The following is a 57,671-nucleotide window of genomic DNA, read 5'->3' on the forward strand; positions in this document are numbered from 1 at the left end:
CGACGGTTTCTTCTGCCGCGCCTAAGGCTGCGCAGCCTGCCGTGAAAAAATAAGCCGGATTCTGCCTATATGCCGCCCTGCGGCCGAACCGTTTGCCGGTTGGGCCCCGGGGCGGCTTTGTTTGGGGGCGAGAATGAGAGCTTGAGATCTTTGCATAATTTCCAAAAATCTCCTAAATCCCACAAAAATATTTAAAAGACTTTTTGGGTATTTTGCAAAGATCACAAATGAAAAACCATCAAAATCATGAACCCACTCAACTACATCGGCAAACCGGGCGCAAACCTGCCGCCAAACTGCAAAACAACGGCAAAACCGTCGACTGCGCCCTGCCTTGGGATATCGGCCACGGCGGCGATCATGACTTGGACGAACTGTTTGCCTGGATGAAACAAGTCAGCAGCTCTGCAAAATAAGCGTTCACAATATAGATTGGGATGAGATTTGGTATCCCCCGTTTTGATTGGGGAAATGGCGTGTTTTACACTATTGAAGCACCTGTTTGTGCCAGAAAAAGGGCACTGATACCTAATTATTGGGCATCTGGGATGCCTGAGGAGAATAAAAAGGAGATTTAAAGCTAAAACAGCCGAAACTCTATGTTTGAGTTTCAGCCATCGTGAAATAGTAAAGAAAACTATTTTAAAAATGTCTAAGGCCGTCTGAAATCTAACTTAAGGTTTCAGACGACCTATTCTTGTAAAGACAATGTTTCTAGATACACATCGGCCAACAAGAGCGACATCCTGTTAATACTATTGCTATAGCACTATATAATAAGCCAAACTTAAATATATTTTTTCTACGATATTTATGGTTCATTTTTGTCTCTTTCTTAAGCTTTAAAGCTAATAAATTTGGTAAGTTTCTATTCATTAAAAATCTAATTAAATCCGTTTTTTCAATGTCGGCAATATTGCATCCCAAGCCGTTAAAGCCTCCTTTTCACTTAATGGGGAACCGGCAGAATTGTTATCACTGGTACCGAAAGTCATCTTAAATCTCACACTGCCATCATCTTTTTCCCAAATAAATAGATATCGTTTCCCCTGCCACTTAACAAGTTTCTCACTGCCGGCCATGCCATTGATGTTCCGGCTTCCCTGGCGAATCGTGCTATATTTTGCCCATGACATAAGTCTGCCCATAACACTATTTTTCTTAACAAGATCTCGCTTCAATAAAGGTTTGTCATCTTTCTCCAAAGATCCACCTGTCGTTAGCTCGGCATAAACGTCTTTATAGTCTTTGATTTTGATGCCCGCACTGCCAAAAAACGGCTCAGTTCCCTTATCGACAATAAATCCCTCTGTTAAACAGATACCCTGTTGCTGCGGAATTTCACTTTCATTACGATCTCTCAATTTATCGAAAAAATCATTTCGTATATGCCTAATAGCTTCGTCAACTTTACTTTTTTCCAGCTGTTTAAGGTTTGGTGGCTCTTTACCATTGACAGGCATAATGCGTACAAAAGCCCTAATGGAATAGGCATCGTTCTTACCTAGCTTGAAATAGAAATCGACATAATAGATCATCCCTTTTAGATGCTTTGACACCGAGTGTTCCCAAGAACCCGGAGCCTGTGTCACCATAGCTATCGCTTTATTAGGAATAACTGTACGGTTTTCTATAAAACTATCACTTCCATTATATCCTTTTTCTTTAACCTCTAATGCGGATTCTACTTCTAGATTCCAATAATCTGGTCGCACTCTTATCTGCCAACCATTGTATTTAAGCCAACCAGTTCCACTTATACGGTTAGATGGTAAGTTAATTTGGTAACGCCCACTACAAAATGGCTGCGCCGTCCAATATGCATTATCGGCAGCAAATGGCTTATCTACTGCCTGGACGGTAGAAAGTGTGGCAGAGAGAAACAGTGTAGAGATTAATGGAATACGGTGGAACATAAATTTTCTTTGACAGATAAACTGACCGACAATTAAATTATGACAATGAATTTAATATAGTATCTGTGATAATGCCAATGGTAAAGGGATAAGGATTAACGGAAAAAAGCCTGTCTGAAAGGTTGAATTTTGCAAAGGTCTCAGTCTGTTGACGACATTTGATGCATAAAAATGCGCCATAAAATTTTTAATTGACTAAAATCTTCCTATATTATCGCAAGGTCTTGGGCCGTCTGAAAGATGCTGAAATCAGCTTTCAGACGGCCTTGTTGTAAGATGGGTTTTGATATTGGCGTACTTTTTTAAATACGGATAAAATCCCTGCTAATTATTTATAACAATATTTTTAGGATACACAGTGCTTGCTTTAGATTATTGTTGTCAAAAGGCTGCGGAAAGCCATTCCAGTTTTTTATCCGGTTTTCGTTTTTTATCAGTAGAAAAACGAAATGCGATCACTGTTTTATACGCTTTTTGTCGTGAACTGGATGATGTAGTCGATGGCTGTACCGATCCGAATGTAGCTCAGATTACCTTGAATTGGTGGCGCAGTGATTTGGAGAAAGTGTTTAATAATGAGATGCCTGAGCATCCCGTTCATCAGGCTTTAAAGGATATTCGGGCAAGTTTTGATTTGCCGAAGAATGAGTTTGAAGCTTTGATTGATGGCATGCAGATGGATTTGGAGCAGGCTCGTTATGGTAGTTTTGATGAATTAAAGCTGTATTGCCACCGTGTTGCCGGAGTTGTGGGGCGTCTTATTGCACGGATTTTAGGTTTTTCCAATCCCCAAACTTTGGAATATGCGGAAAAAATGGGCTTGGCTTTGCAGTTGACGAACATTATTCGTGATGTGGGCGAAGATGCGCGGCAGGGCAGAATTTATCTGCCGATAGAGGAAATGCAGAAATTTGATGTGCCTGCCAACGTCATCATGCAGTGTAAACCGACAGACAATTTTGCGAAATTAATGCAGTTTCAAGTGGATAGGGCGCGTGAAACTTATCGTGAGGCTATGTTGCTTTTGCCGGCTGCGGATAAGAAATCGCAAAAAGTCGGCCTGATTATGGCGGCCATTTATTATGCGTTGTTAAATGAAATCGACCGTGATGGTGCGCAAAATGTGTTGACTTACAAAATTGCGATTCCTTCTCCCCGTAAAAAACGTATTGCTTTGAAAACTTGGCTGTTTGGATTTAAACCATGAATATTCGGCGTCCAAAAATTGCTGTGATTGGTGCCGGTTGGGCAGGTTTGTCTGCGGCGGTTTCTCTGATTCATCGAGCTGATATTGCTTTGTTTGAAACCGGGAGGCGAGCGGGCGGTAGAGCGCGTACCTTAGCCGGGAAAGATGATGGATTCAGCTTTTTGGATAATGGGCAGCATATCTTGTTGGGCGCGTATCATGGTGTCCAAACTTTGATGCGACATATTGGCGTTCAACCTGAATCAGCCTTTTTACGCCAGCCTTTGCAATGGTACATCCATGAGGGATTGCAGTTTCAGACGGCCTCTCTGCCTGCACCGTGGCATTTGCTTGTCGGTATCCTGCGTGCAAAAAATCTTTCCTTTTCATTGAGAATCAAATTGCTGTCGGATATGTCGGCATTGCAACGTTGGGCAGGCCATCATAAAACCGATTTGACGGTTGCAAAGTGGTTGAGAACACGAAATGTTCCGCGCAGCCTGCTTGGCCAATTTTGGCAACCTTTGGTTTGGGGTGCTTTAAATACGCCGTTAGAACAGGCATCGTTGCGCATTTTATGCAATGTATTGAATGATGGAGTGTGGTCTGAAAAGGCGAACAGCGATTATCTTTTGCCTAAGCAGGATTTAGGGCGGATCGTAGCCGAACCAGCTTTGGATTTCCTGCACAAGCATGGTGCAAAAATACATCTTGAAACCCGTATTACACATTTAAACCATCATATCGATGGCCGAATTGAAATCAATGGCGAAGTATTTGATGCGGTGATTTTAGCCGTTGCGTCATATCATGTTGACGCGCTTTTGCCTGAAGATACGCCTGACTATATTCAGACGGTCTATCAATCGTTGCATTACCATGCGATTACTACGGTTTATTTGCGTTATGCCCAAGCAGTCAAGCTGCCTGCGCCTTTAACCGGGTTTGCCGATGGTACGGCGCAGTGGGTGCTGCATCGGGGAGCGTTGGGTTTGCCGGATAATGAAGTCGCGGTCGTCATCAGCGTTTCCGATTACACCGAGGCTTGGAAGGACAAAGATTTAGCCGAGAAAATTCATGCGGACATTAAGCGGGTTTGTTCGGATTTGGATAAACCCGAAGCCGTACGCATTATTACGGAAAAACGCGCGACTACGGCGGCAACGGTTGATTTTGTACAGCCTGATTTCTCATGGCTGCACCATCACCGTATTTATCCGGCTGGCGATTATCTTCATCCGCGTTATCCGGCAACCTTGGAAGCGGCGGTTCAGTCAGGTTTTGCCGCGGCTGAAAAGCTTATGCTGGATTTGAGGGTTGAATAAACTGAGGCCGTCTGAATGTTCAGACGGCCTTTTTGACTTTACAAAACTTACCAAGCCGATAAAATATCTAAAACCATAAAGTTCAAGGAAAAGTCATGACGACATTAGCGGACAAAACCATTTTGGTTACCGGCGCATCCCAAGGTTTGGGCGAGCAGGTTGCCAAAGCCTATGCGGCGGCCGGAGCGACTGTTATTTTGGTGGCGCGTCATCAAAAGCGTTTGGAAAAAGTATATGATGCTATTGTGGCTGCGGGCAGCCCAGAACCGTTTGCCATCTGCTTTGATTTGATGAGTGCGGAGGAGAAAGAGTTTAAGCAATTCGCAGAAACCATTGATGAAGCTACCGGCGGAAAATTGGATGGCGTGGTGCATTGCGCCAGCTATTTCTATGCTTTGTCGCCGTTGGATTTCCAAACCGTATCGGAATGGGTCAACCAATACCGTATCAATACCGTTGCGCCTATGGGCCTGACCCGTGCGCTGTTCCCATTGTTGAAGCAATCGGAAGACGCTTCTGTGATTTTTGTCGGCGAAAGCCACGGAGAAAAACCGCAAGCCTATTGGGGCGGTTTCGGAGCTTCTAAAGCCGCGCTTAATTATTTGTGTAAAGTGGCTGCGGACGAGTGGGAACGTTTTGACAACCTGCGTGCCAATGTTTTGGTGCCGGGTGCCATCAATTCGCCGCAACGTATCAAATCCCATCCGGGCGAATCGAAAAGCGAACGTAAAAACTACGAAGATGTCCTGCCGCAATTTATTTGGTGGGCAAGCCGAGAGAGCAGGGGGCGGACAGGAGAAATCGTCTATCTGTAAATCTACCTGCTCAGAGTGGTTTGAAAACATGAGGCCGTCTGAAATCTGTATTTTCAGACGGCCTTTAACTTATTCAGTTTTATATCTAATAATATGAAAGTTTGATGTTTGACGTGTTAATAGGCACTCATCAGGCTGGCACAAAATTAGATATAGTAATCTAGGTTATAGTTATATTGGATAAATATGACGGAATTTGACTTTATCAGACAATATTTGCAGCGACAAAAATCGGAAGGTTTGATTTTGGGCATAGGCGACGATGCCGCTATTATTCGCCCAAGTAACGGATTTGATTTATGTTTTAGCGCTGATATGTTGGTTAAGGGCAGACATTTTTTTGAAGATGTTTCGCCTGAAGATTTGGCATGGAAAATGCTTGCAGTAAATTTATCCGATATGGCCGCTATGGGTGCCAAGCCGCGGTGGGTGTTGCTCAGTGCTGCGCTGCCTGAATTGAATCAAGACTGGCTCAAACGTTTTTGCGATAGCTTTTTTGCTTTGGCCGCGCGTTTTGATACGGTGTTGATTGGTGGCGATACCACCAAAGGCGATTTGGTCTTTAATGTAACGATAGTGGGCGAAGTGCCGACAGGGCGTGCCCTGCGGCGTGATGCGGCCGAAGTCGGCGACGATATTTGGGTATCGGGCCGCTTGGGTTTGGCTGCCGCTGCTTTGAACCAACATCTGGGGCATTATCAATTGCCGTCTGAAATCATGGCGGTTTGCGATGATAAATTGCTCCGTCCGGAGCCGCGCGTTTCATTGGGGCTGGCATTGCTGCCGTTTGCCCATGCTGTGCAAGATGTTTCAGACGGCCTGGCTCAAGATGTGGGGCATATTTTAAAAGCCTCTGCTGTCGGGGCGGAAATCTTTGCCGATTGTGTGCCGTCGTTGCCTGAATTGAAAAACGTTTTGTCGCGCAAGCAATGGTTGTCGGCAGTATTGGCCGGCGGCGATGATTACGAACTGATTTTTACTGCTGCTCCAGAAGACAGGGAACGTGTTTGTCAGGCGGCGGAACAAAGTGGCGTACCGGTCGCCCGAATTGGTAAAATGACTGACTCAGGCCGTCTGAATATTTTAGATGTCGAAGGCGGCGTATTGGAACTGACTTCTTTAGGATTTGATCATTTTGGCTGAACGTAAACCTACTTTTTCTTGGCTGTTGCACAAACCATTGTGTTTTTTAGGATTTGGTTTCGGCAGTGGCTTATCGCCGGTTGCGCCGGGTACGGCAGGGACGCTTGCCGCGTTACCTCTGGCTTTTGTATTGTGCCTGTTGGGCATAGACGGCTGGATATTGCTTTTATTGTGTATCGCCTTGTTTTTCTGGGGTATCCGCATTTGCGGTTATACCGAGAGGGAGCTGGGCATTCAGGATTACGGCGGTATCGTTTGGGATGAAATTGTCGCGATGCTGCTGGTGCTGTCGCTGATTCCGTTTAAATGGAGCTGGTGGCTGGCGGCTTTTGTTATTTTCCGCTTGTTTGATGCGTTGAAACCCTGGCCGATCAAATGGTTTGACCGGCGGATTCATGGAGGTTTGGGTATTATGCTTGATGATTTGATTGCGGCTGTGATGACTTTATTGGTCTTGGGGCTGTTTCATTGGATTGCGTGATGTGTTTTAAGTGTTTCGACCCTTTGCAAAAATAGGGCGGACACGCCGGAATTATCCGGTTTTAAATAAAATAAATATACGGGTGAACAATTATGAACGAAATCGAGATTAACGTGGAGCCGCGTTATATGGCCGGCCAAAGCGACGTCTACCGCGACCGCTACGCCTTCAATTATCTGATTACCATCTGCAACCGCAGCGATGAAATCATTACTTTGCGTCAGCGTTTTTGGGAAATCACCGACGGACACGGTGAAACAGAGCAAGTTGGCCATGTCGGCCTGATTGAAGAGCAGCCTGTTTTGTACCCGGGCGAAGCCTATGAGTACAACAGCGGCTCGCAAATCAGCACGCCTTGGGGCAGCATCGAAGGCGCGTATGAGTTTGAAGACAGTATCGGCAAACGTTTCGTTATCGGGGTGCCGAAGCTTGAATTCAAAGCAGGCTTTACGTTGCAATAGGCCGTCTGAAAAATGAAAAACCGGAACATGCGAAATGTTCCGGTTTTGTTTTTTCAGACGGCCTTATCAGTCTTTGCAAGGCTGTACCAATACCCACGGCGCTACAACGACCGCCCACATTTCCTGCTTATCCGCTAGAAAAGTACGCGCCATATCATCGCTGACGGCACCGAATTTGCCTTGTTCCATCCATTGTTTCAATGGCGCGGCTTCATCTTCGGCAACATGGCGGGCGACGGCAATCAAATCCAAATCGGGCGCAACATAGACGGCGGCACCGCGTGCGAAGTGGGGTTGCAGCTCTTCCCATGAAATGCGGGCGGTTTCGGTATTGAGTTTTTCGTTTAAGAGTGGAATAGACATAGGACAATCATCAAATAAAAAATGGATTGTAACCGATATTCGGCCTTTTGCCCGATGCCGTCTGAAAACGAAAGAAATTTACAGGGTTAACGTTATACAGTATCATTTTAATGTTTTAATTTTCTTTCAGACGGCCTGTTGTCCGTATTCGGATAAGGGCGGTTTTAGGCTTATGAATTCTGTATTGTTGACCGGATTGCTGCAAAGGCTGCTGATTGCGCTTGCCGCATTGGCGGCGTTGTGGGCTGTGTATTTTTGGGCGGTGTCGCCATGAGTATCGTGGTGGAAAATCTGACGGTCAGCTATCAGCGCAGGCCGGTGGTGCACCATGTCGATATGGTGTTTGAAGATGGCAAGATGTGGACGATTTTCGGGCCGAACGGCGCGGGCAAATCGACTTTGCTCAAAGCCATCATGGGTTTGCAGAAGACGGATACGGGCAGCGTGCGCTATGAAAATATGGCGCGCAAGGATATTGCCTATTTGCCGCAGCAGTCGGATATTGACCGCAGCCAGCCGATGACGGTGTTTGAACTGGCGGCGATGGGGCTGTGGTATGAAATCGGCTTTTTCGGACGCGTAAACGCGGCGCAGAAAAAGCGCGTGATGGCGGCTTTGGAACGCGTGGAAATGCAGGATTTTGCCACGCGCCAAATCGCGCACTTGTCCAATGGCCAATTCCAACGCGTATTGTTTGCGCGGATGCTGGTGCAGGATGCCAAATTTTTGCTGCTGGACGAACCGTTTAACGCAGTGGATGCGCGGACGACTTATGCGCTGTTGGAAGTTTTGCGCCAGTGCCATCAGGACGGTCAGGCAGTGATTGCTGTGTTGCATGATTACGAGCAGGTGAGGGCATATTTTGCCAACACGCTGCTTTTGGCGCGTGAAAAAGTGACTGCCGGTGCGACGGAAAATGTGTTGACCGATGAATTTTTGGCACAGGCCAACCGAATGATGCAGAAGCAGGAAGCGGCCGATTGGTGCGCGGTTTAATGGACAAGGCCGTCTGAAAGTAAGTGTTTTTCAGACGGCCTCAGGCTTTCAGAGATTAATAAAAAAGCGATAAAACATGGATTTATATGATTTGGTCGTCGCACCGTTCACCGAATTTGACTTTATGCGCTATGCCCTGGCATCGATTTTCTGCCTGGCATTGAGTGCGGCGCCTGTCGGTGTGTTTTTGGTGATGCGCCGCATGAGTTTGGTGGGCGATGCCTTGAGCCATGCGGTTTTGCCCGGTGCGGCCATTGGCTATATGTTTGCCGGTTTGAGTTTGCCTGCGATGAGTGTCGGCGGTTTTGCGGCCGGTTTGCTGATGGCTTTGTTGGCAGGTTTGGTCAGCCGGTTTACTTCATTGAAAGAAGACGCGAACTTTGCCGCATTTTATTTGAGCAGCCTCGCCATCGGCGTGGTTTTGGTCAGCAAAAACGGCAGCAGCGTCGATTTGCTGCATTTGCTGTTTGGCTCGGTCTTGGCGGTGGATATTCCGGCTTTGCAGCTGATTGCCGTTTCTGCGAGTGTGACTATTTTGCTGATGGCGGTCATGTTCCGCCCGCTGGTGTTGGAAAGCATAGACCCTTTGTTCCTCAAGGCTGTCGGCGGTAAGGGCGGCTTTTGGCATGTGTTGTTTTTGGTGCTGGTCGTGATGAATCTGGTTGCCGGTTTCCAGGCATTGGGCACGCTGATGTCGGTCGGTTTGATGATGTTGCCGGCGATTACCGCCAGACTGTGGGCGAAAAGCATGGGTTGGTTGATGATTTTGTCGGTCGCATTGGCTTTGCTTTGCGGTTTGGCAGGACTGTTGTTTTCCTACCATATCGAAATCCCGTCCGGCCCGGCGATTATTTTATGCTGCGGCACGCTTTACCTGATTTCCGTCGTGTTCGGTTGGGAGGGCGGCATTTTGGCAAAATGGTTGCGCCGTAAAAAACACCGCACGGCATGATTTTTCAGACGGCCGCTTGAATAATCAGGCGGTCTGTTTTATGATGATGTTAATGTTACGTTATATCAATGGAGAGAATATGAAACATTGGAAACTCGGCATCGTTGCCGCATTATTGACCGGTGCCGCTTATGCCGCTCCGTTGCCTGTTGTGACCAGCTTCAGCATTTTGGGCGACGTGGCCAAACAGATTGGCGGTGACCGCGTGGCCGTTCAAAGCTTGGTGGGTGCCAACCAAGACAGTCATGCCTACCACATGACCAGCGGCGACATCAAAAAAATCCGCAGTGCAAAATTGGTATTGCTCAACGGCTTGGGCTTGGAAGCCGCCGATGTACAGCGCGCAGTCAAACAGAGCAAAGTGCCTTTCGCCGAAGCGACCAAAGGCATTCAGGCTTTGAAAGCAGAAGAGGGCGGTCATCATCATGACCACGATCACGAAGGCCATCATCACGATCACGGCGAATTTGACCCGCACGTTTGGACCGACCCCGTCTTGATGGGCACTTATGCGCAAAACGTTGCCAATGCGCTGATTCAAGCCGACCCTGAAGGCAAAACCTACTATCAGCAACGTTTGGGCAACTATCAAATGCAGCTGAAAAAACTGCACAGCGATGTGCAGGCTGCCTTTAATGCTGTACCTGCCGCCAAGCGTAAAGTCTTGACCGGACACGATGCGTTCTCTTACATGGGCAAACGCTACAATATTGAATTCATCGCCCCTCAAGGCGTGAGCAGCGAAGCCGAGCCGTCTGCCAAACAAGTGGCTTCCATCATCCGCCAAATCAAACGCGAGGGCATTAAAGCTGTCTTTACCGAAAACATCAAAGACACGCGCATGATTGACCGTATCGCCAAAGAAACCGGCGTCAACGTCAGCGGACGTTTGTATTCCGATGCACTGGGTGGCGCACCGGCCAACAGCTACATCGGCATGTACCGCTACAATGTCAAAGTGTTGACCGATGCCATGAAAAAATAAAACGGTTTCAAGATAAAGGCCGTCTGAAACTTGGAAACAAGGTTTCAGACGGCCTTTTATATGCTTATTTTTAAAATAAACCGTCAAATTTAAAATATAAAAATTAGTTTTGTGCTATTAAAAACTCCATTATCAAAAATTCATGCCAATTTGCTTGATAAGTACGCACCATCCGTGCGAATTGCTTATCGGCGGTCTGCCGGCCACTCACGGCTTGACTTCACCCTGTTACAATTCGGCATCTTCACGTTTCTTAATCTTACATCATGAGCAATCATTCGTCTTGGTCATCCAAAATCGGCTTTGTGCTTGCTGCGGCAGGCTCGGCCATCGGTTTGGGTGCAATTTGGAAATTCCCTTATACAGCCGGTACCAACGGCGGCGCCGTATTCTTTCTTTTGTTTTTGATTTTCACCATTTTGGTGGCTTTGCCGGTTCAACTGGCCGAGTTTTACATCGGCCGTACAGGCGGTAAAAACGCCATTGATTCCTTTAAAGTATTGCGCCCGGGTTCGCAGTGGCCGTGGGTCGGCCGCATGGGTGTGGCCGCGTGTTTTATTTTGCTGTCGTTTTACAGCGTGGTCGGCGGCTGGGTGTTGAACTACGTCGTGCACAGCTTTACCGGTGAAATTCATGCCGGTGCAGACTTTGAAGCCTTGTTCGGCAACACGATTTCTTCACCGTTTGGTTCGCTGTTTTACCAAGGCTTGTTCATGCTGATTACCATTTGGGTGGTTAAAGGCGGCATTTCAGACGGCATTGAAAAGGCAAACCGCGTGTTGATGCCGGGTTTGTTTATCCTCTTTATCGCGCTGGCCGTTCGTTCGCTGACCTTGCCCGGCGCAATGGAGGGCGTGGCATTCTTGTTGAAACCGGATTGGTCGTATTTGAAACCGGGTACGATGCTGACTGCTTTGGGTCAGGCATTTTTTGCATTGAGTATTGGCGTGTCCGCGATGATTACCTATGCCTCGTATTTGGGTAAGGATCAGGATATGTTCCGCTCCGGCCATACGATTATGTGGATGAACCTGTTTGTATCATTGCTGGCCGGTTTGGTGATTTTCCCTGCGGTATTTGCCTTCGGTTTTGAACCCGGCCAAGGCCCCGGCCTGATTTTTGTCGTGTTGCCTGCGGTTTTCATGAAAATGCCGATGGGTACTTATTTATTCGCCGTATTCATGCTGTTGGTTGTTTTTGCAACGCTGACTTCCGCATTTTCCATGCTGGAAACCGTGATTGCGGCAACCATCCGCCAAGACGAGAAAAAGCGCAGCAGCCACACTTGGATAATCGGTATTGCGATTTTCATAGTCGGTATTCCTTCGGCGCTGTCTTTCGGCGTATGGAGTGAGTTTAAAATTTTCGGCAAAACCATTTTTGACTTGTGGGATTTCATCATTTCCGCCGTCATCATGCCGATCGGTGCTTTGAGTGTTGCCGTGTTTACGTCATGGATTCAGGACAAACAGTCCGTCCTGCGCGATGCGGGCATGGGCAGTACCGTGCCGAAACAGCTGCTTTGCCTGTGGCTGGGTGCGCTTCGCTATCTTGCGCCGATTGCGATTGTTGTGGTGTTCATCAACTCTTTGGGTTTGATTTAAACCGATAGTGAGCAAACAGTCCGGCGAAGCAATGCAACTTCGGGCTGTTTGTTTAAAACATCATGAAAAATATTAAGGCCGTCTGAAAAATGTTCAGACGGCCTTTTTATAGATGCGCGATGCTGGGTTAGAACTTCGCTTGCAGTCTCAGCCATGCAGTACGGCCGGGTTCGTTCACGCGCATGGTTTGAGTACCGGCAGACGGGTCGCCGCCGCGGCTGACGAATTCAGCATAGGTTTTGTTGAACACGTTGTCCACGCCGCCTTGCAATGTGGCGTATTTGCTGAATTTCCAACCGGCGTTGAGCGAGAGTACGCCAAAGCCTGAAGATGCGCCGATGTCTTGGCCGACGATATTGCCTTGGCCTTTGCTGTAACGGTTTTGCTTGGCCACGACGCGCCACAATGCGCCTGCGCTGAATTTACCGTTGTCAAAGGCAAGGGTGTTGTTCCACTCGAGCGGCGGCGTTTGTGCCAAAGGTTTGCCGTCGGTACGGTTTTTGCCGTGGGTGTAGGCGAGGCTGGTGCCGACTTCCCAGTTAGGCGCAAATGTCCATTTGACTTCGGCTTCGCCGCCAAAGCGTGAAGCGTTGATGTTGCGCACGCTGAAATTCATGCCTTGGCGCTCCATCATGATGAAGTCTTTGATGTCGCTGCCGAATACGGATACAGACGCGTGGAGATTAGGACGTTTCCAGATTACACCTGCATCGATTTGGCGGTTTTGCTCTGCGCGGATGGCTTTATTTTCAGAGCGCAGGCGTTCCCAGTAGTCAGGTGCGCGTTCGGCAATACCGAAGCCGGCATAGTATTTCAGGCCGTTGTCCGTATTTCTTTCCCAACGCAGGAAGCCTGAGTTCAAATTGAATTTTTGATGTTTCAAAACGGGGTCGGTCACGCGCGCGGTATCGTAATGCGCTTTGACTTGGTCATGGCGCAAACCTGCTACCCAGCGTTGATTGTCGGTTTGCTGCCAAGAAGCTTCGGTGAAAATACCCCATTGTTTGAAACTTTGGTTGGGCATGTAAGGCTTGTGGCTGTAGCCGTCGCCGCCGCGCTCCATGCGTGCGACGTGGACGTCGTCCAGATAATCCAAACCGGTTTGCAGGTTGAGCTTGTCCCAGTCGAAAGTGGCTTTCAGACGGCCTGTATCGGTATTGCGTTTAGGGTTGTTGGCATTTTTAATCTGCTTGCCGGCAGGATTGTAGATGGTACGCAGGCTGTATGTGTCCATCACGTGGTCGATTTCGCTTTTACCGTAGCGCAGTTCCAACTCGCTGAACCATGGGGTAAGGTTGCGTTGGGTAAAACGGATGTTCCATGCATCACGGTCGAATTTGCTGCCGTCCATCATGCGGTCGGCGTAGGCAACCTTGGCCCTGCTGCGCTCGTATGTGCCGGCAATGGTGGTATTTTCTGTCGGGGTGATGCCCAGTTGCACCATTTGGCTATCGCGTTTGAAGTTGGAGTGAATGCGGTTGCCGTCGCCGTCTTTGTAATCGTCGGCTTCGTTATGGGAAATATTGGTACGGACGTAGCCGTATTTGCCGCCGAACTCGGCTTCCAACGAGCCGTCAAGGCGGTCGTTGCTGCCTGCTGTCAGGGTGGCGTTAATGTTGTAAGGTTTCTCAGTGAAATCAGGATCTTTACGGATAAATTGCACTGAGCCGCTGACCAAGCCCATGCCTTGGGTAACAGTTTGCGGGCCTTTGGTAACGACGACTTTATCAAATGAATTGGGGTGGATATAGGCAGTCGGCGGGTCCATGCGCATACCGCAACCGCCATAAATAAACTGGTCGTCGGCATTGACGGAGAGGCGTGAGCCACCCAAACCGCGGAATAACGGATCGCCCGAGCTGCCGCCTTTGCGGATGATGCTCATGTTGGGCACGGATTGTAAAAGGTCTGCCCCGTCTCCGGCAGGGAGGGGTTGCAAAGCAGCTTTGGGGTTGAAAGTAACGCGATTGGCTTTTTGTTGTTGTGTGCCGGTGACGGTGACAGGGGAAAGGGTAACTGTTTCTTCAGGTGTAGGGTTAGTCTCTGCCCATGCTTGGGATACGGCTAAGGCAATGGGTAAGATAAGTAATGGTGGGTATTTCATATCGTTTCTCTCTATTATTAGGAATTATGTTAACTAATACCTAAGTATTATACATAAAGTCTAGTAAAATAGAAGCAGTGGGATTTTAATCTAAATCAATATTTTCAGATTTTTAGCGTATAGGTTGTTTATTAAGATTGGTCATACCAAAATATTGATTTGAAGGCATTGGTGAGGTTAATCAATAAAAATGGATGTGTTTGAATTAAACTGCTTGCGATGGGAAGAATGGCATTTCTTGACGAAAAAATAGGGGATTGATTAGAATGGGCGGCCAATTGGTCAATCCAATTTATGGCCGTCTGAATAAAACTGTCCTTCAATCATCAGGAATACAACATGACGAAATTGGTTCGTCCGCAAAAAATCAGCGATCAGGTTTTAGCCGTTTTGGAAGAACGTATTGCGACCGGCATTTATGAAGAAGGCAGTAAATTGCCTCCCGAACGTACGCTCGCTGAAGAATTCGGCGTATCGCGGCCGTCGGTCAGGGTGGCGTTGAATATTTTAATTGCCAAGCAGGTTTTGGAAGCGCGGCAGGGCGATGGCTATTATGTTTCCGTCAAACCGCAGCAGGATTTTTTACAAAGCTGGCAGGATTTGCTCGGCAAACATACCAATTGGGAAACAGATGTATTCGATTTCAGCTGCCATGTTGAAGGCTGTATGGCGGCACTGGCCGCCGAAAGACGGACTGATGCCGATTTGAAACGCATTGACTTTTGGCGGCAGAAATTTGAAGCGGCCTGCGAAAGCGGAAATTTGGAGCATCAAGCCGAAGCAGACGTCAGCTTTCATCAAACCATTGCCGATGCCGCACACAATATCCTGTTCAGCCACCTTTCCAGCAGCCTGCTCAAAATGCTTTATCAGCAAACACGCAGCGGCATTATCTATATCCATCAAACCGAAGATCCGCGCCCGACACTGATTGCCCAGCACCGCACTATTTTTGAAGCCATTGCTCAGGCCAAACCGGCCGAGGCGGCGGAAGCGGCCAAACTGCATTTGAATTATGTCGCGCGCCGCATTTTGCAGGACAGGGAATATCAAAGCCGCAGCGAGCATGCGGATGTATTGGCACAAAATGATTTGAAACGGGTAGATTGGTAGCGTTTCAAAATAATCAGGCCGTCTGAATTTTTTCAGACGGCCTGATTTTGCAAATAAGGCCTTTTAGTGCCACAATCTTCCCCATTCTGTCTAAAAACAAAGGAAGCACCATGTACCGTCATGTCGAGTATTATCCGGGCGACCCGATTTTGAGTTTGGTTGAAACCTTCAAACGCGACGAGCGCCCTGAAAAAGTCAATTTGAGCATAGGCATTTATTTTGATGACGAAGGCAAAATGCCGGTTTTGGAATCTGTCCGCCGGGCAGAAGCAGAGCGTGCGGCCGTACCGCGCCCATCGCCTTATTTGCCGATGGAAGGTTTGGACACTTATCGAAGCGCGGTTCAGTATTTGTTGTTTGGCAAGGATAATCAGGCGCTGGCAGAAGGGCGCGTTGCAACCATACAGACTTTGGGCGGCTCGGGGGCGTTGAAAGTCGGTGCCGACTTTTTGCACCGTTGGTTCCCTGAAGCGAAAGCCTATGTCAGCGACCCGACTTGGGACAACCATAAGGGTATTTTTGAAGGCGCCGGTTTTGAAGTGGGGACGTATCCTTATTACAACCCTGAAACCGTCGGCGTAAAATTTGAAGAAATGACTGCGTTTTTCAAGACCTTGCCGGAAAACAGCGTCTTGATTTTACATCCATGCTGTCAAAACCCGACCGGCGTCGATATGTCGCAAGCGCAATGGGATGAAGTGTTGGACATCATTAAAACGCACAAGCTGATTCCGTTTATGGACATTGCCTATCAAGGTTTCGGCGAGGATTTGGACAGCGATGCATATGCGATTCGTAAAGCCGTCGAAATGGGTCTGCCTTTGTTTGTCAGCAACTCTTTCTCGAAAAACCTGTCGCTGTACGGCGAGCGCGTCGGCGGTTTGAGCGTAGTGTGTCCCAATAAGGAAGAAGCAGAGCTGGTGTTCGGACAGTTGAAATTTACCGTCCGCCGTATTTATTCCAGTCCTGCCACGCATGGCGCATACATCGCTTCTGATGTGATGAACAGCGATGATTTGCGTGCTTTGTGGGAAAACGAGGTTTATGCCATGCGCGACCGCATCCGTGCCATGCGTCAGAAACTTTATGATGTTTTGACGGCCAAAATCCCCAATCGCGATTTCAGTTATTTCATCAAACAGCGCGGCATGTTCAGCTATACAGGCCTGACCGTAGAGCAGGTACACCGCCTGCGCGACGAGTTTGCCGTTTATCTGCTGGATTCGGGCAGGATGTGTGTGGCCGGTTTGAATGCATCGAATATCGATTATGTGGCTGAGGCATTTGCCAAAGTGTTGCAATAGCCGTTTAATCTGAAATTGAATGTAGTTTTATTTGAAGTAAATCAAAAGGCCGTCTGAAAAATTTTCATCTTTCAGACGGCCTCTTTATAATTGGCGCACCCAACAGGGATCGAACCTGTGACCTCCAGCTTCGGAAACTGACACTCTTCCAACTGAGCTATGGGTGCGAAAGCCGTAAGGTTAACGCATATTGGCTTTATTGGCAAAGTTTATCTTGAAAGTGTCTGAAAGTGGTATTGGCGGTCACGCTTTTGCATGGGTGGAATATTCAAATAACTACAAAGGTTTACAAGAATCAGATGGCCTTTTTGAGGATTTTTGCGTATCTTTTTCTCAAGATGGATTGGAAAGCCTTTGCGAATTCAGTATAATCCAGCAAAATATTGTTAACTGCGTTTAACACATAAACTATAACTTACAGCACAACCTAACCTAACGGCGAGGCCTACCAAATGAAACAACTCCGCGACTCCAAAGCCCAAGGCTCTGCATTGTTTACCCTTGTGAGCGGTATCGTTATTGCCATTGCAGTCATTTACTTCCTCATCAAATTGGCGGGCAGCGGCTCGTATGCAGACGTTGCCCAATCTTCCGAAACTGCTACCCAAACCCGCATCCAGCCCGTAGGACAGCTTACCTTGGGAGACGGCATTCCGGTAGGCGAACGCAAAGGCGATCAGATTTTCAACAAAATCTGTATCCAGTGTCACGGCGCAGACAAATCCGTCCCCAACGCGCCGAAAATCGAAAACAACGGCGAATGGGCTCCCCGTATCGCCCAAGGCTTCGACACCCTTTTCCAACACGCTTTGAACGGCTTTAACGCCATGCCTGCAAAAGGCGGCGCAGCCGATTTGACCGACCAAGAACTCAAACGCGTCATCGCTTACATGGCGAACAAGAGTGGCGGTACCTTTCCTGATCCGGATGCCGCAGCTCCTGCCGATGCAGCCGCTTCCGGTGAAGCCGCTTCAGCTCCGGCGGCTGAAGGTGCAGCTCCTGCAGAAGCCCCTAAAGCAGATGCGGCCAAAGCAGATGACAAAGGTGCGGCAGCTCCGGCAGCCGGCGGCGCAGACGGCAAAAAAGTTTACGAAGCCAACTGCCAAGCATGTCACGGCGGTGCAGTTCCAGGTGTTCCTCATGTAGGTAAAAAAGAAGACTGGGCTCCTCGTATCAAACAAGGTAAAGACACCCTGCACAAACACGCACTCGAAGGCTTTAACGCAATGCCTGCCAAAGGCGGTAACGGTAGCCTGAGCGATGATGAAGTGAAAGCTGCAGTTGATTACATGGCTAATCAGTCTGGTGCTAAATTCTAAGATTTGATTTCGAATCTCGAATAGAAAGCGCATTCTGCAAAAGGATGCGCTTTTTTCGTGCAGGAAATCCGGATCTTGCTATAATACTGAAGTAGTAAATTATTCTCATGATCAAGGGTCGTCTGAAAGATTCAGACGGCCTTCGAATACAATCAAGATTCTTTTAAAGAAGTTCAACCATATTCACATACGACAAAACAATCACGGAGTTATCTCATGGCAAAAAAATATTTCGGTACTGACGGTGTGCGCGGCGAAGTCGGTCAATTCCCTATTAATCCTGATTTTGTCCTGAAATTAGGCTATGCGGCAGGCCAGGTTTTGGTGCAGCACGAAGGCGAAATCAAACCGACCGTCTTGATCGGTAAAGACACGCGTATTTCAGGCTATATGCTGGAAGCCGCGCTGATTGCCGGTTTTACCGCCGCCGGTGTCAATGTTATTCAAACCGGCCCTCTGCCGACTCCGGGCGTAGCGTATTTGACCCGTGCTTTGCGTTTGTCTGCCGGTGTGATGATTTCTGCTTCCCACAATGTTTATTCCGATAACGGCATTAAATTCTTTGCCGAAGGCGGTGTGAAGCTGAGCGATGAAATCGAGTTGGAAATCGAAGCCAAAATCGATGAGGAAATGAAAACCCAGCCGTCCAGCCGTCTTGGCCGCGCGCGCCGGATTAATGGTGCGGATGACCGCTATATCGAGTTCTGTAAATCCACTTTCCCAAGTCATTTGGACTTGCGCGGTCTGAAATTGGTGGTCGATACCGCCAATGGTGCAGGCTATGCGGTTGCGCCTAAAGTATTCCATGAATTAGGTGCGCAAGTGGTCAGTATCGGTAATGAGCCGAACGGCTACAACATCAATGAAAAATGCGGTGCGACCCATCCGAAAGCTTTGCAAGCCGCTGTATTGCAAAATGAAGCCGATTACGGCATTGCCTTGGACGGCGACGGCGACCGTTTGATGATGGTTGACCGCAATGGCAAAGTGTATGACGGCGACAGCTTGATTTATGTAATTGCCAAAGCACGCGCGCACGAAGGCGTGGAAATCGGCGGCGTGGTGGGTACGGTAATGACCAATATGGCGATGGAAGTTGCTTTGAAAGAGCAGGGTGTTGATTTCTGTCGCGCTAAAGTGGGCGACCGCTATGTGTTGGAACAGCTCCACCAACGCGGTTGGCTGATTGGCGGCGAAGCCAGCGGTCATATTTTGTGCATGGATAAACACAATACTGGCGACGGCATTATTTCTGCGCTGCAAGTTTTGGCTGCATTGCAAATCTTGAATCAAGACCTTGCCACCGTTTGCGCCGATTGGCAGCCGTATCCGCAAACCATGATTAACGTCCGCATCAAAAAAGGCCAAAACTGGCAGGATGCTTCCAAAGAGGCTTTGGCTGAAGTGGAAAAAGAACTCGAAGGCAAAGGCCGCGTGGTCTTGCGTGCATCCGGTACCGAGCCTGTCGTGCGTGTGATGGTGGAAGCCAAACAGGCGGACTGGGCGAAAAAAGGTGCAGAAAAAATTGCCGCCGCCATTCAAGGTCAAAAGTAACAGTATTTTTGATGTTGAATTGAACTAAATAAAAGGCCGTCTGTTGTTCAGACGGCCTTTGTGTTTCATTAGAAGCTTAATTGCTCAAGACATCAACGCCTTTAGGAGGCGTGAATTTGAACATACCGCTGGAAAGGTTAGGCTTGGTGTTCAAACCGCTGAAGCTGATGCTGGTTTGGTTGCCGAAGCTGTCTTTCAGCTGCATGGCGGCGAGGTTGTCGCCTTTGAAGCCGATGCGGATGTATTGGTAGCCGGCGTTGTTTTTCTTAGGCGTAGCCAAAACGTAGTCGATGCCGTTGGCAGAGCCGTCTTCTTTCAGCGTGTAGCTGCTGTCCAATGCCGTTTTATTGGAGAGGATGGCGGCAGGGCTGTCGCCGATGGTTTGGTCTTGTGAGGACTTGGTTACTTGCGCCAAATCTACGTCATAGAGCCAAATGGTTTTGCCGTCGCCGACGATGGTTTGTTTGTAGGGTTTGGTGTATTCCCATTTGAACAAACCCGGGCGCAGGATTTTGAATGTGCCGTATGTGGTTTGGGTTTTCTTTTTGCTGTGAACGGTTTGGCTGAAGTTGCCGCTGATACCGTCGGCGTCATTATTGAATTTTTTCAGGGCGTCCACTGCGCCGGCTTGTGCAAAGCCGATGGCTGAAGAAAGCAGCGCGGCAGCGGTCAGGGTGAACAGTCGGGTAGTTTTCATGTTTTGGTTCCTTGTTCGGAGAGATGGGTTCAGTATAGACGTTATGGTGTAACAGGCAAGGGGCTGAAGGGCGGGTTTAATTTGTGTAAATATGAAAAAACTAAGCAAGTACCTGAAATAATTTTATTTCTTCAGACGGCCTGTATTTGGTTTTGACGTTTTTTTAATGAAACGCATAAGGGCTTGGTGTGGTATTTAATGTCATTTTACGGAAAGCGTGAAATTATAGTCTTTCTGTTTACTTTTTAAAACGGTTATAATATTTATCTTTTGAAAACAATGGTTTTGTATGTATCTGAATCCTTATCCTTTATTGGAACAGGCTTTGCTATCGGACAATCCGGATGAAAAAGGAAAATTGACGCAGGCCTTGTTTGCGCAGTTGGGCGAGGCGGAAGGCTTGACGGCTGAAGCGTCGAAACCCGTGGATTGCCGTTTTGCCGGTCATCCGTTGCGTCCGCGTTTGGTTGCACCTTCGGAGGTTACGCCGCGCAAGATGAATACGGTCGAAGGCTATGCGGCGATGTTGCATGCGATTGCGCATATTGAATTTAACGCGATTAATCTGGCTTTGGATGCGGCGTATCGTTTCCGCAATATGCCGTTTCAGTTTGTGCGCGATTGGGTAAGGGTGGCGAAAGAAGAAGTGTTTCACTTCGGCTTGATGCGTGGCCGTCTGAACAGCTTGGGCTACGATTACGGCGATTTTGAAGCGCACGGGCATTTGTGGGACATGGCGTATAAAACCGCTTACGATCCCTTGTTGCGCATGGCTTTGGTGCCGCGGGTATTGGAAGCGCGCGGTTTGGATGTTACGCCGGGTATTCGTGCAAAAGTGGCGCAGCGTGGCGATATGGAAACCTGCGATGTGCTGGATATTATTTACCGCGACGAAGTGGGGCATGTCGCCATCGGCAATCATTGGTATCAGCATCTTTGCCGTGAGCGCGGTTTGGAACCGGTCGCCCTGTTCCGCAGCCTGATTGCGCGTTACGATATGTTTATCTTCCGCGGCTACGTCAATATCGAAGCGCGGGAACGTGCAGGATTCAGCCGTTTCGAGCTGGATATGTTGGAAGATTTTGAGAAAAGTTTGAAACAGGATAAAAAGGCCGTCTGAAACGGTAAAACCATCATGGCACATCATCACGATCATTCGCACGCACACACGCATACCGCTAATAAGCAGGTATTGCGCACTTCATTTTTTGTTATTGCCGGATTTATGCTGGTTGAGGCGGTCGGCGGCTGGCTGACCAATTCTTTGGCCCTGCTTTCCGATGCGGGGCATATGTTCAGCGATGCGTTTTCGCTGGGCATGGCATTGTGGGCATTCAAACTTGGCGAGAAACAGACCACGCTGCAAAAGACATTCGGTTATAAGCGTTTTGAAATTTTAACGGCGATGTTTAACGGATTGTCGCTGGTGTTGATTGCGGCGATGATCTTTTATGAAGCAGTCAAACGATTGTTTTATCCGCCGGAAATTTTGACGGGCGGCATGTTGGTGGTCAGTATCATCGGATTGCTGGTCAACATCGGCGTCGCCGTTTATATGTTGAAAAATAGCGATACCGAAGAAAACGTCAATATGCGCGGTGCGTATCTTCATGTAATCAGCGATTTGTTCGGCTCGATAGGGGCGATTGTCGCAGCAGTGCTGATAATGGCGTATGGCTGGCAATGGGCGGATACGGTTGCCAGCGTATTGGTGGCGGCTTTGGTAGGGCGCAGCGGCTGGACGCTGTTTAAACAGACTTTGCACATTTTGATGGAAGGCGCGCCGGAAAACATCCATACCGATGAGTTGCTCAGCGTGATCCGCAATACGGAAGGCGTAAAATCCGTTCATGACTTGCATGTTTGGACGATTACCAGCAATATCCACGTTTTATCCTGCCATATTGTCGTAGATGGCAGCATGACGGTTGCAGAGTCCGAACAGATCGCCTACCGTATCGAACATGAATTGGCTCATCACAACATCGGACATTGTACGATTCAGATTGAAAGCGAACGGCATCCGCATAAAGATGAAGTCTTGTGTTCGCAGGAAATGCATGAACACCATCACCATTAACCATATTCAGGCCGTCTGAAACTTGTTGAATTGTTCAGACGGCCTTCTAAAATCATCAAAGGAACACTTATGACCCAAGCCGTATTATTCGACCTTGACGGCACGCTTGCCGATACCGCACTTGATTTGGGTGGCGCGCTCAACACGGTATTGCGCCGACACGGTTTGCCTGAAAAAAGCATGGATGAAATCCGTCCGCAGGCCAGCCACGGTGCGAGCGGTTTGCTCAAACTCGGTGCAGGCATTACGCCCGAGCATCCGGACTATATGCAATGGCGCAAAGAGTTTTTGGACGAATACAGCCGCTGCTATGCCGATCAAACCATCTTGTTCGACGGCGTAAACGAAATGCTGGAAGCCTTAGTTCGATGCGGTATCCAATGGGGCATTATTACCAACAAGCCCATGCGCTTTACCGATGCCCTCGTGCCTAAACTCGGGTTTACCGTGCCTCCTGCCGTGATTGTCAGCGGCGATACTTGCGATGAACCCAAGCCCAGCGTGAAGCCTATGTTTTATGCATGCGAAGAGATTGGCGTTGAGGCGCAGCGATGTTTTTATGTCGGCGATGCCGAGCGCGATATGCAGGCAGGCAAAAATGCAGGCATGACGACCGTGCTTGCCGATTGGGGCTATATTTCTACCGAAGACCAAACCGAAAACTGGCTTGCCGATTTCCGTATTGCCACGCCTTTGGATTTGTTGGCAATCTTGCGTTAAAACCCTGTAATAATCCGTTTTCAGACGGCCCGAAACGGCGTAAAATCACATAAATTTGTATTTTTTCAACCGTTTTACTACTTGTAAAGAGAAAAATCATGTTCTTCAAGCATATCGAAGCAGCTCCTGCTGATCCGATTTTAGGTTTGGGCGAAGCGTTTAAAGCCGAAACCCGTCCCGAAAAAGTCAATCTCGGCATCGGCGTGTACAAAGACGCATCCGGCGCAACGCCTATTGTCAAAGCCGTCAAAGAGGCTGAAAAACGCCTGTTGGAAAGCGAGACAACTAAAAACTACCTCACCATCGACGGCGTTGCCGATTACAACGAGCAAACCCAAATCCTGTTGTTTGGCAAAGACCACGAAATCATTGCCAGCCGTCGCGCCAAAACAGCGCAAAGCCTTGGCGGTACAGGTGCATTGCGCATTGCGGCCGAATTTGTCAAACGCCAGTTGAACGCGCAAACCATCTGGATTTCCAATCCGACTTGGCCAAACCACAACGCCATCGCCAAAGCGGTCGGTATCCAAGACAAACCGTATCGTTATTATGATGCCGCCAAACACGGTTTGGATTGGGACGGCATGATTGAAGACTTGAGCCAAGCGCAAAAAGGCGACATCGTCCTGCTGCACGGCTGCTGCCACAACCCCACCGGTATCGACCCTACGCCCGAACAATGGGAAACTTTGGCTAAACTTTCTGCCGAAAAAGGCTGGTTGCCACTGTTTGACTTTGCTTACCAAGGCTTCGGTAATGGTTTGGAAGAAGATGCCTACGGCTTGCGCGTATTCTTGAAATACAATAAAGAATTGCTGATTGCCAGCTCTTATTCCAAAAACTTCGGCATGTACAACGAGCGCGTCGGCGCGTTCACTTTGGTAGCTGAAGATGAAGCAACAGCAGCCCGCGCCCACAGCCAAGTCAAAACCATCATCCGTACCTTGTATTCCAACCCGGCTTCACACGGTGCGAACACCATTGCGCTGGTGTTGAAAAATGATGATTTGAAAGCACAATGGATTGCCGAACTTGACGAAATGCGCGGCCGCATCAAAGCCATGCGTCAAAAATTTGTCGAATTGCTTAAAGCAAAAGGTGCAACCCAAGACTTTGATTTCATTATCGAACAAAACGGTATGTTCTCTTTCAGCGGCTTGACTCCTGAACAAGTTGACCGTTTGAAAAACGAGTTTGCCATTTATGCCGTCCGTTCCGGCCGCATTAATGTTGCAGGCATTACCGATGACAACATCGACTACCTGTGCGAAAGCATTGTGAAAGTCTTGTAATTGTCGAATTAAAGGCAAAGGCCGTCTGAATCATTCAGACGGCCTTTATTTTTGGTTGTCGAAGCTTATCCGGCAACTGCGTTAATTCCCCAATAAATCATGGCATAGCGCAGCAGTTTGCCTGCAATCAGAATGATGGCGCAATGCAGGGCATTGAGCCTGAGCCAGCCTGCGGCAAGGGGGAGGGCATCACCGATAATCGGTAGCCATGCGAACAATAGCGGCCAAATTCCCCAACGATTAAGCCTTTCCAACATTTTTTCAGACGGCCTTTTTTTATTTGGAAACATCCTGCCCATGTAATACGAAACCATACTGCCCAAGCCATTCGCCAATCCGGCACACAAACATGCGCCGAGGGCATGTTGCGGATATTGGTACACAAATGCGGCGTATGCCGCCTCGGATGTACCCGGAAGTAGTGTGGCAGAAGTAAAGGCAGAGGCAATCAGGCCAAGGTAAGCGTAAAGAAGGGGCATATTTTGAGTTATATCAATGAGTATTGTAAAAAAGAAATAACAGGCTTAATAAGAGGATTATGCCTTTATTTTTAATCTATTAAAATATAAATCCAATATTATTGAATTTTTTAAAATTAAACGGCTGAAAGATAATGTAGTCGGCTGTTAGAAAATAGTTTTCAAAGTGACGGATTATCAGTATGATACGGGCGGCTGTTAATGGGTGTTAAGTTCAATGAACTGATTTAAGCTCGTTTTTCCAGCAAATCTTAACAAAACGAAAGGCAAATCATGTCTGCGCATTCACAACAAAATCATACTCCTGCGCTGGTCGTCCTAACCACACTCTTTTTCATGATGGGTTTCATTACCTGCATGAACGATATTTTGATTCCGCATTTGAAAGATATTTTCGACCTGACTTATGTTCAGGCAATGCTGATTCAATTCTGTTTCTTTACCGCTTATGCGATTATGTCGATTCCGATGGGCTATTTGGTCGGCAAAATCGGCTATAAAAACGGCGTGATTAGCGGCTTCGTATTGACCGCCATCGGCTGTCTGCTCTTCTATCCTGCTGCCGGCAGTCATTCTTATGCAACTTTTTTGGGTGCATTGTTTATTTTGGCTTCAGGTGTAACACTGTTGCAAGTAGCGGGTAATCCTTATGTGACTTTGCTGTCCAAACCGGGTAAAGAATCTGCAACACTGACTTTGGTTCAGGCATTTAATTCTTTGGGTACGACCATTGCTCCGCAAATCGGCGCATTCCTGATTTTGGCTGATGCAACACAAACTGTCAGCAAAGCCGAGCAAATTTCTTCCGTTCAAATTCCGTATTTAGGGTTGGCCGGTTTGCTGATTATTTTGGCTGTTTTTGTCAAAATGATTCGTTTGCCTGATGCGCGTAAAATTGCCGAAGAAGAGAGCGAACATAACCATGATGGCAAACACAGTGTTTGGCAATACCGTCATTTGGTTTTTGGTGCGGCCGGTATTTTCTGTTATGTCGGTGCGGAAGTATCCATCGGTTCTTTATTGGTCAGCGTGTTGGGCTATCTGAAAGGTTTGGACCACGCATCTGCCGCAAAATATTTGTCGTTCTACTGGGGCGGTGCAATGGTTGGCCGTTTCTTAGGCTCTGCCATCATGGCGAAAATTGCGCCTAACCGCTATTTGGCATTTAACGCTACTGCTGCTGTTGCCTTGTTGGGCGTTGCTATGTTGGCAGGTAAAGCCAGTGCGGATATTGCGATGTGGGCATTGTTGGCCATCGGCTTTTTCAATTCCATCATGTTCCCAACCATTTTCTCTTTGGCAACCAAAGGTCTGGGCCGATTCACCAGCAGCGCTTCCGGCGTGTTGTGTACTGCGATTGTCGGCGGTGCGGTTGTGCCTGTGGTACAAGGTTGGGCAGCGGATACTTACGGCTTGATGATTTCTTTCGTTGTATCAGCGATTTGTTATGTTTATATCGTCTTCTTTGCTATAAAAGGCTACAAAGCTGACGAATAATTCATCATGATAACAGGCCGTCTGAAACCTTATGGGATTTCAGACGGCCTTTTGACTTTGTGGCATAATGATTTAAATGACAGGAGGAAAAAATGGCCAAAATCATTTTGCTGCATGGCTTGCACATGCATTCGTGGGTCATGAGGCCGCTGGCGTATTTGCTGGAACAAGAAGGTTTTGAAGTTGCGCTGTTCGATTATTGCAGTGTGTTGCACGCGATGAATCGGCATGTTGAGGACTTGGCGGGATGGATTGATGAGAACCATGCTGATGAAACGCTGCACTTTGTGGGTCACAGTTTGGGCGGCTTGGTTTTACGCAATTTTGCGGCGGCATATCCGGATAAAGTCAGCGGCCGTATCGTTACCATGGGTACGCCGCACCAAGGCAGCCGGGCTGCGCAACGCGTGCTCAATTTGGGTTTGCAAAAGCCGGTATTGGGCGGCTCTTACAAAGGGGCGTTGGACGGCAGTATGCCTGAGTTGCCTGTCGGTATTGAGCTAGGCAGTATCGCCGGTAACAAACCGTATGGTCTGGGCCGTGTTTTAGGTTTGCACGGCGAACATGATGGTACGGTCTTGGTCAGCGAAACGCATTGTCCGAATATGCGCGATCATGTCGTTTTGCCGGTCAGCCATAGCGGTATGCTGTTCAACCGCAAAACTGCCGGACAGGTGGTGGCATTTTTGCATGATGGATATTTTAAAAAGCAATAAAACACCATTTATTCTAATTAAAAAATATTTTATACTAAATAATTCGTTTATTTTAAAGAAAATGGCAAGGATTTGTGAGCGTTGTTTTCGTAAAATAATCAGCAGGCCGTCTGAAACCGGTTTTTCAGACGGCCTGTTATGCTAAAATCTGTTAAATACTTATTAAAAAGGCAAAGAACAATGTTTGCTTTCAAATCCTTACTCAATATGCCGCGTTTCGAGGCCATTGCGGTGGCCTTGGCTTTGGTGGCGGCAATGGGTTATACGATTATTTCGCTTGAATGGCTGCCGCATATGTCGATTGTGACGGCGATCGTGGTCTTGCTTTTGTACGGTTTGATGCGCGGCTTGAAATATCAAGACATGCAAAACGGTATGATAGGCGCGGTCGGGCAGGGCATGGGCGCGATTTATCTGTTTTTCTTTATCGGACTGATGGTCAGCGCGTTGATGATGAGCGGTGCGATTCCGACGCTGATGTATTACGGTTTCGGATTGATTTCACCGACTTATTTTTATTTCTCGGCGTTTGCGCTTTGCTCGGTCATCGGTATTTCCATCGGCAGTAGTTTGACGACTTGTGCAACTGTCGGCGTGGCCTTTATGGGTATGGCGGCTGCGTTTCATGCCGATATGGCGATGACGGCAGGTGCGATTGTGTCGGGTGCGTTCTTCGGCGATAAAATGTCGCCGCTTTCCGATACGACCGGTATTTCCGCTTCGATTGTCGGCATTGATTTGTTCGAGCACATCAAAAACATGATGTACACCACTGTGCCTGCGTGGTTGATCAGTGCGGCATTGATGTTGTGGCTCTTGCCCAATGTTGCCGCACATGACATGAACAGCGTCGAAGCTTTCCGCGCGCAATTGGAAGCAACCGGTTTGGTGCATGCTTACTCGCTGATTCCGTTTGCCTTACTGGTTATCCTTGCCCTGATGCGCGTCAATGCCATTGTGGCCATGTTGTTTACCGTTGTGGTGGCGCTGATTGTGACTTACTTCCACAGTACGCCTGATTTGAAACAGCTGGGCGCGTGGTTTTACAGCGGATACAAACTCGAAGGCGAAGCATTCAAAGACATTGCCCGCTTGATTTCGCGCGGCGGCTTGGAAAGCATGTTCTTTACGCAAACCATCGTGATACTCGGCATGAGCTTGGGCGGTCTGTTGTTCAGCATTGGTGTGATTCCGTCTTTGCTGGAAGCCATTCGTGCGTTCCTGACCAATGCCGGACGCGCTACTTTCAGCGTGGCCATGACATCGGTCGGCGTCAACTTCCTGATTGGCGAGCAATATTTAAGTATTCTGCTTTCCGGCGAAACCTTTAAGCCGGTTTATGACAAACTCGGCCTGCATTCGCGCAACCTTGCCCGTACGCTGGAAGATGCGGGTACGGTCATCAACCCGTTGGTTCCTTGGAGCGTCTGCGGCGTATTTATCAGCCATGCCTTGGGCGTGCCTGTTTGGGAATACCTGCCTTATGCCTTCTTCTGCTACTTGAGCTTGGCTCTGACGCTGGTGTTTGGCTGGACAGGGCTGACTTTGAGTAAAAAATAAACAGTAGGCTGTTTGATCATCAGGCCGTCTGAATGCGTTTCAGACGGCCTGCTTTGTTTGAAGCAGCCCCATCGGATATAATTGCCGCGCCATATAAAAACAATTCCAACCATGAACAAACAAATCCGCCAAGAAATTTTCGAGCGTTTCCGCGCTGCCAATCCGCATCCGACTACCGAGTTGAATTTCAGTTCGCCGTTTGAGCTGCTCATCGCTGTTTTATTGTCTGCGCAGGCGACTGATGTCGGCGTGAACAAAGCGACTGCAAAGCTCTTTCCCGTTGCCAATACGCCGCAAGCCATGTTGGATTTGGGGCTGGACGGCGTGATGGAATACACCAAAACCATAGGCCTCTACAAAACCAAGTCCAAACACATCATGCAGACTTGCCGTATTTTGCTGGAAAAATACAATGGCGAAGTGCCTGCCGACCGAGAGGCTTTGGAATCTTTGCCCGGTGTTGGCCGGAAAACTGCCAACGTGGTATTGAACACTGCATTCGGGCAACCTGTTATGGCGGTCGATACCCATATTTTCCGTGTGGCCAACCGTACTAAAATCGCGCCGGGCAAGGATGTGCGCGAAGTTGAAGACAAGTTGATGCGCTTTATTCCCAAAGAATTTTTGATGGATGCCCATCATTGGTTGATTTTGCACGGCCGCTATACATGTAAGGCTTTGAAACCGCAATGCAGCAAATGTTTGATTAATGATTTGTGCGAATATCCGGCAAAACTGTAAATAAAAACAGATAAAAAAAGGCCGTCTGAATTTCAGACGGCCTTTGATTTGGCTGTGATTAGTCGGCAACTGCCATCAGGCTGGCGTTACCGCCGGCAGCGGTAGTATTGATACTGCAAGAGATTTCTTCAAATACTTGCAGGATGTCCAGACCTTGTTCGGAAGGCAGGATGCGGATGAGCGCACCGTCGCGGCCGGCCAACTCTTGTTTGCGCTCGCTGCTCAAAGGCTCGATAGCGGCAACATGGCTGATGCCTGCGTTTTCAGGTTTGCTGTTGACTTGCAACAAACCGTCCAAATCGGCTGAGTAGGAAGCCAACGGGCTGTTAGGCTCAACAACGGTTTGGATGCCTGCGGCTGCCAGCTCGGTCAGGGCAGAGAAGGCTTGCAGCAGATTGCCGCCATGTACCCAAACGCGTTTTGGAGAACGCCAGCTCAATGAGTTGCGTTCGCCGGTCGGGCCGACCAATACGGTTTCGGCTTTGCGCAGGGTACGGACGCGGGCGTGACCCAAAGCTGCGGCTGCGGCTTTTTTCTCTTCGGCGTTAAACGGCAGTTTGTGAACCAGGGTTTCCAAACGTTTGAGCGCGTCTTCGTCTGCTTGGCCGATGCGGCTGAGGGTTGGGGCAACCCATTCAGGAGTACGTACCAGGCGTTGCAGATAGAATGAACCGCCTGCTTTTGGACCGGTACCGGACAAGCCGTGACCGCCGAAAGGTTGTACGCCGACAACGGCACCGACGATGTTGCGGTTAACGTAGATGTTACCGGCTTCGATGCGGTCGCGGATGTGGTCGACAGTGCCTTCGATACGGCTGTGTACACCGCTAGTCAGAGCATAGCCTTTGGCATTGATTTGGTCGATGAGTTGATCCAATTCGCTGGCGCGGTAGCGGACAACGTGCAGTACAGGACCGAACACTTCGCGTTGCAACTCGTTCAGGTTGTTCAATTCAAACAGGATTGGACGAACGAAGGTAGAGTTGTTGTCATTAACGTCGGCGGCAGTTTTGATTTCGTGGTAAGCCTTCGCTACGCCTTTCATTTTGTTGATGTGGGCCAACAGGTTTTGTTGGGCTTCAGCATCGATGACAGGGCCGATGTCTGTGGTCAGTTGGATCGGTTTGCCGACAACCAGCTCATCCATTGCACCTTTGATAATGTTGATCATTTTATCGGCAACATCTTCTTGAACACACAAGATACGCAGGGCGGAACAACGTTGGCCCGCGCTGTCGAAGGCAGAGTTCAATACGTCGAGGCAGACTTGTTCCGGCAGGGCGGTAGAGTCTACGATCATCGCGTTTTGACCGCCGGTTTCGGCAATCAGGACAGGGCTGTCGTCGCGTTTGGACAGGGCTTTGTTGATCAGGCGCGCTACTTCGGTAGAACCGGTGAAGATCACGCCGCCGATGCGGGCATCGTCGGTCAGGGCGGAGCCGACATCACCTGCGCCGAGTACGAGTTGCAGCGCAGAAGTCGGAATACCGGCTTGATGCATCAGGGAAACGGCGTAAGTAGCAATCAGGCTGGTTTGTTCGGCAGGTTTGGCGATAACGGTGTTACCGGCAGCCAGGGCGGAAACGACTTCGCCGGTAAAGATGGCCAATGGGAAGTTCCATGGGCTGATGGCAACGATTGCGCCGACGGCTTTGGCATCTTTAGGCAGGGTGTTTTCAGCTTCGTTGGCATAGTAGCGGCAGAAGTCAACGGCTTCGCGTACTTCGGCAACGGCGTTGTTCAGGGTTTTACCGGCTTCGCGGACGGCCAGCATCATCAATGCAGGCGTGTGTTGTTCCAACAAATCCGCAAAACGGCGCAGGCAGTCGGCGCGTTCTGAAGCAGGTTTGGCGCTCCACTCTGGCAGGGCGGCAACGGCTGCGCCAATAGCTTCTTGGGCCAATGCTGCATCGGCAAAGCTGACAGTGCCGACAACATCGTTGTGGTCTGCAGGGTTGCGGACGGGTTGCGCTTCGCCCACGTTACGCGCTTCGCCATTGACGATAGACGCGGCGTGGAAGTCTTCGGAAGAAGCTTGGTTGAGTTTTTCTTGCAGGTTTTGCAATACGTTTTCGTTGCTGAAATCGACGCCTTGGGAGTTCAGACGGCCTTTGCCATACAAATCGCGTGGCAGAGGCAAGGCCGGATGCAGGTGGATGCCTTGTTCGGCGATGGTGTCGAACGGGCTCTTAATCAGGCGGTCGATGCTGATGTTTTCGTCAACGATTTGGTTCACGAAAGAAGAGTTCGCACCGTTTTCCAACAGGCGGCGTACCAAGTAGGCAAGCAGGGTTTCGTGTGTGCCGACCGGGGCATACACGCGTACGCGGCGGCCTAAGTTTTGCGGGCCGACCACTTGGTCGTACAAGGTCTCGCCCATGCCGTGCAGACATTGGTGTTCGAAGTCCTTGCCTTTACCCATTTGGTAGATTGCGCCCAAGGTGTAGGCGTTGTGTGTGGCAAATTGTGGGAACACGGCATCTTGCGCATCCAAGAGTTTGCGTGCGCAGGCAAGGTAGGAGATGTCGGTGTGGACTTTACGGGTGTAAGTCGGGTAGCCGTCCATGCCGTCTACTTGGGCCCATTTCACTTCGCTGTCCCAGTATGCGCCTTTAACCAAACGGATCATCAGTTTTTGGTTGTTGCGGCGGGCTAGGTCGATTAAGTAGTCGATAACGAACGGGCAGCGTTTTTGGTAGGCTTGAACAACGAAACCGATACCTTTGTAGCCGGCTAAGTCAGGATCGGAAACCAAAGCTTCCATCAAGTCCAAAGATAATTCGAGACGGTTGGCTTCTTCGGCATCGATGTTGATACCGATATCGTATTTTTTACCCAAAAGGAACAATTCTTTCAGGCGCGGCAGCAGTTCGCTCATCACGCGTTCGTGTTGGGCGCGTGAGTAGCGTGGGTGGATGGCGGAAAGTTTGACGGAAATACCGTTGCCTTCGTAAACACCTTGGCCTGCGGCATCTTTACCGATGGCGTGAATGGCTTGGACGTAGTCGTTGTAGTAGCGGTTGGCATCTTCTTCGGTGTATGCGGCTTCGCCCAACATATCGAAGGAGAAGCGGTAACCCATTTTCTCGCGCTCTTTACCGTTTTGCAGCGCTTCTTCAATGGTTTGACCGGTGACGAACTGTTTGCCCAGCAGGCGCATGGCGTAGTTAACGCCTTGACGGATCAGAGGCGCGCCGCCTTTGCTGATCAGACGGCTCAATGCGGAACTCATCTGTTTGTCGTTTGTCGCGGTCAGTTTGCCGGTAATCAGCAGGCCCCATGCGGCCGCGTTAACGAAGAGGGAAGGGCTGTTGTTCAAGTGGCTTTTCCAGTTGCCTTCAGAGATTTTGTCGGCAATCAGGCGGTCACGGGTGGCATTGTCCGGAATACGCAGCAGGGCTTCGGCCAGACACATCAGTGCAACACCTTCTTCACTGGAGAGGGAAAACTCATGCATCAAGGCATCTACACCGCTGGCTTTGGTACGGCTGGCACGGACTTGGGTAACCAAACGACGGGCAAGCTCGGAAGCGGCGTTGCGCTCTTCGTCGGTCATCTGTGCACGTTGCAACATATCCTGTACGGCTTCGATTTCATCGCGGCGGTAGGCATCGGTTATCGCTTGGCGCAGAGGAGTTTGTGTTGGAAAAGCAAAGTTAAACATTATTTAAGTTCTCCAGAGGTTTTTTCATGATTTCAGACGGCCTGGATAGGATTGCTAAAACAGGTATTCTGAAGGATAGTAATATCGTAATAAATTTATGATGCGGATACAAGATGCATCCGCATAAATTGCTGTTTTTTCTGATAAGTATCAGATTATTTTGAAACAGTTTATGTCGTAAAAACGGCCTGCACGGAATCATGCAGGCCGTCTGAAAACACCTTATTTAGAGGCGCGGTATTCTGCGTCTGCTTTTTCAAAGCGTTCTTGCAATTCACGTGAAGGTTTTTTGTCGATCAGGGACACCAAAACAATCACGAGTGTGCAAATGATAAAGCCGGGGACGATTTCATAGACAGTAGCGAAACCTGTTTCTTGTGCGGCCAAAGCAGGTTTTTTGATCCATTCGGCCCAAACCACTACAGTCAGCGCACCTGCAATCATGCCGGAGAGTGCACCGTAGGCAGTAATGCGTTTCCACAGTACAGACAGGATAACAACCGGACCGAATGCGGCACCAAAACCTGCCCATGCGTAAGCCACCAAGCCCAATACTTTGCTGTTAGGGTCAGAAGCAATCAGGATGGAAATCACGGCAATCGCCAAAACCATCAGACGGCCAATCCATACCAACTCGGCTTGTTGTGCTTTTTTACGCAGGAAGCCTTTGTAGAAGTCTTCGGTAATCGCGCTGGAGCAAACCAACAATTGGCAAGACAGGGTGGACATTACGGCGGCGAGAATCGCGCTCAAGATGATACCGGCAACCCAAGGGTTGAAGAGCAGGGTAGCCAAAGCGATGAAGATACGTTCGTGGTTGCCGTTCATTTCATCAACGTGGGCAGGGTTAGCGCCGAAGTAAGCGATACCGAAATAGCCGACAGCCACGGCACCGGCCATACACAGAATCATCCAAGTCATACCGATGCGGCGTGCAGAAACCAAGGATTTAGCGCTTTCGGCAGCCATGAAGCGGGCCAAAATGTGCGGTTGGCCGAAATAGCCCAAGCCCCAAGCCGCGGTGGAGATAATGCCGATGACGGTCGTACCGGCAAACAGGCTGCCGTATTCTTTACCGGTAGAAGCGGCAACTTGTTGCATAGCGGCATTCATTTGATCTGCACCGCCCAAGCCCAAGTACACCATTACAGGGGTCAGGATCAATGCAAAAATCATCAAAGAAGCTTGCAGGGTATCGGTCCAGCTTACGGCCAAGAAACCGCCCAAGAAGGTATAGGCGATGGTTGCGCCGGCACCCAGCCACATGGCTTGAGTGTAAGACATGCCGTGGAACAGGCTTTGGAACAGGGTAGCACCGGCCACGATGCCTGAAGCACAGTAAATAGTGAAGAAGAACAAGATAATCAGTGCGGAAACCACTTTCATCAAGTGACCGCCGGCACCGAAGCGGTGGAAGAAGTAGTCAGGAAGCGTCAGTGCGTTGTTGGCGTATTCGGTATGCACGCGCAGACGGCCTGCAACCAAAAGCCAGTTGAAGTATGCGCCTACAATCAGACCAATGGCAATCCAAGCTTCATTCAAACCGCTCAGGTAAATGGCACCGGGCAAACCCATCAAAAGCCAACCTGACATATCGGAAGCACCGGCAGACATCGCGGTCACGAACGGGCCCAAGCTGCGGCCGCCGAGGATGTAGTCGTCGAAGTTGCGGGTTGAAAAATAGGCGGCAAGGCCGATCAGTAGTACGGCGACCAAATAGATCGCGAAAGTGATATACATGGGATTCATGTACTTATTCCTCATCTAACTTTTAAAACGGGTTTTGAAATTGCAAGCAATTCATACCCAAACTTTTTTCTAATAAAAATACAGCTTAAAAATCCTGTTTTTTGCGAGAGAGACAGGATAAATTATTTTCAAATACAATAAAATACGAAATCTTAATGCATTAAATTGTAAATAATTTAAACCAGCATACCGTAAAAAGTCGCTTTTGCAAAGCGAAGAACTCAGCCTTTATTCGAAATTGATGCCGCCTTTTGGCTAAGTCATTTAAAAACATAAAAATATATAAATTTTTACTGATGATGACGAAGGAAAGTGTGTGAAACTATCTTTCCTGATGTTTTTTGGGGATTGAAGAGAAAAAGTAATTAAACGACTTGGACTTTCAGACGGCCTTGTGCAGAAACCCCGTATCTGTGTCGGGCAGATACGGGGTTTTTAGAAAAAAGACTACATCAAATAGAAAAATCGTCTTTTAGTAAATGTTTGTAAGCAAAGAGATAAGAGGCTGCAACAAAGGATGATCCGCCGAGGACGTTGCCTAGGAAAACGGGAATCATGTTGTAGAAAAATTGACCCCAGCTGACGTTTGCGCCCGCCCAAATGCCGGCCGGAATGATGAACATATTGGCGACAAAGTGTTGAAAGCCGATTAACACGAAGATCATAACCGGGAACCACATGGCCAAGATTCGTCCTGAAGTATGGCGTGCGCCGAAATAAAACCAGATGCCCATACACACCATCCAGTTACATGCGATGGCGGAAACGAATGCGCGGCCGAAGTCCATATTGACTTTGGCTTCGGCAATGGCAATGGTTTTCGCTGTGGCCGGTCCTTCGGCAAGGCCGACGTAGTGGCCGAGGAAATAGGCCATGGCTACGGCGCCTGCCAGATTGCCCAAGCTGACAATCAGCCAGTTGCGCACCAGTTTGTGGGTGCTGACTCGGCCGGTCAATCTGCCCAAAGCCATAATCATCATATTTCCTGTTGCCAACTCGCCGCCGCCGATTAAGATACAAATCAGTGCGATAGGGAACACGGATGCGCCCAACAGGGCGGCCAGACCGTTCCATTCGGCAGGAATACCGCTGATGACGCGCAGGCAGGCAAGATAGCCGAAGCCGACATAACCGCCGCCTAAGAAACTCAAAATCACCAACATCTTGATGCTGAATTCAGATTTGGCGCAACTCTTGCCGATGGCGTCCTGCAAAATTTCATGAGGGAACAGGTCTCGTGTATCCATGAAGTTTCCTTAAGGTTAATATAAGAATAAAAATATCTTTCTTTATCATGCGGATGGCGAGTTTGCCTGAGAATATGGCGGACAGGAAATAACAGCTGATTGTAAGGATAGAAGCGTAGGTTATATATTGGCAGCCGATGTGTGAAAGGCCGTCTGAAAGCAATACTTTCAGACGGCCTTTAGATGGGGGGATGGGAACTACAAGCGCGTTACGCTTAAAACGCCTTTGATGTTGCCCAGACTGGCCAATACGCGTGGCAGGTCGTTGACTTGGCGGACTTCAAGGGTAAAGCGCATGCTGGCTTCCAAATCGCGTGATTGGGTTTGCACCGCGGTAACGTTGAGCTTGTGCCGCGCCAGCGCATCCGAAACGTCGCGCAACAAACCGGAGCGGTCTTGAGCGCGGATTTCAACATCGACGGCAAACACTTGTCCTTCCTGCAGGGCTGCCCAGCTTGCGTTCAACACTTTTTCCGGAGCCTGCTCGGCAAGGTGGCGGAAAGAAGGGCAGGTGCAGCGGTGGACGGAAATGCCGCGGTCGCGGGTAACAAAGCCCACAATATCGTCGGGCGGCGCGGGTTTGCAGCATTTGGCAAGCGTGGTCATCAGGCCGTCTTCGCCGTCAATCAGAATGCCGTTTTTGCCGCCTTTTTTGATTTTGGACTGTTTGACGATATTGGTCTCGTCAACCGGTACCGGAGCCGGTTCGATCAAAGCGCCGCAGGCCTTACTGATGGCGCGGTTGGAAATTTCGCCCTGACCAATGGCCGTATAGAGTTCGTCGGTTTTTTTGAAGCCGAGTTTTTCCGCCAATGCTTGCAGATTGGGTTTGGGGAAGATTTTTGACAACTGTTTGTCCAACTGGGCCCGGCCTGTTTCGCGCACGGTATCCGCATTTTGCTGGCGGATGAAGGCACGGATTTTGCTGATGGCGCGGTTGGATTTGACCCAGCCTTCGTAGAGCCAGTTGACGGAAGGATTGCCTTCTTTTGCAGTAATGATTTCAACACGTTGTCCGTTTTCCAAAGGCGTGGACAGCGGCACGATTTGTCCTTCGACTTTTGCGCCGCGGCAACGGTCGCCCACGCTGCTGTGCAGGGCATAGGCAAAGTCGATGGGGGTGGCGCCCGTAGGCAGGGAGAGGACTTTGCCGTGTGGGGTCAAAACGTAAATCGTGTCGTTGAACAGCTCGGTTTTGAAGGCGGCGGCGAGGTCTTCCTTGCCGCTTTCGGCCATGTTTTCACGCCAGTCCAAGAGTTGGCGCAACCAGGCGATTTTCTGTTCATAGGCGGAATCGCCCTTGCCGCCTTCTTTATAACGCCAGTGGGCGGCGACACCGAATTCGTTGAATTGGTGCATGTCGAAGGTGCGGATTTGAACTTCCACACCTTTGTCTTCCGGGCCGACGATAACGGTGTGCAAACTTTTGTAGCCGTTGCCTTTCGGGTTGGCGATATAGTCGTCAAACTCACCCGGAATCGGCTGCCAGAGGCTGTGGACGATACCCAGCGTGGTGTAACACTCGGGAACGGTGTCGACCAAAATCCGCACGGCGCGGATGTCGAACAGCCCGTCGAAAGTGAGCTTTTTCTTCACCATTTTTTTGTAAATGGAGTAGATGTGTTTCGGACGACCGGCGACTTCAAAATGAATATTGTATTTTTTCAGTTCCGTACGCAGGATATTGAGGAAATTCTCGATGTATTCGAGGCGCTCGGTGCGCTTTTCGTCCAAAAGCAGGGCGATTTCGCGGTATTTTTCCGGCTCTTGATGGCGGAAGCCCAAATCTTCGAGCTGCCATTTGAGTTGCCACACGCCCAAGCGGTTGGCGAGCGGGGCAAAAATGTCGAGGGTTTCTTTGGCAACGGCACGTTTTTCAGGATTGTCGGGAACGTTGCTTAAGAATTGCAGGGTGCGCGTGCGCATCGCCAGTTTGATCAGGACGACGCGGATGTCGGTAACCATCGCCAACAGCATTTTACGCATGGTTTCGGCTTGTTGGGCGCGCTCTTCCGGCGTGGCAAGGCTGTCCACGCGTGCGAATTGGGTCAGTTTTTGTACTTCGTCTACGCCTTTGACCAACTCGCAAACGGTGCTGTTGCAGCGTTCGGTAACCAATTCTTGCCAAGTGGGAACGTATTTGCCGATGTCGGACAAAATCGTAGCGGCCACGGCATCGGGCAAGAGGTCGAGTTCGCTGACGATTTGCATCGAGCCGAGAAAATGTTCCATTAAAGGCTCGCCGTAAGTCGTTAGGGCATCGGCGGGATAATGTTCTTTAGCCAGGTCAAAGGCCGTCTGAATCAGGTTTTTATCGGGATCAGGCAGCGCGGCGACATAGCCGTCGAACCATGCGAGGAGGCCTTCCAGCGTTACGCTCGATGTTTGGGGCGTTTGGCGAATAGTGGTCATGGCGTGCGTTTTTTTCTTTTTGATAAAAACGTTGCTATTGTAACAGTTTATTGCCGGCAGCCCTAGATTTGTATGCGAAGGTGGCACTATGTTTCAGGAAGCCTTGTTTCAGACGGCCTTGGGTGTTATGGTTAACCGTTTTGAAATTTTAAGGAGCATTTCGATGAAACTGTATATTTACGACCATTGCCCGTTTTGCGTTCGTGCAAGGATGATTTTCGGCTTGCGCGATGTGGCGGTGGAAGAGGTCGTCTTGGCGAACGATGACGAAGCTACGCCGATTGGCATGATTGGCTCAAAACAAGTGCCGATTTTGCAAAAAGAAGACGGTTCGTTTATGGGTGAAAGTTTGGATATTGTCCACTATATCGATCAAGGCCGTCTGAAAGAAGAGGTTCGTCCCGAGGTTCAGGCTTGGTTGGACAAAGTGGGCGAATACAATAATAAATTGGTTCAGCCGCGCATGGTTAAAATCGACCTGCCCGAGTTTGAGACCGATGAAGCGAAACAATACTATATCGACAAAAAAGAGAAAAATATCGGCAATTTCGAGACCAACCTGAACAAAACGGCGCAGTATCTGGAACGTCTGCATCAAGACTTGGCCGAACTGGAAACGCTGGTGTGCGAAGGCAAGGGTTTGGGCGGTGAAATCAGTTTGGAAGATATCCTGACTTTCCCTATTTTGCGCAACCTGACCGTTGTGCGCGGTATTCAATGGCCGCAAAAATTGATGGATTATTTGTTGGCGATGAGCGAGCGATCCGGCGTGGCTCTGTATTTTGACCGCGCGTTGTAATGAATGTTTGAAACATGAAAAAAGGCCGTCTGAACATCTTTCAGACGGCCTTTCGTTTAATAAGCAATCGTATCGGCAACCTGTGACAAACCGTTTTCCAACGATTCAAGCATGGCGGTATAGCCGTCGCCTTGTTGCGGCGTAATGGCGTGAAACGGTTTGCTGCGTCCGTCCGGCCATTGTGCATAACCGCTGATGGTGGTCTGCCCCTGATAGCTGCCTTGGAAAGCTTCGATATAGACTTTCAGGGTTTGGCTACTTTGGCTGCGTGAAGCAGGGACGAAAGTATGGCGCGGATTGAGGCGGTTGAGCTTGTTGCTGAGGTTGGCCGCCAACGCGCCATCGAGCGGTGCTGCCCAAAGGTGGTTTTTCGCCAGATTCACATGATAGGCGTCGGTTTGGTAAACGAGGCCGCCGTTGGCAAGCGGTTCGGCAAGGTTGACTTTGACCGTGATTTCGTTGCCTTGTGCAGCCGGACGGATGTACTGGCTGTCGGGCAGGACGAAATATTGTGTGCTTTGCGCGGTGCCGCAGGCGGCAAGCGTCAGGGCGGCGGCAATCGGGAAGAGGCGCATTATCGGCTTCCTTTCGGGATAGGGTCTTTGCTGCTGCTGTTGAAAATCAGCGCGTTGGGTTTTTCTTTCAAAGTATTAATCACGGGTTGAACGTCTTTTAAAGTCTTGTCCAAACTTTGCAGCGTATTTTGCACGTCGCCGTAGATAGGCGATTGAGGCGATACGCCTTGCAGGGTTTGACGCAATTCTTTCAGGGTTTGGTTCAGCTCGTTCGGAATGTTTTGCGTTTGCGGTTTACCGACCAGTTTGTCGATAGAGCTTAGGGCGGCATTGGCAGATTTGAGTGTGGACTTGAGCTCGGCAAGCGAGCCGTTCAAGCCGGCAACGGTTTTATCCAATGGCAGATTGTTGAATTTATCTAACAAATCGGCCACTTTTGCCTGCAAATCGTCCAAACCGCCGCCTTGGGTTGCGATAACGGTATCGCCGGCATAAACGGTATGCGGTCGTAGCTTGGGCGAGGCGGAAGGCTGATCGTTCAACTCAATCATTTTGCTGCCGGTCAGCAGGTTGTTGCTGGAGATGGTGGCAGTCAGGCCTTTGTTTAAGGCCGTCTGAAATTGTTGTTTCCAATGCTCTTTGCTTTGCTCGTCGGCATTGATTTCCAAACGGGAAGGCTCAATGCGGATGCGCACAGGAATCCAGCCGTTTTCAAACAAATGCAGGCTGTCGTTGCGGTCGAAATAGGGAACATCGGAAACCACGCCGACATTCAGGCCTTTGTATTCGACGGGCGAACCGGCAGTCAGGCCGCGTACGGATTGTTTGAAGAAAGCGGTGTAATACAGCGAGCGGTCGTCAGGCAGATTGGCCACTTCGCTGCGGCTGTCATAAAGCGTGAAGCTATCTTCGCTTTTGACGTTTTTACTGTTTTTGGTTTTCGGCGAATCAAACGAAATCGCGCCCGACAGCAGGGCAGGCAGAGGAGCGGAGTTGAGTTTGACGCCGCTGCCTGTGGTTTCGATATTGATGCCGTTCTCCAACCAGAAACGGCTTTCCGAATTAATCAGTTTGTCGTTGGGGCTTTGGATGAAAATGGTGTAATGCACGCTTTGGTCGGACGGGTCGAAATGCGCGCTTTCTACTTGGCCGACCATAAAGTTTTCATACAGAATCGGGCTGCTGGCATTGAGGATGCGGTCGTTTTTGCCGACCAAATTCAGGCGCAGGCCGCTTTGGCCGATGGCGGCAATTGGTGGAATGTCTTGGACGACAAACACATCTTGGGTTTCGCTGCTTTTGCCCGGTGTAAATGCGATATAGGAGCCGGAAAGCAAAGTGCCCAAGCCGGTAACGCCGCTTTGGTCGATACGCGGTTTGACCACCCAAAATTGGGTATCGCTGCGGATAAGGTCTTTGGCATCGGCGCTGAGTTGGGCGGTAACTTCCACGCCTTTTTGGTCGTCGCGCAATTTGATGCGGGTAACGTGTCCGACATCGACGTTCAACACTTTAATAATGGTGTTGTTAACTTCGATGCCTTCGGCGCTGTCCATCAACAGCGTAACGACAGGGCCGCGGTTGCGGATGTCTTTAACCAAAAGCCAGCCGCCGGCAATCAGCGCAATCAGCGGAATCAGCCACACGACAGACGTGAAGACATTGGTTTTCTTGACACGCGCCGGGGCGTGATAATTGGGTGAAGAATCGTGTTTTTTCATTGTTTTAAGGTCTGCTCAGAATCAAGGCCGTCTGAAAGCTGCTGTTGCTTGTCCCAAATCAGACGGGGATCGAAATAATAGGCCGAAAGCATGGTCAAAATAACGACCAGGCAGAAATAAACCGCCGCACCGCCCGGCACAACACGCGCCATATTGGTGTGGAACGAACTCATCAAAATAATAATCACAAAAATATCGATCATCGACCAGCGGCCGATGGATTCGGTAATCCGATACAAAACCGACATCTTGTCCGCGCTCATCACGGGTTTGAAGTATGCGGAATAAATCAAAACCGCCATCGCGATAATCTTCAACACCGGCACCATAATGCTCGCGCTGAAAATAATCACCGCAATCAACCGGTCGCCGTCGTCCCACATATAAACAATGCCGTTGAAAATCGTATTGATCTCCAAAGCCGTCGGGTTGGACGAAATCATAATCGGCAGGATGTTGGCAGGGAAATACAGGATAAACGCCGCCACTAAAAACGCCAGTGAAATGCTCAGGCTTTTCGGGCGGCGGCGGTATAAGTCCGCACCGCAAACGCCGCAAGGCTGCTCGTCTTTATCGCGGAAATACAGGCAGCGGCTGCAACAGATTTTGTCCTCAGAGGCCGTCTGAACCGCATGGCCGCCGGTTAAACGGTGAATCTTATAATAAACCCAATGCTGCGGAATCGATACCGAAGTCCGAATCAGCATGACCGACAGCGGAAACATCAGATAAAACGCCGAACCGAACTCTACCGTAGCAACGGACGAGAGCTTGATATACGCCACCAAAGTGGAAATGAAAAACACATCCACCATAATCCAATGACGCAGCCGCACCAATACACGCGTCGCAAAGCGCAGCGCAGGGTAGGCCTTTTCGCGTATCAAAGCCGTATAAACATACAGACAGAGCAGTAAAAACAGTAAAGGCGCGCCGAAAGTAAGGATAAACATCACTTCCGCCAGAAAACCATAATCCAGCGAAATTAAAAGCCGCATCATTTGTGGTAGCGACAAAATCGATGTTACGCCGAACAAATCGACGCGGATATACACCATATTGTACGCAAACGCCATCAGAATCAAGGTTGTCAGCGCATAGGCGATCGGCGCGATATACGGATTGTTTTCCACCTCCACGATTTCATGGTTGCACACCGGACAATGCGCTTCCTGCCCCTGACGTAGGCGCGGAATATCCATACGGCAGCCGCAATCCGGGCATTCCACCGTATGTGCAGGCAGCGTCGCATCAGGAAGATAAGACTTGTAGCGCCACCAGCGATGGTAGGCAGGAATCCGTTTCATGGTTCGGCAGGGGATAAAGAAGGTGCAAAGAGTGTCGCATTATAAAGGAAAACAGAAGGATAGCCCAAATTTAGGTCGATATTTGATTGAATGGCGGCTGCTTAATAAGGTTTGGGCCGTCTGAAAAGTTTGAAAAGGGTTTAGAAGATTATTGCTATGAGCCGTTAAATTTTATTAATAGGTCTTAGTTTGGTTTATTGTCATTAGTATAAAAATAATATATATTCTCATTAATTAAAAACACGATGAGCCTTGTAGATCTGTGGAAGGTACGCGGTCAACGAATCTGAAGCAGGTTAAAAATTATCTTCTTTGTTTTTAAAACGATTCTTTTCAAATTAGACGGATTTTTAACCATAAAGGCCGTCTGAAACCATCTGAAACTATTAGTCTCTTAATTCAAAGGAAACATCATGAGTGAAACACAAGAGCTGACTTTCGCCAAACGCTTAAAAGAGCAAACCACAGTTACACACGACAGCGTTGATAACTTGGTTATGTCCGTTCAGCCTTTTTCCAGCAAAGAAAACTACATCAAATTCTTGAAACTTCAATCTGTTTTCCATAAGGCCGTCGATCACATCTATAAAGATGCCGAATTGAACAAAGCCATTCCAGAGCTTGAATACATGGCGCGTTACGATGCCGTGACTCAAGACTTGAAAGACTTGGGTGAAGAGCCTTACAAATTTGACAAAGAATTGCCACACGAAACCGGTAATAAAGCCATCGGCTGGCTGTATTGCGCCGAAGGTTCTAATTTGGGTGCGGCATTCTTGTTCAAACATGCTCAAAAACTCGAATACACCGGCGAATTTGGCGCACGCCACCTGGCTCCTCATCCGAACGGCCGCGGCAAACACTGGCGCGCTTTTGTCGAGCATCTGAATGCTTTGAACTTGACTCCGGAAGCTGAAGCGGAAGCCATTCAAGGCGCGCGTGAAGCTTTTGAATTCTATAAAGTGATTCTGCGTGAAACCTTCGGTTTGCCGGAAGGTGCGGAAGCGCCTGAAGGTATGATGCCGCACAGACTCTAAAAAATAATTAAATCAAACAGACAAGGTCTCGGCGTAGATGTTTGCAGGGGCCTTTAATTACACTACAAAGTTTTGTTTGAACGGGTTGCTGTCTTATTAATCATTAATGATTATCAGAAAATTTATTATGTATTAACTGATGGATGAACAATCCATTACACCTTGAGTTGATAATATGAAACCATTACAAATGCTCCCTATTGCCGCGCTGGTCGGCAGTATTTTCGGCAATCCAGTCTTGGCAGCAGATGAAGCTGCAACCGAAACCACACCCGTTAAAGCAGAGATAAAAGAAGTCCGCGTTAAAGGTCAGCGCAATGCGCCTGCAGCCGTGGAACGTGTCAACCTTGGCCGTATCCAACAAGAAATGGTACGTGACAACAAAGACTTGGTACGTTATTCCACCGACGTTGGCTTGAGCGACAGTGGCCGCCATCAAAAAGGCTTTGCCGTACGCGGCGTGGAAGGCAACCGTGTCGGCGTCAGCATTGACGGCGTAAACCTGCCTGATTCCGAAGAAAACTCGCTGTATGCCCGTTATGGCAACTTCAACAGCTCGCGTCTGTCTATCGACCCCGAACTCGTGCGCAACATCGAAATCGTGAAGGGCGCAGACTCTTTCAATACCGGTAGCGGTGCATTGGGTGGCGGCGTGAATTACCAAACCCTGCAAGGTCATGATTTGCTGTTGCCTGAGCGTCAGTTCGGCGTGATGATGAAAAACGGTTACAGCAGCCGCAACCGCGAATGGACAAATACACTTGGTTTCGGCGTGAGCAACGACCGCGTGGATGCTGCTTTGCTGTATTCGCAACGTCGCGGTCATGAGACCGAAAGTGCGGGCGAGCGTGGCTATCCGGTAGAGGGTGCCGGTAGCGGAGCGAATATTCGTGGTTCTGCGCGCGGTATTCCTGATCCGTCCAAACATAAATACCACAGCTTCTTGGGTAAGATTGCTTATCAAATCAACGACAACCACCGTATCGGAGCATCGCTCAACGGTCAGCAGGGCCACAATTACACGACTGAAGAGTCTTATAACCTGACCGCTTCTTCTTGGCGCGAAGCCGACGATGTCAACAGACGGCGCAATGCCAACCTGTTTTACGAATGGACGCCTGATTCAAATTGGTTGTCATTGTTGAAGGCAGACATCGATTATCAGAAAACCAAAGTGGCGGCGGTTAACTACAAAGGCTCGTTCCCGATGGATTATTCCACCTGGACGCGCAACTACAACCAGAAGGATTTGGACGAAATCTACAACCGCAGCATGGATACAACCTTCAAACGCATTACGCTGCGTATGGACAGCCAGCCGTTGCAACTGGGTGGGCAACACCGCCTGTCGTTTAAAACATTTGCCAGCCAACGTGAGTTTGAAAACTTAAACCGCGACGATTACTACTTCAGCGGCCGTATTTTGCGCACGACCAGCACGATTCAGCATCCGGTGAAAACCAACAACTACGGTTTCTCGCTGTCCGACCAAATCCAATGGAACGACGTGTTCAGCAGCCGCGCAGGTATTCGTTACGACCACACCAAAATGATGCCTCAGGAATTGAACTCCGAGTGTCATGCTTGTGACAAAACACCACCTGCTGCCAACACTTATAAAGGTTGGAGCGGTTTTGTCGGTTTGGCTGCGCAACTGAGCCAGACATGGCGTTTGGGTTACGATGTAACTTCCGGCTACCGTGTCCCCAATGCGTCCGAAGTGTATTTCACCTACAACCACGGTTCGGGTAACTGGTTGCCTAATCCGAACCTGAAAGCCGAGCGCAGCATCACTCATACCCTTTCTCTGCAAGGCCGCAGCGAAAAAGGCACTCTGGATGCCAACCTGTATCAAAGCAATTACCGCAACTTCCTGTCTGAAGAGCATAAGCTGACCACCAGCGGCGATGTCGGCTGTACTCAGATGAATTACTACTATGGTATTTGCAGCGATCCTTATTCCGAAAAACTGGATTGGCAGATGCAAAACATCGACAAGGCCAGAATCCGTGGTCTTGAACTGACAGGCCGTCTGAATTTGGGTCAAGTGGTTTCTTTTGTACCTGAAGGCTGGAAATTGTTTGGTTCTGTCGGTTACGCGAAGAGCAAACTGTCAGGCAACAACAGCCTGCTGTCCACTCAGCCTCTGAAAGTGATTGCCGGTGTCGACTACGAAAGCCCGAGCGAGAAATGGGGCGTGTTCTCCCGTCTGACTTATTTGGGTGCGAAAAAAGCCAAAGATGCGCAGTACACTGTGTTTGAAAACGATGGCTGGGGTACGCCTTTGCAAGAAAAGGTAAAAGACTATCCATGGTTGAACAAATCGGCTTATGTGTTTGATATGTACGGCTTCTACAAACCAGTGAAAAACCTGACCCTGCGCGCGGGCGTGTATAATGTGTTCAACCGCAAATCCACCACTTGGGACTCCCTGCGCGGTCTGTACAGCTACAGCACCACCAACGGCGTTGACCGCGATGGCAAAGGCTTAGACCGCTACCGCGCACCCGGCCGCAACTACGCCGTATCGCTGGAATGGAAATTCTAAGCAGTTAACGGATAGCTAAAGGCCGTCTGAAAGTTTTAATGACTTTCAGACGGCCTTTTTTATTTAAAACGAAAATTTTAAACGGATAACAACGGTTGCTGCCGAACAATCGCGCGGATGATGGCGCGGTTGGGGTGTAGTGCGGTTCTCAGCCTTTGCGATAGCGGATGCGGCAAGCCGAGTATTTCGGCTGCAATGGCGGCGGCGCAGATGGGGGCTGTCGCCAGGCCGCGTGTGCCGTGTGCCGTATTGATGTAGGCATGGGGCAGGTAAGGGCAGGGAATATTGTCGAGGCGGTAGTTTTTGTCCAATGCCAGTTTGGCGTAGGCGGACTGCATGGCGGCGATGTCGCCGAGTGCGCCGACAACGGGCAAGTGGTCGAGGCTGTCGCAACGCAGGGCGGCATGGCCTTGTGTGGATTGGAGCGGTGGAGTTTGCAGGCCGTCTGAAAATAGGGATTGTGCCAATGGCGGATTAAGCTGGTGCAAGGCATCGCGGTTTTCGGCTTCTTCGTGCGGATACCAAGTTTCATCGTTGCTGTTGAGGACAAATGTCGCGCCGTAGCAGTGGCTGCCTTGCCAGCTCGGGCTGATGTAGCTTTCGCCGGAAATGGCGCAATGCAGTTTTTGTGAAAACGGGCTGGCGGATACAACGCCGGTTTGGCCGCGGATTTGGCGGAAAGGCAGGGATGAGACATTGGTGTCGGCAGCAGTCGGGCTGTGCGCACCCATACAGTAAACGATATGGCTGGCATTGAAATGCGCGTTTGGCGTGTGTGCCGTCCATTGTGCGCCGTCATGCGATACGGCGGTCAGCGGCGAGTGTTCGTGTAACTCGATCAGCGGATGGTTCAATAAGGCATGCACGACGGCGGGCGGATTCAGCCATACGCCTTGCGGCCAGTAAAGGCCGTCTGAAAATACGTCTATGCCTGCGATGGACGCAGCCTCTTCGGCAGATACGCTGCGGTAAAGGTGTTTATGCTGGTGTTGCAAACCCAAGGCCTGATTGCGTTTGCGTTCGCTGTCGTCAAAATTCAAATGCAATACGCCGTCGCCGCCCCATGCGTCGGAGTCGGGCAGCAAGTCTTCCAACAATCGGCGCGTGTAGCCGTAGCCTGTCAGCAGCAGCTCGGTTTGTTCGGTATCGTGTGGCGAGATTTTGGCGTAGAGCAAGCCTTGGCGGTTGCCGCTGCCTGCCTGCGCCGCTTTACCTGCCTCCAAAACCGTAACGCGTATGCCGTGCTCAGCCAGTTTGCGTGCGGTTGCCGCGCCGGCAATGCCTGCGCCGATAATCAGGACGTGTTCGGGCGCGGCTTGATGTTCAGGCCGTCTGAACCAAGGTTTTAGGGGAGTTGGGGTGGATTGGGGTATGGCTTCGGTTTGCCATTCGATATGATGGAAATGTTCGTATAAGCGGTCGGCGCGGTGTGGAGGAACCAGCCAGAGATGCACATCAGGCAAGAGGTTTTCTAAAACATTGACGCTGTTGAACTGAAGGCATTTCATGGCTTGAACGAGGCGGTTGTTCAGACGGCCTTCAAGCTCGGAGGGATGATTTGACAGCGGAAAATCGGGAATATGGTTTTCAGGCAGGCAGACAATCAAATAAAGCGGCGCGGTATGTTGTTCGATGGCGCGGCAAAGGGTAGCAAGGGAAGGTGTGGTGTTCCAAGCAAGGCAGGTCATGATGAAAGGCCGTCTGAAAAAAGAGGCTTTATTGTAACGCGGTTTGCGCGGATAGAATATCCGGACGGGTTTTGATAAAATCTTTCGATATTTGTTTTCCCATTGATTTTCATACAGGAATTTTATGCGCCGTCTTTTATTGTGCCTTCTCGCTTCCGGCTTACCCGTTGCCTGTTTATCCGCGCCGCCGGATAACGGCGGCCAAGCCTTTCAGCCCGAACGGTGGGCAACACCCATTAAACACGATGCCAACCTTTATCGCATCGATGACAAGCTTTACCGCAGCGAGCAGCCCGTTGCCGAAGATGGCGAAGCCATTGTCAAGCTGGGCATTCAAAGCGTGATCAACCTGCGCTTTTTCGACCGCAACGATGACGACCATTTGAAGGCGTATGGTTTGACCTTGCTAAACCGTCCGTTACTGTCATGGAGCATTAAGCCGAAAGAGATTGCGGAAATCCTATACCTGATTGAAAAACAACAGCAAAACGGCGCAGTGCTTATCCATTGTTATCACGGCGCAGACCGTACCGGTTTGATTGCCGGAATGTACCGCATCATTTATCAAGGTTGGCCGGTGGAAGAGGCAAAAGCCGAAATGCAACATGGGCCTTACGGTTATCACAGCATTTGGAAAAACATTGCCAAGCTGTTTACCGAAGAGAAAGTCAAGCAGGTTAAAACGCATTTGGAAGCCTTGCGCAAACGCGGTTGACGCCAAGATTCAAAACATAAAAAGGCCGTCTGAAAGATTTGTTTTTTCAGACGGCCTTTTTAATGGCAGACGGTCTAAATCACAAAATCCGTAGATGATAATTGAATGCTTTGATCCATATCGGCAGAAGGGGTTTTTGAAGAGCGGCCGACCGGTTTGGCCGGTACGCCGACAACGGTAATCGAAGACGGTACGTCGGCAACCACCACGCTGCCTGCGCCGATTTTGGCATTTTTGCCGATGCGGATGTTGCCCAATATCGAAGCGTTCGCACCAATCATCACGCCGTCGCCGATTTTCGGGTGGCGGTCGCCGCTTTCTTTGCCCGAGCCGCCCAGCGTTACGCCGTGGAGGATGGAAATATTGTTGCCCAAGACGGCGGTTTCGCCGGCGACAAAACCGGTGGCATGGTCGAGCATCAAACCATGACCGAAACGGGCGGCCGGGTGGATATCGACGCCGAACACTTCCGACATGCGGTTTTGCAGGAAATACGCCAGCGTTTTGCGGCCGTTTTGATAAAGCCAGTGGTTGATGCGGTGTGCCTGTACGGCGTGGAAACCTTTGAAATACAACAGCGGCAGCGAATATTCATCACAAGCCGGGTCGCGCTCGTAAATGGCTTTCAAGTCGGCCTCGACACATTTGCTGATGCGGGTGTCCGCACTTAAAGCCTGCTGATAAATTTCAAACAGCGCGCGCACGTCCATAATCGGACTGCCGAGCTTGCTGGAAAGATGGTAGGCCAATACCGAATCGAGAGACTGGTGGCGCAATACGGTTTGATGCAGGAAGCTCGCCAGCATCGGCTCGGCCGCGGCGGCCACTTCGGTTTCTTCGCGGATGGTGTGCCACAGATTAAAATCAGTTGAATTCAAATGGTCTTTTTTCATGTTTGAGGCCGTCTGAAGAATACAATCAGATGGTTATCTTACCGTTTTCCAACGTCTTTTAACAAGGCATTTGATAATCGACGTTCAAATGCTTGAAGTTTTTTCAGACGGCCTTATATATGAAACATCGAATATCAACACGCTAAAAGGATGTCAGAAATGACGGAGCATAACGAACAACATCAACACGAAGCAGAAGAAGCGGCAGCCGTAGAAACTGCCGAAACCGTTGAAACCGAACAAGCCGAACCGACTTACGAAGAACTTCAGGCGCGTGTCGCCGAGTTGGAAGGCCAGCTCAAAGACAGCGAATTGCGCGGTCTGGCAAACGAGCAAAACCTGCGCCGCCGCCATCAGCAGGAAATCGCCGACACCCATAAATTCGCCGGACAAAAATTTGCAGCAGAAATGTTGCCGGTTAAAGATTATCTCGAAATGGCGCTGCTGGACCAAAGCGGCAATTTCGATGCACTGAAAATGGGCGTGCAAATGACTTTGAACGAGCTGCAAAAAGCATTTGATGCCACACACATTAAAGAAATCAACCCGCAGCCGGGCGACAAACTCGATCCGCACCAACATCAAGCCATGCAGGCAGTCGTCAGCGAGCAAGAGCCGAATACCATCGTCAGCGTGATGAAAAAAGGCTATACATTGGCCGACCGCGTGCTGCGTCCTGCAATGGTTGTCGTGGCGAAAAAAGAAGATTGAAGGCATCGCTTGATAAAGTTTATCAAGCATAAAATCTTCAGACGGCCTTATCCGGTTTCAAAACCCGATGTTCCGCTATTGGAAAATCATTCCGATAAACCGGAATCGGAAAATGAAAACCGGGCCGTCTGAAAAAAGAATAAACGGCTTGTGGATAAATAAATCAAGCACTTGAATTTAATCTTAAAAAAAATTCAAAATAGGCCTTGAAAAAAAATGAAGCAACCTTATTTACAAGCCATCGGAACGAAATGTTCCACAGGATTATTAATTAAGAAAAGTTTATTTAGGAGCAACATAATATGGCAAAAGTAATCGGTATTGACTTAGGTACAACCAACTCTTGTTTGGCCATTTCTGAAAACGGTCAAACCAAAGTAATCGAAAACGCAGAAGGCGCACGCACCACTCCTTCCGTTATCGCTTATTTGGACGGCGGCGAAATCCTCGTCGGCGCACCTGCAAAACGCCAAGCGGTAACCAACGCTAAAAACACTATTTACGCGGCCAAACGTTTGATCGGCCACAAATTTGAAGACAAAGAAGTACAACGCGACATCGAATCCATGCCTTTTGAAATCATCAAAGCCAACAATGGCGACGCATGGGTAAAAGCACAAGGTAAAGAGCTGTCTCCTCCTCAAATTTCCGCAGAAGTTTTGCGTAAAATGAAAGAGGCTGCCGAAGCTTACTTGGGCGAAAAAGTAACCGAAGCCGTGATTACCGTTCCTGCCTACTTCAACGACAGCCAACGTCAAGCAACTAAAGACGCAGGCCGCATCGCAGGTTTGGAAGTAAAACGCATCATCAACGAACCGACCGCAGCCGCTTTGGCATTCGGTATGGACAAAGGCGACAGCAAAGACCGTAAAATCGCCGTGTATGACTTGGGTGGCGGTACTTTCGATATTTCCATCATCGAAATCGCCAACATCGACGGCGACAAACAATTCGAAGTATTGGCAACCAACGGCGACACCTTCTTGGGCGGCGAAGACTTCGACCAACGCTTGATCGACTACATCATTGACGAGTTCAAAAAAGAACAAGGCATTGATTTGAAACAAGACGTCATGGCTCTGCAACGCCTGAAAGAAGCTGCCGAGAAAGCCAAAATCGAATTGTCCAGCGGTCAGCAAACCGAAATCAACCTGCCGTACATTACTATGGACGCAACCGGTCCGAAACACTTGGCCATGAAAATTACCCGTGCCAAATTCGAAAGCCTGGTTGAAGATTTGATCCAACGTTCTATCGAGCCTTGCAAAATCGCATTGAAAGATGCCGGCTTGAGCACCAGCGACATCGACGACGTGATTTTGGTCGGCGGTCAGTCCCGTATGCCGAAAGTACAAGAAGCCGTTCGAGACTTCTTCGGCAAAGAGCCTCGCAAAGACGTGAACCCTGACGAAGCCGTTGCCGTAGGTGCAGCAATTCAAGGCGAAGTATTGAGCGGCGGCCGCAGCGACGTATTGCTGCTGGACGTAACCCCTCTGTCCTTGGGTATCGAAACCATGGGCGGCGTGATGACCAAGCTGATTCAAAAGAACACTACTATTCCGACTAAAGCGTCTCAAGTGTTCTCTACTGCCGAAGACAACCAAAGCGCGGTAACCATCCATGTGCTGCAAGGCGAACGCGAACGCGCTTCTGCCAACAAGTCTTTGGGTCAGTTCAACTTGACCGACATCGCACCTGCACCACGCGGTATGCCACAAATTGAAGTTACTTTCGACATCGACGCCAACGGTATCTTGCACGTTTCTGCCAAAGACAAAGGTACCGGCAAAGCCGCCAACATCACCATCCAAGGTTCTTCAGGTTTGAGCGAAGAAGAAATCGAACGCATGGTGAAAGATGCCGAAGCCAACGCTGAAGAAGATAAAAAACTGACTGAATTGGTCGCTTCACGCAACCAAGCCGAAGCCCTGATTCACTCCGTGAAAAAATCTTTGGCCGACTACGGCGACAAACTCGATGCTGCCGAGAAAGAAAAAATCGAAGCAGCGTTGAAAGAAGCTGAAGAAGCCGTTAAAGGCGACGACAAAGCCGCTATCGATGCTAAAGCCGAAGCTTTGGGTACTGCCAGCCAAAAACTGGGCGAAATGGTTTACGCTCAAGCGCAAGCCGAAGCACAAGCAGGCGAGGGCGCACAAGCCGAGTCTTCTGCCAAGAAAGACGACGACGTTGTAGATGCCGACTTTGAAGAAGTAAAAGACGACAAAAAATAATTGATGCCGTCTGAAAAAGCGCGAATCGAAAGGTTCGCGCTTTTTGTTGTTTGGGGAATGTGTAAAGACGCTTTGTCAAAATTGACGGTAAACTTTCAAAACCTTATTGCATCATTGTGTTGCCATACTTCTATTGCCGAATTTTGAACAGATTTCGCCGAATGCTGACAGCAGCTGACAGTCAAAGCCATTAATATTTGTCCATCGCTTGAGTGCGAATAAATGCTTATTTTTACCTCAAATCAACCTCTTGAAAGAAGATAAATATGAAAAAACTGATTCAAATGACCTCTTTGATGGTTGCCGCTGCCGGTTTGGTCTTGGCACCAGTCGCTTCTGCGCATGGCAAACACGACATGCATCCGAAACAAGAGCGTATGCACACAAAAGCCAAACCGCAAAAAATGAAAAAACCTGCACCTAAAGCCAAACACCACGCACCGAAGCCCAAACATCATCAAGAGCATCGCCATGAACCTCATTAAGATGAATCCTCAACAATAAATAAGGCCGTCTGAAACCCAAACATCAGTTTTCAGACGGCCTTCGGTTTATCTGTTAAATAGCGCTTTGCCGTTTTTCTTGTGCCAAACGGGTCGGCTCCAGCCAGGCAATGTTTCTCTCTGCCAGCGCATCGCGCCAATAATCCAGTTTGGTATCCAAATCTTTAGAGAAACTGTCTTGATTCAAAAGTTGAATGATAACGCCGCTATCCGTAGCTTCGGCCAAGCGGCTGATTTGACGCAGAATGCCGCGATCGGGAACAGTTTGCGTGCGTACGCCGATGAGAAGTTGCGCCGGAGTTTGTTTCAATTCGGCTTCCAATTGTTCCAAATCTTTTCTGCCGGCGACTACGCCTTTGTCTATCCACTCTTGCGCCAAAACGCCGGAAAACCAAAGCGGATCAGGCCATTCCGTTTCCAGTGTAACAGCCCATTTGGGCGCATTATTCAGCGTAATTTTGGATGAAACGGGAACGATGTTTTCCTGAAAATCATCGGCATCGACAATCTTCGTCTGCCATGTGCGGAGAATGTTTTGATAGTAGGGCCGATTCAGATCCAAACGTTCGCGAAGGGTTTTTAAAGTAATCTTGCAAGCCAGCCAAGCAATCAAGCGAGGCAGAATGCCATAGCAGATAATGCTGCCGATGAGTAAACCCGCCCAAGCGCGCGCATCTTCGATATGATTGTTCAGACGGCCTGCAATTACGGCCTGACTGTCGGGAACAGGAAAGCCCAAACGTTCCGGCAGCCATGACAAAGCCTCAACCGTTTTCACCAATGCCGTATTGCTTAAAAGCGTACTTTCCCAGTTGAACGTATATTGACGCACCAAAAGCAGCAGCAAAACAGAAACCAACATCCCCGACAGCGTACAAAGCCACAGACTGTGTGAGGTTGCGCCAATCAGCCAACGCGTTTGCGGTTTGCGCCATTCGCCCATATAAAGCCGCAAAATTGCCTGATTGACCGGGTCTTTACCTCGGAACCAAGTTGCCGGACTGCTGATAAAGTGCACATTTTTCAAACGCAGGAATAAAGTCGCCAGCCACACCAGCAGCATGACCGTATTCATGCCCAAAATCCCGGCCAATACCAGAAAAAAGTTCAGTCCCTGATTGTCCATCAACAGATAAGTGCTGGAAAAACCGACCGTAAACAACAACGTCGCCGCAACAATCCAAAGCCAAAACGAGCCTGTCTCCACCTGTTGCAACACATATTTCAAATGCTTGTCGCGGTCGATAATTTGAGCGCGGCGTATCAGTTTTTCCTCATTGCCGCCGTCAATATGTCGCAACGCTTCCGTCGCCTGCACAGGATCTCCCGGAAAAATATAGGCACGCTCTTCAAGGATACGGACCAACTCGACAAGTTTTTGCGATGGATTCAACATAAATGATAGGCCGTCTGAAAGATAAAATGGAAACGTCTGTTATACCCACAAATAAACCCCTTTTTTGCAAAGGTCAAAAAATTAAAAGCAGTTTTGATTTTGGGTATATAGTGGAATAGATGTAAAAAAAGCAGCCCGAAAGCTGCTTATTTTGAGTGTGGTGCGGACGGAGAGACTCGAACTCTCACACCTCGCGGCGCCAGAACCTAAATCTGGTGCGTCTACCAATTTCGCCACGTCCGCACTAATTTGAATCGTGGATTATACACAAGATTAATGGGGGCGCAAAGTCTTGTTTGCTTGAATTTGTCGGTTTATCCCTTATATAATGACTTATTCCGGCCGTCTGAAAGCAGGGTTTGTTTTCAGACGGCCTCAACTTTCCATTTGGTGAGGAAGGGCTGATGCCTGCTTTATTGATTAAAGATTTTTTGCAGACGCAAGGTTTGAAGTTGCCTGCGGATGAGATACATGTTGCTTATTTGACTGCCCAGGCTGTGATTAAAATGGGCAATGCTTCGGTTGAGCGTTCGATTTTGTGGCCGTCTGAAGACGGTTGGCAATTGGCGGATTATGTCGATGCCGAACATGAATTATTGCTGAAACAGATTTTTATGGCTTTGGATTCAGTTGCCGAGCGCACCGAGCATTTGAAAAGTGCAGCGGTTTATACTGCGTTTCCGAAAGATGGTGCGTTGTCGCTGGTTCGGCTGAGCCGTTGGGGCGTGCCGTTGGAAAATGTGATTCCAATCGATGAGCCGGCCGGGCAGGCTTTTTTGGCTGTGCGTACGGCGCAAAGCGGCTGGATGAATGTTTGCCAGAATGTGGCGTATTGGCAGGAAATCGGTGAATTATCAGCCGAACGTAATCATCCCGGCTTGAGTCAGATTTCTGTTCCTGTTTGTATGCCCAGCGGTGCGGTTTTGGGTGTGGTACATGCTGAATTTGATGTCAAAGACGGTGCGCCTGACGAAGTATTGGTGGCCTGGATTGCCCTTGCATTGGCCTTGGCGGAACCTTTGAAAAACCTCTTAGGCGTGGCTGAAAACGAGGAAGCGGAAAATGAGTAACGCGTTGAAGTTTGTCGCGTCATGCCGTTTGCCTACGGAATGGGGCGAATTTACCATGCACGGCTTCGAAGAAGAGGGCGGACAGGAACATGTTGCATTGACAATGGGCGATGTTTCAGACGGCCTGCCTGTGTTGTCGCGTATTCATTCCGAGTGCTTGACCGGCGATGCTTTATTTTCGGTGAAATGTGATTGCGGCCCTCAGCTTCAAGCAGCGATGCAGGCCGTTCAGAAAGAAGGGCGCGGTGTTATCGTATATTTGCGCCAAGAAGGCAGGGGCATTGGTTTGATAAACAAAATCCGTGCTTATCGACTGCAAGACCAAGGCTTGGATACGGTTGAGGCCAATGTTGCGCTCGGCCTTCCTGTTGATGCGCGCGACTTTACTTTGGCCAAGCAGATTTATGATTATCTGAATATTCGTGAAGTCAGGTTGCTGACTAATAACCCTGAGAAAATTCAAACGTTGAAAGATTCCGGCATTAATGTGGTTGAACGCATTGCATTACATGTCGGCGAAAATGTGGAAAATGAGCGTTATCTGCATACCAAAGCGGATAAATTGGGGCATTTGATTTTTGATTGATAGATGGGTATAACGGTTATTTTTATTGTTAAATAAAATATTCTATATTCTTTCAATGGGATATGTTTTTATTTAAATAAAAACCTTGCGCGTAATCTGATTTTTTGATTTAATGTCGGCTTATCGGGTGATTAGCTCAGTTGGTAGAGCGTCTGCCTTACAAGCAGAATGTCGGCGGTTCGACTCCGTCATCACCCACCAAGTTTCCTTTTCATTGTCTTTGACAGTGGATGCGCGGTGGTAGCTCAGTTGGTTAGAGTACCGGCCTGTCACGCCGGGGGTCGCGGGTTCGAGCCCCGTCCGCCGCGCCATTATTTAAAAAGCACTGATTATATCAGTGCTTTTTTGTTTGTCTTATTAAAGGTTAAAGGCAAAATTAAGCCGCGAAAATAGAAACCGGTAAATAACAGCAGTGTATAGAAATTGAAATATTGTTAATCTTAATTTTCTTATGTTTTAAAAAAGGCCGTCTGAAGCTTTTAAAGTTTCAGACGGCCTTTAGTCTATTGAAACAATGGATTAAATATCCAATTCTGCCGTATCGCCTTCTTTTTCCATCCATGCGCGGCGGGCGGCGGCTTCGCCTTTGCCCATCAGTTTGACGAAGATGTCGCGTGTTTCGTCATCTGCGCCTTCGGGGATTTGTACCTGCAACAGGCGGCGGGTGTCAGGGTGCATGGTGGTGTCTTTGAGCTGGTCGGGGTTCATCTCGCCCAAGCCTTTGAAACGGCTGATGGAATAAGCAGTTTCTTTAACGCCTTCTTTTTGCAGTCGCTCCAAAATGCTGTCGAGTTCGTTTTGGTCGAGGGCGTAGAATTTGCGGGCGGGTTTGCTCTTGCCTTGTGCGTTGACATCGACGCGGAACAGCGGCGGTTGGGCGACGTAGATGTGTCCGTCGGCAATCAGTTTCGGGAAGTGGCGGTAGAACAGGGTCAACAGCAAAACTTGAATATGCGAGCCGTCCACGTCGGCATCGGACAGGATAGCGATTTTGCCGTAACGCAGGCCGCTTAAATCGGGATTGTCGTTGATGCCGTGCGGATCGACGCCGATGGCGACGGAAATATCATGGATTTCGGCGTTGCCGAAGAGTTGGTCGGGGTGGACTTCGAAGCTGTTGAGCACTTTGCCGCGCAGGGGCAGGATGGCTTGGGTGGCTTTGTCGCGGGCGAGTTTGGCGGAGCCGCCGGCGGAATCGCCTTCGACGAGGAAGAGTTCGTTTTCGCGGATGTCTTCACTTTCGCAGTCGGTCAGTTTGCCGGGCAGGACGGCGACGCCGCTGCCTTTTTTCTTTTCAATCTTTTTAACCGAACGCATCCGCGCTTGTGCCTGACGGATAGCGAGTTCGGCGATTTTTTTGCCGAAGTCCACGTTTTGGTTCAGCCACAATTCCAAAGGGTCGCCCGATACGGCGGCAACGAGTTTCAGCGCGTCGCGGTTGGTCAGTTTGTCTTTGGTCTGACCTTGGAACTGCGG

Annotated in this window: 48 protein-coding genes, 4 tRNA genes and 1 pseudogene (1 of these 53 running past the window's edge); 35 read left to right on the forward strand and 18 right to left on the reverse strand. The window is 49.3% G+C overall.

The features are described 5' to 3' along the window. Positions 1-231 precede the first annotated feature (231 nt). Positions 232-416 (forward strand): annotated as a pseudogene (locus ACTHUG_RS09940) (subtype B tannase); the annotation flags it as partial. A 471-nt stretch (positions 417-887) separates the two neighbouring features. Here ACTHUG_RS09940 and ACTHUG_RS09945 read toward each other — a convergent pair. Further along, a complete protein-coding gene (locus tag ACTHUG_RS09945; protein WP_440386670.1) occupies positions 888-1,916 on the reverse strand; it encodes a T6SS immunity protein Tli4 family protein in 1,029 nt (342 codons plus the stop codon). A 358-nt stretch (positions 1,917-2,274) separates the two neighbouring features. Here ACTHUG_RS09945 and hpnD point away from each other — a divergent pair, with 358 nt between their 5' ends. The 6 genes from hpnD (at position 2,275) to apaG (ending at position 7,327) form a co-directional block, all read left to right on the forward strand. Further along, positions 2,275-3,123, forward strand: a complete 849-nt coding sequence (gene hpnD, locus ACTHUG_RS09950) for a presqualene diphosphate synthase HpnD (protein ID WP_440386671.1) — start codon at positions 2,275-2,277, stop codon at positions 3,121-3,123. Then, positions 3,120-4,427 carry a hydroxysqualene dehydroxylase HpnE gene (hpnE, locus tag ACTHUG_RS09955; protein ID WP_440386673.1) on the forward strand — a complete coding sequence of 436 codons (1,308 nt, stop codon included), beginning with the start codon at positions 3,120-3,122 and terminating at the stop codon, positions 4,425-4,427. The genes hpnD and hpnE overlap by 4 nt, the downstream gene beginning before the upstream one ends. 95 nt (positions 4,428-4,522) lie before the next feature. After that, a complete protein-coding gene (locus ACTHUG_RS09960) occupies positions 4,523-5,242 on the forward strand; it encodes an SDR family oxidoreductase (RefSeq protein WP_003747583.1) in 720 nt (239 codons plus the stop codon). Between the two features lie 186 nt (positions 5,243-5,428). Further along, positions 5,429-6,385 (forward strand): thiamine-phosphate kinase, encoded by a 957-nt coding sequence (gene thiL, locus ACTHUG_RS09965; RefSeq protein ID WP_440386674.1) that lies wholly within the window; start codon positions 5,429-5,431, stop codon positions 6,383-6,385. After that, positions 6,378-6,866, forward strand: a complete 489-nt coding sequence (locus ACTHUG_RS09970; RefSeq protein ID WP_003747579.1) for a phosphatidylglycerophosphatase A family protein — start codon at positions 6,378-6,380, stop codon at positions 6,864-6,866. The genes thiL and ACTHUG_RS09970 overlap by 8 nt, the downstream gene beginning before the upstream one ends. 92 nt (positions 6,867-6,958) lie before the next feature. Beyond that, complete coding sequence (apaG, locus tag ACTHUG_RS09975; protein ID WP_070589688.1) at positions 6,959-7,327, forward strand: Co2+/Mg2+ efflux protein ApaG; 369 nt, start codon at positions 6,959-6,961, stop codon at positions 7,325-7,327. Between the two features lie 66 nt (positions 7,328-7,393). Here the strand turns inward: apaG and ACTHUG_RS09980 are convergent, their stop codons facing one another. Further along, a complete protein-coding gene (locus ACTHUG_RS09980; protein WP_049323125.1) occupies positions 7,394-7,690 on the reverse strand; it encodes a DUF2288 domain-containing protein in 297 nt (98 codons plus the stop codon). Between the two features lie 270 nt (positions 7,691-7,960). Between ACTHUG_RS09980 and ACTHUG_RS09985 the strand changes: the two genes are divergently transcribed. From ACTHUG_RS09985 to ACTHUG_RS10000, 4 genes are all read left to right on the forward strand, one after another. Continuing rightward, positions 7,961-8,686, forward strand: a complete 726-nt coding sequence (locus tag ACTHUG_RS09985) for a metal ABC transporter ATP-binding protein (RefSeq protein ID WP_070607635.1) — start codon at positions 7,961-7,963, stop codon at positions 8,684-8,686. Between the two features lie 76 nt (positions 8,687-8,762). Continuing rightward, positions 8,763-9,638 (forward strand): metal ABC transporter permease, encoded by an 876-nt coding sequence (locus ACTHUG_RS09990; RefSeq protein WP_440386675.1) that lies wholly within the window; start codon positions 8,763-8,765, stop codon positions 9,636-9,638. A 79-nt stretch (positions 9,639-9,717) separates the two neighbouring features. Beyond that, a complete protein-coding gene (locus ACTHUG_RS09995; protein WP_141752822.1) occupies positions 9,718-10,623 on the forward strand; it encodes a metal ABC transporter solute-binding protein, Zn/Mn family in 906 nt (301 codons plus the stop codon). Positions 10,624-10,889: 266 nt separating this feature from the next. Then, entirely contained in the window at positions 10,890-12,227 is a 1,338-nt protein-coding gene (locus ACTHUG_RS10000) for a sodium-dependent transporter (protein WP_188208593.1), read from the forward strand. Between the two features lie 127 nt (positions 12,228-12,354). On the opposite strand, the gene ACTHUG_RS10005 is transcribed toward ACTHUG_RS10000, so the two are convergent. Beyond that, the gene (locus ACTHUG_RS10005; protein ID WP_440386676.1) at positions 12,355-14,331 is read right to left on the reverse strand and encodes a TonB-dependent copper receptor; all 1,977 of its coding nucleotides are present in this window, start codon (positions 14,329-14,331) and stop codon (positions 12,355-12,357) included. Positions 14,332-14,670: 339 nt separating this feature from the next. Between ACTHUG_RS10005 and ACTHUG_RS10010 the strand changes: the two genes are divergently transcribed. Beyond that, positions 14,671-15,444, forward strand: coding sequence for a FadR/GntR family transcriptional regulator (locus ACTHUG_RS10010; RefSeq protein WP_003747565.1), 774 nt, complete (start codon positions 14,671-14,673; stop codon positions 15,442-15,444). Positions 15,445-15,554: 110 nt separating this feature from the next. After that, positions 15,555-16,748 (forward strand): amino acid aminotransferase, encoded by a 1,194-nt coding sequence (locus tag ACTHUG_RS10015; protein ID WP_440386677.1) that lies wholly within the window; start codon positions 15,555-15,557, stop codon positions 16,746-16,748. A gap of 91 nt (positions 16,749-16,839) precedes the next feature. Here the strand turns inward: ACTHUG_RS10015 and ACTHUG_RS10020 are convergent. Then, a tRNA-Arg gene (locus ACTHUG_RS10020) sits at positions 16,840-16,915 on the reverse strand. Between the two features lie 23 nt (positions 16,916-16,938). On the opposite strand from ACTHUG_RS10020, the gene ACTHUG_RS10025 reads away from it, so the two are divergent. The 3 genes from ACTHUG_RS10025 (at position 16,939) to glmM (ending at position 19,621) form a co-directional block, all read left to right on the forward strand. Further along, complete coding sequence (locus tag ACTHUG_RS10025; RefSeq protein ID WP_049336282.1) at positions 16,939-17,148, forward strand: hypothetical protein; 210 nt, start codon at positions 16,939-16,941, stop codon at positions 17,146-17,148. Positions 17,149-17,200: 52 nt separating this feature from the next. Beyond that, positions 17,201-18,067, forward strand: a complete 867-nt coding sequence (locus ACTHUG_RS10030; protein WP_440386678.1) for a c-type cytochrome — start codon at positions 17,201-17,203, stop codon at positions 18,065-18,067. 216 nt (positions 18,068-18,283) lie between these two features. After that, on the forward strand, positions 18,284-19,621 hold the full coding sequence (gene glmM, locus ACTHUG_RS10035; protein WP_440377412.1) for a phosphoglucosamine mutase: 1,338 nt from the start codon (positions 18,284-18,286) through the stop codon (positions 19,619-19,621). 76 nt (positions 19,622-19,697) lie between these two features. Here the strand turns inward: glmM and lolA are convergent, their stop codons facing one another. Further along, complete coding sequence (lolA, locus tag ACTHUG_RS10040) at positions 19,698-20,318, reverse strand: outer membrane lipoprotein chaperone LolA (protein WP_036493771.1); 621 nt, start codon at positions 20,316-20,318, stop codon at positions 19,698-19,700. 289 nt (positions 20,319-20,607) lie between these two features. On the opposite strand from lolA, the gene ACTHUG_RS10045 reads away from it, so the two are divergent. The 4 genes from ACTHUG_RS10045 (at position 20,608) to ACTHUG_RS10060 (ending at position 24,410) form a co-directional block, all read left to right on the forward strand. Continuing rightward, a complete protein-coding gene (locus tag ACTHUG_RS10045; RefSeq protein ID WP_295697944.1) occupies positions 20,608-21,438 on the forward strand; it encodes a ferritin-like domain-containing protein in 831 nt (276 codons plus the stop codon). 15 nt (positions 21,439-21,453) lie between these two features. Beyond that, on the forward strand, positions 21,454-22,398 hold the full coding sequence (locus ACTHUG_RS10050; protein WP_440386679.1) for a cation diffusion facilitator family transporter: 945 nt from the start codon (positions 21,454-21,456) through the stop codon (positions 22,396-22,398). 69 nt (positions 22,399-22,467) lie between these two features. Next, positions 22,468-23,118 carry an HAD family hydrolase gene (locus ACTHUG_RS10055; RefSeq protein WP_440386680.1) on the forward strand — a complete coding sequence of 217 codons (651 nt, stop codon included), beginning with the start codon at positions 22,468-22,470 and terminating at the stop codon, positions 23,116-23,118. A 98-nt stretch (positions 23,119-23,216) separates the two neighbouring features. After that, on the forward strand, positions 23,217-24,410 hold the full coding sequence (locus ACTHUG_RS10060) for an amino acid aminotransferase (RefSeq protein WP_440386681.1): 1,194 nt from the start codon (positions 23,217-23,219) through the stop codon (positions 24,408-24,410). Positions 24,411-24,475: 65 nt separating this feature from the next. Here the strand turns inward: ACTHUG_RS10060 and ACTHUG_RS10065 are convergent, their stop codons facing one another. After that, entirely contained in the window at positions 24,476-24,889 is a 414-nt protein-coding gene (locus ACTHUG_RS10065) for a YqaA family protein (RefSeq protein WP_440386682.1), read from the reverse strand. A 273-nt stretch (positions 24,890-25,162) separates the two neighbouring features. Here ACTHUG_RS10065 and ACTHUG_RS10070 point away from each other — a divergent pair, with 273 nt between their 5' ends. From ACTHUG_RS10070 to nth, 4 genes are all read left to right on the forward strand, one after another. Next, entirely contained in the window at positions 25,163-26,386 is a 1,224-nt protein-coding gene (locus tag ACTHUG_RS10070; RefSeq protein WP_070850976.1) for a sugar MFS transporter, read from the forward strand. A gap of 92 nt (positions 26,387-26,478) precedes the next feature. Next, complete coding sequence (locus ACTHUG_RS10075) at positions 26,479-27,102, forward strand: alpha/beta fold hydrolase (protein ID WP_440386683.1); 624 nt, start codon at positions 26,479-26,481, stop codon at positions 27,100-27,102. 180 nt (positions 27,103-27,282) lie between these two features. After that, positions 27,283-28,662, forward strand: coding sequence for a Na+/H+ antiporter NhaC (gene nhaC / locus ACTHUG_RS10080; protein WP_003747540.1), 1,380 nt, complete (start codon positions 27,283-27,285; stop codon positions 28,660-28,662). A 111-nt stretch (positions 28,663-28,773) separates the two neighbouring features. Then, entirely contained in the window at positions 28,774-29,403 is a 630-nt protein-coding gene (gene nth / locus ACTHUG_RS10085) for an endonuclease III (RefSeq protein ID WP_003747538.1), read from the forward strand. Between the two features lie 58 nt (positions 29,404-29,461). Here the strand turns inward: nth and putA are convergent, their stop codons facing one another. From putA to ACTHUG_RS10105, 4 genes are all read right to left on the reverse strand, one after another. Further along, a complete protein-coding gene (gene putA, locus ACTHUG_RS10090; RefSeq protein WP_440386684.1) occupies positions 29,462-33,067 on the reverse strand; it encodes a bifunctional proline dehydrogenase/L-glutamate gamma-semialdehyde dehydrogenase PutA in 3,606 nt (1,201 codons plus the stop codon). 222 nt (positions 33,068-33,289) lie between these two features. Further along, complete coding sequence (gene putP / locus ACTHUG_RS10095; protein WP_440386685.1) at positions 33,290-34,816, reverse strand: sodium/proline symporter PutP; 1,527 nt, start codon at positions 34,814-34,816, stop codon at positions 33,290-33,292. A gap of 452 nt (positions 34,817-35,268) precedes the next feature. Then, a complete protein-coding gene (locus ACTHUG_RS10100; protein WP_036493807.1) occupies positions 35,269-36,063 on the reverse strand; it encodes a formate/nitrite transporter family protein in 795 nt (264 codons plus the stop codon). 198 nt (positions 36,064-36,261) lie between these two features. Continuing rightward, a complete protein-coding gene (locus ACTHUG_RS10105; protein ID WP_440386686.1) occupies positions 36,262-38,475 on the reverse strand; it encodes a RelA/SpoT family protein in 2,214 nt (737 codons plus the stop codon). An 88-nt stretch (positions 38,476-38,563) separates the two neighbouring features. Between ACTHUG_RS10105 and grxB the strand changes: the two genes are divergently transcribed. Continuing rightward, complete coding sequence (grxB, locus tag ACTHUG_RS10110) at positions 38,564-39,274, forward strand: glutaredoxin 2 (RefSeq protein WP_440386687.1); 711 nt, start codon at positions 38,564-38,566, stop codon at positions 39,272-39,274. A 56-nt stretch (positions 39,275-39,330) separates the two neighbouring features. Here grxB and ACTHUG_RS10115 read toward each other — a convergent pair whose 3' ends face one another. The 3 genes from ACTHUG_RS10115 to ACTHUG_RS10125 are packed head-to-tail and all read right to left on the reverse strand — an operon-like array spanning position 39,331 to position 42,817. Beyond that, positions 39,331-39,849 (reverse strand): PqiC family protein, encoded by a 519-nt coding sequence (locus tag ACTHUG_RS10115; protein WP_440386688.1) that lies wholly within the window; start codon positions 39,847-39,849, stop codon positions 39,331-39,333. Next, a complete protein-coding gene (gene pqiB, locus ACTHUG_RS10120) occupies positions 39,849-41,510 on the reverse strand; it encodes an intermembrane transport protein PqiB (RefSeq protein WP_070837389.1) in 1,662 nt (553 codons plus the stop codon). The genes ACTHUG_RS10115 and pqiB overlap by 1 nt, the downstream gene beginning before the upstream one ends. After that, positions 41,507-42,817: a paraquat-inducible protein A gene (locus ACTHUG_RS10125; protein ID WP_204789067.1), complete on the reverse strand. Its 1,311-nt coding sequence runs from the start codon at positions 42,815-42,817 to the stop codon at positions 41,507-41,509. Before ACTHUG_RS10125 ends, pqiB begins: the two co-directional genes overlap by 4 nt. 413 nt (positions 42,818-43,230) lie before the next feature. Here ACTHUG_RS10125 and ACTHUG_RS10130 point away from each other — a divergent pair, with 413 nt between their 5' ends. Further along, on the forward strand, positions 43,231-43,854 hold the full coding sequence (locus ACTHUG_RS10130; RefSeq protein WP_440386689.1) for a biliverdin-producing heme oxygenase: 624 nt from the start codon (positions 43,231-43,233) through the stop codon (positions 43,852-43,854). A 175-nt stretch (positions 43,855-44,029) separates the two neighbouring features. Next, positions 44,030-46,402, forward strand: coding sequence for a TonB-dependent hemoglobin/transferrin/lactoferrin family receptor (locus tag ACTHUG_RS10135; RefSeq protein ID WP_440386690.1), 2,373 nt, complete (start codon positions 44,030-44,032; stop codon positions 46,400-46,402). A 77-nt stretch (positions 46,403-46,479) separates the two neighbouring features. Here the strand turns inward: ACTHUG_RS10135 and mnmC are convergent, their stop codons facing one another. After that, a complete protein-coding gene (gene mnmC / locus ACTHUG_RS10140; protein WP_440386691.1) occupies positions 46,480-48,090 on the reverse strand; it encodes an FAD-dependent 5-carboxymethylaminomethyl-2-thiouridine(34) oxidoreductase MnmC in 1,611 nt (536 codons plus the stop codon). A 124-nt stretch (positions 48,091-48,214) separates the two neighbouring features. Between mnmC and ACTHUG_RS10145 the strand changes: the two genes are divergently transcribed. Continuing rightward, positions 48,215-48,805 (forward strand): tyrosine-protein phosphatase, encoded by a 591-nt coding sequence (locus ACTHUG_RS10145; protein ID WP_222571455.1) that lies wholly within the window; start codon positions 48,215-48,217, stop codon positions 48,803-48,805. 74 nt (positions 48,806-48,879) lie between these two features. On the opposite strand, the gene cysE is transcribed toward ACTHUG_RS10145, so the two are convergent. After that, the gene (gene cysE / locus ACTHUG_RS10150; protein ID WP_440386692.1) at positions 48,880-49,698 is read right to left on the reverse strand and encodes a serine O-acetyltransferase; all 819 of its coding nucleotides are present in this window, start codon (positions 49,696-49,698) and stop codon (positions 48,880-48,882) included. Between the two features lie 150 nt (positions 49,699-49,848). On the opposite strand from cysE, the gene grpE reads away from it, so the two are divergent. The 3 genes from grpE to ACTHUG_RS10165 all read left to right on the forward strand — a co-directional run bounded on the left by grpE (position 49,849) and on the right by ACTHUG_RS10165 (position 53,125). After that, positions 49,849-50,409 (forward strand): nucleotide exchange factor GrpE, encoded by a 561-nt coding sequence (gene grpE / locus ACTHUG_RS10155; protein ID WP_003747507.1) that lies wholly within the window; start codon positions 49,849-49,851, stop codon positions 50,407-50,409. A 302-nt stretch (positions 50,410-50,711) separates the two neighbouring features. Continuing rightward, on the forward strand, positions 50,712-52,640 hold the full coding sequence (gene dnaK, locus ACTHUG_RS10160) for a molecular chaperone DnaK (RefSeq protein ID WP_049348822.1): 1,929 nt from the start codon (positions 50,712-50,714) through the stop codon (positions 52,638-52,640). Positions 52,641-52,906: 266 nt separating this feature from the next. After that, positions 52,907-53,125 carry a hypothetical protein gene (locus ACTHUG_RS10165; RefSeq protein ID WP_440386693.1) on the forward strand — a complete coding sequence of 73 codons (219 nt, stop codon included), beginning with the start codon at positions 52,907-52,909 and terminating at the stop codon, positions 53,123-53,125. Positions 53,126-53,198: 73 nt separating this feature from the next. On the opposite strand, the gene ACTHUG_RS10170 is transcribed toward ACTHUG_RS10165, so the two are convergent. Together ACTHUG_RS10170 and ACTHUG_RS10175 are read right to left on the reverse strand one after the other, a co-directional pair. After that, positions 53,199-54,539: a DUF2868 domain-containing protein gene (locus ACTHUG_RS10170; RefSeq protein ID WP_440386694.1), complete on the reverse strand. Its 1,341-nt coding sequence runs from the start codon at positions 54,537-54,539 to the stop codon at positions 53,199-53,201. A gap of 158 nt (positions 54,540-54,697) precedes the next feature. Next, a tRNA-Leu gene (locus tag ACTHUG_RS10175) sits at positions 54,698-54,782 on the reverse strand. A gap of 161 nt (positions 54,783-54,943) precedes the next feature. On the opposite strand from ACTHUG_RS10175, the gene ACTHUG_RS10180 reads away from it, so the two are divergent. The 4 genes from ACTHUG_RS10180 (at position 54,944) to ACTHUG_RS10195 (ending at position 56,506) form a co-directional block, all read left to right on the forward strand. After that, positions 54,944-55,609 carry a hypothetical protein gene (locus ACTHUG_RS10180; RefSeq protein WP_314577082.1) on the forward strand — a complete coding sequence of 222 codons (666 nt, stop codon included), beginning with the start codon at positions 54,944-54,946 and terminating at the stop codon, positions 55,607-55,609. Next, entirely contained in the window at positions 55,602-56,195 is a 594-nt protein-coding gene (ribA, locus tag ACTHUG_RS10185; RefSeq protein WP_296115311.1) for a GTP cyclohydrolase II, read from the forward strand. The genes ACTHUG_RS10180 and ribA overlap by 8 nt, the downstream gene beginning before the upstream one ends. 125 nt (positions 56,196-56,320) lie before the next feature. Beyond that, positions 56,321-56,396: transfer RNA gene (locus tag ACTHUG_RS10190), tRNA-Val, on the forward strand. 33 nt (positions 56,397-56,429) lie between these two features. Then, positions 56,430-56,506 (forward strand) — tRNA-Asp (locus ACTHUG_RS10195). A gap of 208 nt (positions 56,507-56,714) precedes the next feature. On the opposite strand, the gene parE is transcribed toward ACTHUG_RS10195, so the two are convergent. Further along, positions 56,715-57,671, reverse strand: partial view of a DNA topoisomerase IV subunit B gene (gene parE, locus ACTHUG_RS10200; RefSeq protein WP_049347957.1) — the final stretch only. Its footprint extends 1,029 nt past the window's final position; the window shows 957 of its 1,986 coding nt (coding positions 1,030-1,986); the start codon falls outside the window, past its right edge; its stop codon occupies positions 56,715-56,717.

This window comes from Neisseria sp. P0022.S009 (genome assembly GCF_051956675.1).
Lineage (GTDB): Bacteria > Pseudomonadota > Gammaproteobacteria > Burkholderiales > Neisseriaceae > Neisseria.

Bases quoted from the DNA above. Each gene is read 5' to 3' on its own strand.
- ACTHUG_RS09945 (WP_440386670.1), bottom strand. From the start codon at position 1,916: ATGTTCCACCGTATTCCATTAATCTCTACACTGTTTCTCTCTGCCACA.
- hpnE (WP_440386673.1), top strand. From the start codon at position 3,120: ATGAATATTCGGCGTCCAAAAATTGCTGTGATTGGTGCCGGTTGGGCA.
- ACTHUG_RS09960 (WP_003747583.1), top strand. From the start codon at position 4,523: ATGACGACATTAGCGGACAAAACCATTTTGGTTACCGGCGCATCCCAA.
- thiL (WP_440386674.1), top strand. From the start codon at position 5,429: ATGACGGAATTTGACTTTATCAGACAATATTTGCAGCGACAAAAATCG.
- apaG (WP_070589688.1), top strand. From the start codon at position 6,959: ATGAACGAAATCGAGATTAACGTGGAGCCGCGTTATATGGCCGGCCAA.
- ACTHUG_RS09980 (WP_049323125.1), bottom strand. From the start codon at position 7,690: ATGTCTATTCCACTCTTAAACGAAAAACTCAATACCGAAACCGCCCGC.
- ACTHUG_RS09985 (WP_070607635.1), top strand. From the start codon at position 7,961: ATGAGTATCGTGGTGGAAAATCTGACGGTCAGCTATCAGCGCAGGCCG.
- ACTHUG_RS09990 (WP_440386675.1), top strand. From the start codon at position 8,763: ATGGATTTATATGATTTGGTCGTCGCACCGTTCACCGAATTTGACTTT.
- ACTHUG_RS09995 (WP_141752822.1), top strand. From the start codon at position 9,718: ATGAAACATTGGAAACTCGGCATCGTTGCCGCATTATTGACCGGTGCC.
- ACTHUG_RS10000 (WP_188208593.1), top strand. From the start codon at position 10,890: ATGAGCAATCATTCGTCTTGGTCATCCAAAATCGGCTTTGTGCTTGCT.
- ACTHUG_RS10005 (WP_440386676.1), bottom strand. From the start codon at position 14,331: ATGAAATACCCACCATTACTTATCTTACCCATTGCCTTAGCCGTATCC.
- ACTHUG_RS10010 (WP_003747565.1), top strand. From the start codon at position 14,671: ATGACGAAATTGGTTCGTCCGCAAAAAATCAGCGATCAGGTTTTAGCC.
- ACTHUG_RS10015 (WP_440386677.1), top strand. From the start codon at position 15,555: ATGTACCGTCATGTCGAGTATTATCCGGGCGACCCGATTTTGAGTTTG.
- ACTHUG_RS10030 (WP_440386678.1), top strand. From the start codon at position 17,201: ATGAAACAACTCCGCGACTCCAAAGCCCAAGGCTCTGCATTGTTTACC.
- glmM (WP_440377412.1), top strand. From the start codon at position 18,284: ATGGCAAAAAAATATTTCGGTACTGACGGTGTGCGCGGCGAAGTCGGT.
- lolA (WP_036493771.1), bottom strand. From the start codon at position 20,318: ATGAAAACTACCCGACTGTTCACCCTGACCGCTGCCGCGCTGCTTTCT.
- ACTHUG_RS10045 (WP_295697944.1), top strand. From the start codon at position 20,608: ATGTATCTGAATCCTTATCCTTTATTGGAACAGGCTTTGCTATCGGAC.
- ACTHUG_RS10050 (WP_440386679.1), top strand. From the start codon at position 21,454: ATGGCACATCATCACGATCATTCGCACGCACACACGCATACCGCTAAT.
- ACTHUG_RS10055 (WP_440386680.1), top strand. From the start codon at position 22,468: ATGACCCAAGCCGTATTATTCGACCTTGACGGCACGCTTGCCGATACC.
- ACTHUG_RS10060 (WP_440386681.1), top strand. From the start codon at position 23,217: ATGTTCTTCAAGCATATCGAAGCAGCTCCTGCTGATCCGATTTTAGGT.
- ACTHUG_RS10065 (WP_440386682.1), bottom strand. From the start codon at position 24,889: ATGCCCCTTCTTTACGCTTACCTTGGCCTGATTGCCTCTGCCTTTACT.
- ACTHUG_RS10070 (WP_070850976.1), top strand. From the start codon at position 25,163: ATGTCTGCGCATTCACAACAAAATCATACTCCTGCGCTGGTCGTCCTA.
- ACTHUG_RS10075 (WP_440386683.1), top strand. From the start codon at position 26,479: ATGGCCAAAATCATTTTGCTGCATGGCTTGCACATGCATTCGTGGGTC.
- nhaC (WP_003747540.1), top strand. From the start codon at position 27,283: ATGTTTGCTTTCAAATCCTTACTCAATATGCCGCGTTTCGAGGCCATT.
- nth (WP_003747538.1), top strand. From the start codon at position 28,774: ATGAACAAACAAATCCGCCAAGAAATTTTCGAGCGTTTCCGCGCTGCC.
- putA (WP_440386684.1), bottom strand. From the start codon at position 33,067: ATGTTTAACTTTGCTTTTCCAACACAAACTCCTCTGCGCCAAGCGATA.
- putP (WP_440386685.1), bottom strand. From the start codon at position 34,816: ATGAATCCCATGTATATCACTTTCGCGATCTATTTGGTCGCCGTACTA.
- ACTHUG_RS10100 (WP_036493807.1), bottom strand. From the start codon at position 36,063: ATGGATACACGAGACCTGTTCCCTCATGAAATTTTGCAGGACGCCATC.
- ACTHUG_RS10105 (WP_440386686.1), bottom strand. From the start codon at position 38,475: ATGACCACTATTCGCCAAACGCCCCAAACATCGAGCGTAACGCTGGAA.
- grxB (WP_440386687.1), top strand. From the start codon at position 38,564: ATGTTTCAGGAAGCCTTGTTTCAGACGGCCTTGGGTGTTATGGTTAAC.
- ACTHUG_RS10115 (WP_440386688.1), bottom strand. From the start codon at position 39,849: ATGCGCCTCTTCCCGATTGCCGCCGCCCTGACGCTTGCCGCCTGCGGC.
- pqiB (WP_070837389.1), bottom strand. From the start codon at position 41,510: ATGAAAAAACACGATTCTTCACCCAATTATCACGCCCCGGCGCGTGTC.
- ACTHUG_RS10125 (WP_204789067.1), bottom strand. From the start codon at position 42,817: ATGAAACGGATTCCTGCCTACCATCGCTGGTGGCGCTACAAGTCTTAT.
- ACTHUG_RS10130 (WP_440386689.1), top strand. From the start codon at position 43,231: ATGAGTGAAACACAAGAGCTGACTTTCGCCAAACGCTTAAAAGAGCAA.
- ACTHUG_RS10135 (WP_440386690.1), top strand. From the start codon at position 44,030: ATGAAACCATTACAAATGCTCCCTATTGCCGCGCTGGTCGGCAGTATT.
- mnmC (WP_440386691.1), bottom strand. From the start codon at position 48,090: ATGACCTGCCTTGCTTGGAACACCACACCTTCCCTTGCTACCCTTTGC.
- ACTHUG_RS10145 (WP_222571455.1), top strand. From the start codon at position 48,215: ATGCGCCGTCTTTTATTGTGCCTTCTCGCTTCCGGCTTACCCGTTGCC.
- cysE (WP_440386692.1), bottom strand. From the start codon at position 49,698: ATGAAAAAAGACCATTTGAATTCAACTGATTTTAATCTGTGGCACACC.
- grpE (WP_003747507.1), top strand. From the start codon at position 49,849: ATGTCAGAAATGACGGAGCATAACGAACAACATCAACACGAAGCAGAA.
- dnaK (WP_049348822.1), top strand. From the start codon at position 50,712: ATGGCAAAAGTAATCGGTATTGACTTAGGTACAACCAACTCTTGTTTG.
- ACTHUG_RS10165 (WP_440386693.1), top strand. From the start codon at position 52,907: ATGAAAAAACTGATTCAAATGACCTCTTTGATGGTTGCCGCTGCCGGT.
- ACTHUG_RS10170 (WP_440386694.1), bottom strand. From the start codon at position 54,539: ATGTTGAATCCATCGCAAAAACTTGTCGAGTTGGTCCGTATCCTTGAA.
- ACTHUG_RS10180 (WP_314577082.1), top strand. From the start codon at position 54,944: ATGCCTGCTTTATTGATTAAAGATTTTTTGCAGACGCAAGGTTTGAAG.
- ribA (WP_296115311.1), top strand. From the start codon at position 55,602: ATGAGTAACGCGTTGAAGTTTGTCGCGTCATGCCGTTTGCCTACGGAA.